This is a genomic window from Sulfoacidibacillus thermotolerans (assembly GCF_003144315.1).
Taxonomy (GTDB): Bacteria; Bacillota; Bacilli; order Alicyclobacillales; family SLC66; genus Sulfoacidibacillus; species Sulfoacidibacillus thermotolerans.
The window spans coordinates 1-57,671 of record NZ_MPDK01000007.1; the positions used below are offsets into that span (position 1 = coordinate 1).

55 protein-coding genes, 2 tRNA genes and 1 riboswitch are annotated in these 57,671 nt (G+C 45.4%); of the genes, 39 read left to right on the plus strand and 18 right to left on the minus strand.

Translation table 11 applies throughout. The annotated features are described in order from the left end of the window. Positions 1 to 289 precede the first annotated feature (289 nt). Genes BM613_RS05630 through BM613_RS05640 form a run of 3 tightly spaced genes read left to right on the plus strand, consistent with a single transcriptional unit; the run spans position 290 to position 3,185 of the window. Positions 290 to 1,408, plus strand: coding sequence for a hypothetical protein (locus BM613_RS05630; RefSeq protein WP_109430196.1), 1,119 nt, complete (start codon positions 290 to 292; stop codon positions 1,406 to 1,408). A 12-nt stretch (positions 1,409 to 1,420) separates the two neighbouring features. Next, positions 1,421 to 2,680, plus strand: coding sequence for a beta propeller repeat protein (locus BM613_RS05635; RefSeq protein ID WP_181362914.1), 1,260 nt, complete (start codon positions 1,421 to 1,423; stop codon positions 2,678 to 2,680). 52 nt (positions 2,681 to 2,732) lie between these two features. After that, entirely contained in the window at positions 2,733 to 3,185 is a 453-nt protein-coding gene (locus tag BM613_RS05640; protein WP_109430198.1) for a DinB family protein, read from the plus strand. 119 nt (positions 3,186 to 3,304) lie between these two features. On the opposite strand, the gene acs is transcribed toward BM613_RS05640, so the two are convergent. Further along, entirely contained in the window at positions 3,305 to 5,257 is a 1,953-nt protein-coding gene (gene acs, locus BM613_RS05645) for an acetate--CoA ligase (RefSeq protein ID WP_109430199.1), read from the minus strand. 175 nt (positions 5,258 to 5,432) lie between these two features. Here acs and BM613_RS05650 point away from each other — a divergent pair, with 175 nt between their 5' ends. The 5 genes from BM613_RS05650 (at position 5,433) to BM613_RS05670 (ending at position 10,808) form a co-directional block, all read left to right on the plus strand. Beyond that, positions 5,433 to 6,911, plus strand: coding sequence for a class I SAM-dependent methyltransferase (locus BM613_RS05650; protein WP_109430200.1), 1,479 nt, complete (start codon positions 5,433 to 5,435; stop codon positions 6,909 to 6,911). A 274-nt stretch (positions 6,912 to 7,185) separates the two neighbouring features. Next, the gene (locus BM613_RS05655; RefSeq protein ID WP_109430304.1) at positions 7,186 to 8,016 is read left to right on the plus strand and encodes an electron transfer flavoprotein subunit beta/FixA family protein; all 831 of its coding nucleotides are present in this window, start codon (positions 7,186 to 7,188) and stop codon (positions 8,014 to 8,016) included. Between the two features lie 15 nt (positions 8,017 to 8,031). After that, positions 8,032 to 9,147, plus strand: a complete 1,116-nt coding sequence (locus BM613_RS05660) for an electron transfer flavoprotein subunit alpha/FixB family protein (RefSeq protein ID WP_109430201.1) — start codon at positions 8,032 to 8,034, stop codon at positions 9,145 to 9,147. 78 nt (positions 9,148 to 9,225) lie between these two features. Continuing rightward, positions 9,226 to 10,530: an FAD-dependent oxidoreductase gene (locus BM613_RS05665; RefSeq protein WP_109430202.1), complete on the plus strand. Its 1,305-nt coding sequence runs from the start codon at positions 9,226 to 9,228 to the stop codon at positions 10,528 to 10,530. Then, positions 10,527 to 10,808 (plus strand): ferredoxin family protein, encoded by a 282-nt coding sequence (locus BM613_RS05670; RefSeq protein WP_109430203.1) that lies wholly within the window; start codon positions 10,527 to 10,529, stop codon positions 10,806 to 10,808. The genes BM613_RS05665 and BM613_RS05670 overlap by 4 nt, the downstream gene beginning before the upstream one ends. Before the next feature lie 64 nt (positions 10,809 to 10,872). On the opposite strand, the gene BM613_RS15660 is transcribed toward BM613_RS05670, so the two are convergent. Beyond that, complete coding sequence (locus BM613_RS15660; protein WP_281267827.1) at positions 10,873 to 11,004, minus strand: hypothetical protein; 132 nt, start codon at positions 11,002 to 11,004, stop codon at positions 10,873 to 10,875. A gap of 93 nt (positions 11,005 to 11,097) precedes the next feature. Then, a complete protein-coding gene (gene aceA / locus BM613_RS05675; RefSeq protein WP_109430204.1) occupies positions 11,098 to 12,378 on the minus strand; it encodes an isocitrate lyase in 1,281 nt (426 codons plus the stop codon). 257 nt (positions 12,379 to 12,635) lie between these two features. Here aceA and mtnA point away from each other — a divergent pair, with 257 nt between their 5' ends. From mtnA to trxB, 3 genes are all read left to right on the plus strand, one after another. Next, positions 12,636 to 13,661 (plus strand): S-methyl-5-thioribose-1-phosphate isomerase, encoded by a 1,026-nt coding sequence (mtnA, locus tag BM613_RS05680; protein WP_109430305.1) that lies wholly within the window; start codon positions 12,636 to 12,638, stop codon positions 13,659 to 13,661. A gap of 45 nt (positions 13,662 to 13,706) precedes the next feature. Next, entirely contained in the window at positions 13,707 to 14,816 is a 1,110-nt protein-coding gene (locus tag BM613_RS05685) for an HD-GYP domain-containing protein (RefSeq protein ID WP_109430205.1), read from the plus strand. A gap of 131 nt (positions 14,817 to 14,947) precedes the next feature. Beyond that, positions 14,948 to 15,907, plus strand: a complete 960-nt coding sequence (trxB, locus tag BM613_RS05690; protein ID WP_109430206.1) for a thioredoxin-disulfide reductase — start codon at positions 14,948 to 14,950, stop codon at positions 15,905 to 15,907. A 124-nt stretch (positions 15,908 to 16,031) separates the two neighbouring features. Here the strand turns inward: trxB and BM613_RS05695 are convergent, their stop codons facing one another. Beyond that, on the minus strand, positions 16,032 to 16,934 hold the full coding sequence (locus tag BM613_RS05695) for a 1,4-dihydroxy-2-naphthoate polyprenyltransferase (RefSeq protein ID WP_245926267.1): 903 nt from the start codon (positions 16,932 to 16,934) through the stop codon (positions 16,032 to 16,034). Positions 16,935 to 17,099: 165 nt separating this feature from the next. On the opposite strand from BM613_RS05695, the gene menB reads away from it, so the two are divergent. The 5 genes from menB to menH are packed head-to-tail and all read left to right on the plus strand — an operon-like array spanning position 17,100 to position 23,549. After that, positions 17,100 to 17,918, plus strand: coding sequence for a 1,4-dihydroxy-2-naphthoyl-CoA synthase (menB, locus tag BM613_RS05700; RefSeq protein ID WP_109430207.1), 819 nt, complete (start codon positions 17,100 to 17,102; stop codon positions 17,916 to 17,918). A 36-nt stretch (positions 17,919 to 17,954) separates the two neighbouring features. Further along, positions 17,955 to 19,460 carry an o-succinylbenzoate--CoA ligase gene (menE, locus tag BM613_RS05705; RefSeq protein WP_109430208.1) on the plus strand — a complete coding sequence of 502 codons (1,506 nt, stop codon included), beginning with the start codon at positions 17,955 to 17,957 and terminating at the stop codon, positions 19,458 to 19,460. Continuing rightward, positions 19,451 to 20,899, plus strand: a complete 1,449-nt coding sequence (locus tag BM613_RS05710) for an isochorismate synthase (protein ID WP_109430209.1) — start codon at positions 19,451 to 19,453, stop codon at positions 20,897 to 20,899. Before menE ends, BM613_RS05710 begins: the two co-directional genes overlap by 10 nt. An 8-nt stretch (positions 20,900 to 20,907) precedes the next feature. Beyond that, complete coding sequence (menD, locus tag BM613_RS05715; RefSeq protein WP_109430210.1) at positions 20,908 to 22,713, plus strand: 2-succinyl-5-enolpyruvyl-6-hydroxy-3-cyclohexene-1-carboxylic-acid synthase; 1,806 nt, start codon at positions 20,908 to 20,910, stop codon at positions 22,711 to 22,713. After that, a complete protein-coding gene (gene menH, locus BM613_RS05720) occupies positions 22,710 to 23,549 on the plus strand; it encodes a 2-succinyl-6-hydroxy-2,4-cyclohexadiene-1-carboxylate synthase (RefSeq protein ID WP_109430211.1) in 840 nt (279 codons plus the stop codon). Before menD ends, menH begins: the two co-directional genes overlap by 4 nt. Here menH and cbiB read toward each other — a convergent pair. Both cbiB and BM613_RS05730 read right to left on the minus strand, forming a co-directional pair. Beyond that, the gene (gene cbiB / locus BM613_RS05725) at positions 23,546 to 24,538 is read right to left on the minus strand and encodes an adenosylcobinamide-phosphate synthase CbiB (protein ID WP_109430212.1); all 993 of its coding nucleotides are present in this window, start codon (positions 24,536 to 24,538) and stop codon (positions 23,546 to 23,548) included. The two genes, menH and cbiB, sit on opposite strands and share 4 nt — an antisense overlap. Positions 24,539 to 24,816: 278 nt before the next feature. Next, complete coding sequence (locus BM613_RS05730; protein ID WP_109430213.1) at positions 24,817 to 25,233, minus strand: aspartate 1-decarboxylase; 417 nt, start codon at positions 25,231 to 25,233, stop codon at positions 24,817 to 24,819. 187 nt (positions 25,234 to 25,420) lie between these two features. Here BM613_RS05730 and BM613_RS05735 point away from each other — a divergent pair, with 187 nt between their 5' ends. Then, complete coding sequence (locus BM613_RS05735; protein ID WP_109430214.1) at positions 25,421 to 26,644, plus strand: threonine synthase; 1,224 nt, start codon at positions 25,421 to 25,423, stop codon at positions 26,642 to 26,644. Here the strand turns inward: BM613_RS05735 and rnz are convergent. Further along, positions 26,641 to 27,597, minus strand: a complete 957-nt coding sequence (gene rnz / locus BM613_RS05740) for a ribonuclease Z (protein ID WP_342767158.1) — start codon at positions 27,595 to 27,597, stop codon at positions 26,641 to 26,643. The two genes, BM613_RS05735 and rnz, sit on opposite strands and share 4 nt — an antisense overlap. Positions 27,598 to 27,671: 74 nt before the next feature. After that, positions 27,672 to 28,724, minus strand: coding sequence for a C40 family peptidase (locus BM613_RS05745; RefSeq protein ID WP_109430216.1), 1,053 nt, complete (start codon positions 28,722 to 28,724; stop codon positions 27,672 to 27,674). A gap of 154 nt (positions 28,725 to 28,878) precedes the next feature. Further along, positions 28,879 to 28,986, plus strand: a riboswitch (SAM riboswitch). Positions 28,987 to 29,080: 94 nt separating this feature from the next. Here BM613_RS05745 and BM613_RS05750 point away from each other — a divergent pair. Next, a complete protein-coding gene (locus tag BM613_RS05750; RefSeq protein WP_109430217.1) occupies positions 29,081 to 30,370 on the plus strand; it encodes a homocysteine synthase in 1,290 nt (429 codons plus the stop codon). Between the two features lie 109 nt (positions 30,371 to 30,479). Here BM613_RS05750 and lgt read toward each other — a convergent pair whose 3' ends face one another. Beyond that, the gene (lgt, locus tag BM613_RS05755) at positions 30,480 to 31,277 is read right to left on the minus strand and encodes a prolipoprotein diacylglyceryl transferase (RefSeq protein WP_109430218.1); all 798 of its coding nucleotides are present in this window, start codon (positions 31,275 to 31,277) and stop codon (positions 30,480 to 30,482) included. Between the two features lie 210 nt (positions 31,278 to 31,487). Between lgt and BM613_RS05760 the strand changes: the two genes are divergently transcribed. Both BM613_RS05760 and BM613_RS05765 read left to right on the plus strand, forming a co-directional pair. Next, the gene (locus BM613_RS05760) at positions 31,488 to 32,618 is read left to right on the plus strand and encodes a citrate synthase (RefSeq protein ID WP_109430219.1); all 1,131 of its coding nucleotides are present in this window, start codon (positions 31,488 to 31,490) and stop codon (positions 32,616 to 32,618) included. A gap of 68 nt (positions 32,619 to 32,686) precedes the next feature. Beyond that, a complete protein-coding gene (locus BM613_RS05765) occupies positions 32,687 to 32,902 on the plus strand; it encodes an alpha/beta-type small acid-soluble spore protein (RefSeq protein WP_109430220.1) in 216 nt (71 codons plus the stop codon). Positions 32,903 to 33,048: 146 nt separating this feature from the next. On the opposite strand, the gene BM613_RS05770 is transcribed toward BM613_RS05765, so the two are convergent. Together BM613_RS05770 and BM613_RS05775 are read right to left on the minus strand one after the other, a co-directional pair. Then, entirely contained in the window at positions 33,049 to 33,474 is a 426-nt protein-coding gene (locus BM613_RS05770; RefSeq protein ID WP_181362915.1) for a CBS domain-containing protein, read from the minus strand. A gap of 49 nt (positions 33,475 to 33,523) precedes the next feature. Next, complete coding sequence (locus BM613_RS05775; protein WP_109430222.1) at positions 33,524 to 33,931, minus strand: hypothetical protein; 408 nt, start codon at positions 33,929 to 33,931, stop codon at positions 33,524 to 33,526. Between the two features lie 114 nt (positions 33,932 to 34,045). Between BM613_RS05775 and BM613_RS05780 the strand changes: the two genes are divergently transcribed. The 4 genes from BM613_RS05780 to BM613_RS05795 all read left to right on the plus strand — a co-directional run bounded on the left by BM613_RS05780 (position 34,046) and on the right by BM613_RS05795 (position 36,869). Next, complete coding sequence (locus BM613_RS05780) at positions 34,046 to 34,258, plus strand: DUF3905 domain-containing protein (RefSeq protein ID WP_109430223.1); 213 nt, start codon at positions 34,046 to 34,048, stop codon at positions 34,256 to 34,258. 134 nt (positions 34,259 to 34,392) lie between these two features. Next, positions 34,393 to 35,307 (plus strand): phosphate ABC transporter permease subunit PstC, encoded by a 915-nt coding sequence (gene pstC / locus BM613_RS05785; protein WP_109430224.1) that lies wholly within the window; start codon positions 34,393 to 34,395, stop codon positions 35,305 to 35,307. After that, positions 35,301 to 36,104, plus strand: a complete 804-nt coding sequence (locus BM613_RS05790) for an ABC transporter permease subunit (protein ID WP_109430225.1) — start codon at positions 35,301 to 35,303, stop codon at positions 36,102 to 36,104. Before pstC ends, BM613_RS05790 begins: the two co-directional genes overlap by 7 nt. 12 nt (positions 36,105 to 36,116) lie before the next feature. Continuing rightward, positions 36,117 to 36,869 carry a phosphate ABC transporter ATP-binding protein gene (locus BM613_RS05795; protein ID WP_109430226.1) on the plus strand — a complete coding sequence of 251 codons (753 nt, stop codon included), beginning with the start codon at positions 36,117 to 36,119 and terminating at the stop codon, positions 36,867 to 36,869. Here the strand turns inward: BM613_RS05795 and BM613_RS05800 are convergent. Then, complete coding sequence (locus tag BM613_RS05800) at positions 36,845 to 37,927, minus strand: M23 family metallopeptidase (RefSeq protein WP_109430227.1); 1,083 nt, start codon at positions 37,925 to 37,927, stop codon at positions 36,845 to 36,847. The two genes, BM613_RS05795 and BM613_RS05800, sit on opposite strands and share 25 nt — an antisense overlap. Positions 37,928 to 38,185: 258 nt before the next feature. Between BM613_RS05800 and BM613_RS05805 the strand changes: the two genes are divergently transcribed. The 3 genes from BM613_RS05805 to speD all read left to right on the plus strand — a co-directional run bounded on the left by BM613_RS05805 (position 38,186) and on the right by speD (position 40,346). Further along, a complete protein-coding gene (locus BM613_RS05805; RefSeq protein WP_109430228.1) occupies positions 38,186 to 38,725 on the plus strand; it encodes a hypothetical protein in 540 nt (179 codons plus the stop codon). 187 nt (positions 38,726 to 38,912) lie between these two features. Next, entirely contained in the window at positions 38,913 to 39,632 is a 720-nt protein-coding gene (locus BM613_RS05810) for an FAD-dependent thymidylate synthase (protein WP_109430229.1), read from the plus strand. Positions 39,633 to 39,959: 327 nt separating this feature from the next. After that, positions 39,960 to 40,346: an adenosylmethionine decarboxylase gene (speD, locus tag BM613_RS05815; RefSeq protein WP_109430307.1), complete on the plus strand. Its 387-nt coding sequence runs from the start codon at positions 39,960 to 39,962 to the stop codon at positions 40,344 to 40,346. 137 nt (positions 40,347 to 40,483) lie between these two features. Here speD and BM613_RS05820 read toward each other — a convergent pair whose 3' ends face one another. Beyond that, a complete protein-coding gene (locus tag BM613_RS05820; RefSeq protein ID WP_109430230.1) occupies positions 40,484 to 40,948 on the minus strand; it encodes a PepSY domain-containing protein in 465 nt (154 codons plus the stop codon). A gap of 190 nt (positions 40,949 to 41,138) precedes the next feature. Between BM613_RS05820 and BM613_RS05825 the strand changes: the two genes are divergently transcribed. After that, the gene (locus tag BM613_RS05825; protein ID WP_109430231.1) at positions 41,139 to 42,041 is read left to right on the plus strand and encodes a hypothetical protein; all 903 of its coding nucleotides are present in this window, start codon (positions 41,139 to 41,141) and stop codon (positions 42,039 to 42,041) included. Positions 42,042 to 42,092: 51 nt separating this feature from the next. On the opposite strand, the gene BM613_RS05830 is transcribed toward BM613_RS05825, so the two are convergent. Continuing rightward, positions 42,093 to 42,473, minus strand: coding sequence for a hypothetical protein (locus BM613_RS05830; protein ID WP_109430232.1), 381 nt, complete (start codon positions 42,471 to 42,473; stop codon positions 42,093 to 42,095). A 131-nt stretch (positions 42,474 to 42,604) separates the two neighbouring features. Here BM613_RS05830 and BM613_RS05835 point away from each other — a divergent pair. From BM613_RS05835 to BM613_RS05880, 10 genes are all read left to right on the plus strand, one after another. Next, positions 42,605 to 42,679, plus strand: a tRNA-Ala gene (locus BM613_RS05835). Between the two features lie 6 nt (positions 42,680 to 42,685). Then, a tRNA-Asp gene (locus BM613_RS05840) sits at positions 42,686 to 42,762 on the plus strand. A 166-nt stretch (positions 42,763 to 42,928) separates the two neighbouring features. Next, positions 42,929 to 43,633: a response regulator gene (locus tag BM613_RS05845; RefSeq protein WP_109430308.1), complete on the plus strand. Its 705-nt coding sequence runs from the start codon at positions 42,929 to 42,931 to the stop codon at positions 43,631 to 43,633. A gap of 12 nt (positions 43,634 to 43,645) precedes the next feature. Beyond that, positions 43,646 to 45,433, plus strand: coding sequence for an ATP-binding protein (locus BM613_RS05850; RefSeq protein WP_109430233.1), 1,788 nt, complete (start codon positions 43,646 to 43,648; stop codon positions 45,431 to 45,433). Beyond that, entirely contained in the window at positions 45,430 to 46,746 is a 1,317-nt protein-coding gene (gene yycH, locus BM613_RS05855) for a two-component system activity regulator YycH (protein ID WP_109430234.1), read from the plus strand. The genes BM613_RS05850 and yycH overlap by 4 nt, the downstream gene beginning before the upstream one ends. A gap of 3 nt (positions 46,747 to 46,749) precedes the next feature. After that, positions 46,750 to 47,607 (plus strand): two-component system regulatory protein YycI, encoded by an 858-nt coding sequence (gene yycI / locus BM613_RS05860; RefSeq protein ID WP_109430235.1) that lies wholly within the window; start codon positions 46,750 to 46,752, stop codon positions 47,605 to 47,607. Then, complete coding sequence (locus BM613_RS05865; RefSeq protein WP_109430236.1) at positions 47,604 to 48,449, plus strand: MBL fold metallo-hydrolase; 846 nt, start codon at positions 47,604 to 47,606, stop codon at positions 48,447 to 48,449. Before yycI ends, BM613_RS05865 begins: the two co-directional genes overlap by 4 nt. Positions 48,450 to 48,602: 153 nt before the next feature. Next, positions 48,603 to 49,901: a S1C family serine protease gene (locus BM613_RS05870; RefSeq protein ID WP_109430237.1), complete on the plus strand. Its 1,299-nt coding sequence runs from the start codon at positions 48,603 to 48,605 to the stop codon at positions 49,899 to 49,901. Positions 49,902 to 49,916: 15 nt separating this feature from the next. Continuing rightward, the gene (gene rlmH, locus BM613_RS05875) at positions 49,917 to 50,381 is read left to right on the plus strand and encodes a 23S rRNA (pseudouridine(1915)-N(3))-methyltransferase RlmH (protein WP_109430238.1); all 465 of its coding nucleotides are present in this window, start codon (positions 49,917 to 49,919) and stop codon (positions 50,379 to 50,381) included. A 45-nt stretch (positions 50,382 to 50,426) separates the two neighbouring features. After that, a complete protein-coding gene (locus BM613_RS05880) occupies positions 50,427 to 51,929 on the plus strand; it encodes a carboxypeptidase M32 (RefSeq protein WP_109430309.1) in 1,503 nt (500 codons plus the stop codon). Between the two features lie 76 nt (positions 51,930 to 52,005). Here BM613_RS05880 and BM613_RS05885 read toward each other — a convergent pair whose 3' ends face one another. After that, complete coding sequence (locus BM613_RS05885; RefSeq protein ID WP_219930642.1) at positions 52,006 to 52,659, minus strand: SGNH/GDSL hydrolase family protein; 654 nt, start codon at positions 52,657 to 52,659, stop codon at positions 52,006 to 52,008. Positions 52,660 to 52,866: 207 nt separating this feature from the next. Here BM613_RS05885 and BM613_RS05890 point away from each other — a divergent pair, with 207 nt between their 5' ends. Further along, entirely contained in the window at positions 52,867 to 53,352 is a 486-nt protein-coding gene (locus BM613_RS05890) for a hypothetical protein (protein ID WP_245926268.1), read from the plus strand. A 93-nt stretch (positions 53,353 to 53,445) separates the two neighbouring features. Here the strand turns inward: BM613_RS05890 and BM613_RS05895 are convergent, their stop codons facing one another. The 3 genes from BM613_RS05895 to BM613_RS05905 all read right to left on the minus strand — a co-directional run bounded on the left by BM613_RS05895 (position 53,446) and on the right by BM613_RS05905 (position 57,599). Then, entirely contained in the window at positions 53,446 to 54,189 is a 744-nt protein-coding gene (locus BM613_RS05895; RefSeq protein WP_109430240.1) for a hypothetical protein, read from the minus strand. 69 nt (positions 54,190 to 54,258) lie between these two features. Beyond that, on the minus strand, positions 54,259 to 55,455 hold the full coding sequence (locus BM613_RS05900; RefSeq protein ID WP_342767156.1) for a pyridoxal phosphate-dependent aminotransferase: 1,197 nt from the start codon (positions 55,453 to 55,455) through the stop codon (positions 54,259 to 54,261). Positions 55,456 to 55,535: 80 nt separating this feature from the next. Next, on the minus strand, positions 55,536 to 57,599 hold the full coding sequence (locus tag BM613_RS05905; RefSeq protein WP_109430241.1) for a transglycosylase domain-containing protein: 2,064 nt from the start codon (positions 57,597 to 57,599) through the stop codon (positions 55,536 to 55,538). Positions 57,600 to 57,671 lie beyond the last annotated feature (72 nt).

Genomic DNA, 57,671 nt, shown 5'->3' on the forward strand with positions numbered 1-57,671 from the left:
CCGCCGTATGCGGACCCGCATGTACGGTGGTGTGAGAGGTCGGGGGCTAGCCGCCCCCTCCTACTCGATCATTTTTTAAAAGAACAGCCTTGCTTAGTAGGAAGATTTATTTTCTACATAAAATCGTAATTCTTTGTCCATTTAATTTGCGATTTTGTTATAAATGTTATAAAAATGTTTGAGACACTCTGATGAAAACCCTTAACTTCCTGTCAGGCGCATAGTAAAGTTGATACTATCAGGCCTTGTTCTATAGAGAAGGAGCGACAGGAAGAAGAGGTGAATCAAAATGGGAAGTATGGGGGCGAGTTCGCAACCTATTTCTGGAGTAGCAAAGTTTTATTTACTAATGGAGCAACAGTTTTTTATTCTTCTAGCAGTCATTTCAATCATTCTTACAATTTATGTATTATGGCGAATGGTCGGTGTATCAAATTCATCAGATAAAACCCAAAGGCAAGGGGGAGTATGGTTACAAGAGGCTCAAAGTCATCGGGTACTTCGATTAGGACTCGGGTTTTTGTGGTTGGTTGATGGATTGCTACAGGCTCAACCTGCAATGAGCAATCAATTTATTTCAGGGGTCATTCAGCCGATAAGCTCATCGCAACCAGCGTTTTTAGCCGCTTGGATGGAGTGGGGGAGTCGGATTTGGTCGCAACATCCTTACGCTTATGATTTATTTGCGATGTGGATTCAGGTGGCTATCGGGTTGCTATTGCTATTTGGCGGAATGCGTATGTGGTCTAAGGTGGGACTTGTTTTGTCGCTTGGGTGGGGTCTTATTGTCTGGATTTTTGGCGAGGGATTTGGAGGATTGCTCAGTGGCAGTGCTACCTGGTTGTCTGGAGCTCCTGGATCTGTAGTATTTTATTTGATTGCAGCTGGGTTGTTGCTCCTGCCAAACGAGTGGTGGGAGAGTGCGCGTTTGCGTAGGCCGATGCAACGGCTAATGGGGATTTTTTGGATTCTTTTAGCCCTCCTACAAGCTTGGCCAAGTCAACTTTTTTGGACTGCGAAAGGACTCAGCGGACCAGTGCAAGCGATGGCGAGTATGCCGCAACCGCACATTTTGTCAGAGATTTTGTTTGCATTTGCGAACGCATTGGCAGCTCATCCTGTGATTTGGAATGGACTTTTTGTTCTTATTATGACGACCCTAGGTTTTCTATTTCTCATTCGTTCCGAGTCGCATTATACTTGGTGGCTCGCGTTTGGTTGGTTGTTTGGCACTTGGTTTTTAGGTCAGGATTTCGGTGTGTTAGGGGGACTAGGAACTGATCCGAATTCAGCGCCCCCTTTCGCGCTATTGCTGGTAGCGACTATTATTTTGCAGAAAAAGGGACCTCAAGATACAGATTTGAAAGGTTCATCGCACGTTTTTCAGCAGGGATTTTTTGCACATTGAAAAAGTTTTAAAATGATCAATTTAAAGGAGAATCGCGAAGTGCAAAAACTAGGCAAGAAAAGTCTGAGTAGGTGCGGGTTATATTTGCTTCCCTTACTTAGCGTGCTGTTAACAGGCTGTGCTGCGAATGCTGTGGGTCAAAATCAGAATGGAGCACAAACGACATCGGTGACAGCGCCGATTGCGAAAGCGGTAGTGGCACCTGTATTGACCCCTGGGTTTGCAGTCGTTCACATGGTGACGGCACAGCGTGGTTTTGCACTGTATAATCAACTGCCGTATCAATTGGTGCTCGCCACAGCAAATGGCGGGACAACATGGAGAAATATTACTCCTCAAGGTATGTCTACACGCGGGGGGCTTGCGAGCTCTTTTGTTGATGCGAAGACCGTATGGGTTGCTTTCTATCCCTTTGAGTATCAAAAAAACGCGGCTGTATTAGGAACGAGTGATGGAGGGAAGCAGTGGACGCCGACTGTCTTATCCGGGATGATGACTCGCGATGACACAAGTCCGCTTTCAGCTCTTTCAGCGCAAACAGCATTTTTATTATCTCATTCGCGACTTTTCACAACGCAAGATGGGGGAGTGAACTGGTCTCAAGTTTGTCAGTTTGGATCTTCCAAAGAGGATCCAAAGTTATTTGGAAACAATGGGATTCGTTTTTTCACTCCTTCACTCGGACTTCTTACAGGAGATGGAGAACCTGGAAAAAAAGCGCCGTGGGTCTATTTGACGAGGACTGGGGGGCGCACATGGCAACCCGTTTCAGTGCCTGTTCCGTCAGCATTTACAGGCGCACAGGCACAAACGTTACCACCTTTTTATTTCCATGGTGGAGAAATTGTACTTCCTATTCTTTTTACACAGCACACTATGCGTAATATTGTATTCTTTCGCAGTCAGCTTCCGGTGTCAACACACTCCATTTGGAAAGTTTCTACACCCGTCGTCGTTGATGTTGCTGCTGGAAATACGACCCATGGGGTACCACCGATGAGTTTCCTTTCTTCTCAAACAGGGTTTCTTATCGGGCAACAACATGGAAGAAACCATTTGGAACAACTCCTATATACCGAAAATGGTGGGGAGTCATGGACGCAGCTTTCAGCAAATGGGCTTTTTACAAGTGGTCAGATTACCGAGTTGGATTTTGTTTCTGCGCAAATCGGATATGCGCTTAGGCGGACTTCTAAGCAAACTGAATTGCTGTGGACACAAGATGGAGGGGCAAACTGGGAGATTAAACGTTCATCAGTGGGAAGTCCGTAGCGTCCATCAGGAAGACGGGAAAGCGCTATAATATCTATGGGAGGGATATGATATGGATAAGGAAATGTCAGATTTACTCGTTTTGTATAAAGCTGTACATGCTTCTGTCGATCAAATGGTAGAGGGGTTATCGGAGCAGGAGTGGCTACAAAAACCTCTGCCTAATATGAATAACGTTGCCTCAATCATCGAACACATTACGCTTGTTGAGCAAAGATTTCTCGGTTTTCTAACAGGGAAACCTGAGAATATAGATACAGGAGCACCTTTTAAAACTGACTCTTGGAATGTCGAGAAAATTAAGATGGGGTATTCTGCTGTCGCACAGCAGGTTGAACGTGCATTGAATTCTCTTACATCCGAAGAGTTAGATCAACATGCAGCGAAGCTTGGAATTGGTGACGTTAATAAACGTCAGCTAGTTGCGTATTTAATTGCGCATACGACGCATCATCGCGGACAGATTCCAATTGTAAAAAAGTTGAATGCAACTCTGTCTGCTTAAACATTTCATGCATGTAAAGTAAACACGAAAGAGACCGATTGGCATCTTGTTTCACACAAATCCAATCGGTCTCTTTCGTGGTTAGAAAGATTGCTAGCAAAATGTACTCGAAGAAAAAGCTACTCTTTATCTTGATATTGGGATTTTAATGCTTCAACGACACTTGGATCGGCAAGGGTAGTCGTATCACCAAGTGCTCGTCCTTCCGCAATATCGCGCAAAAGGCGGCGCATGATCTTCGCACTACGTGTTTTTGGCAGTTCCGCGGCAAACAGAATTTCTTCTGGACGAGCCATGGCGCCAATTTTTTCGACTACATGCTGCTTTAATTCGGCGATGAGCGCGTCGGATGTGGATACCCCTTCTTTGACTGTAACAAAGGCGGTGATCGCTTGACCCTTGACTTCATGTGCGCGACCAATCACTGCCGCTTCTGCGACTGCAGGATGATCTACAAGCGCACTTTCAACTTCCATTGTACCGATGCGATGTCCAGAGACGTTAATGACATCATCAATACGACCGAGTATCCAAATATACTGGTCTTCATCTAAATGTGCTCCGTCACCAGGTAAATAGATGCCAGGAAGTTGTCCGAAGTACGTCTTTTGAAACCGCTCATCGTCGCGCCAGACAGTGCGCAACATCGATGGCCATGGTTTTGTGATGACGAGATAGCCTCCGTGGCCTGGAGCAACGGATTGACCATTTTCATCGACAACATCAACACTGATGCCAGGTACAGCTTTTGTTGCAGAACCTGGTTTGGTTGCAAGTAAACCAGGTAATGGAGCGATCATCGCGCATCCTGTCTCCGTTTGCCACCAAGTGTCAACAATAGGGCAACGTCCCCGCCCGACGTATTCGTGATACCACATCCAGGCCTCGGGATTGATAGGTTCACCCACGGTTCCCATCAGGCGCAAGCTAGAAAGATCATGTCCCATGGGAATGTCGTGACCCCATTTCATAAAAGTGCGAATAGAAGTTGGTGCGGTATAGAAAATCGTCACGCCATACTTTTCGATAATTTCCCAAAAGCGATGCCGATTCGGCCAATCAGGTGCACCTTCATACATAACAAGGGTTGTGCCGGCAGAGAGCGGACCATAGACGATATACGTATGTCCGGTAATCCAGCCAATGTCAGCCGTGCACCAGAAAACATCTTCATCTTTAATGTCAAATACGGAACGCATAGAAGTATTAGCTCCGACAAGATAGCCCGCAGTACTATGTACAATACCTTTCGGTTTGCCTGTCGTACCAGAAGTATAGAGAATAAACAGCGTGTCTTCTGCATTCATAGGTTCTGGCGCAAATGGTGTATGCGGCATCGTGGCGATCAACTCATGCCAATAAACGTCTCGGCCTTCTACCATAGATGACTGTGCATTTTCTCCGACGCGTTGCACGACGACAACTTTCTCTACGGAGGTGTCAACGACGGCTTGGTCCGCATTTTGCTTAAGTGGCACTAGTCCTCCTCTACGCCATCCAGCATCTGCTGTAATGAGAATCTTCGCATCCGCATCGACGATTCGATCTTTTAGCGAGGCAGCAGAAAAACCGCCAAATACAACGGTGTGAATCGCCCCCACCTTCGCGCAGGCGAGCATTGCAATGGGCAATTCGGGAATCATAGGTAGATAGATAGCGACGCGATCCCCTTTTTTGACTCCGAGTTGCCGTAACATATGAGCAGCTTTGTCTACTTCGCGCCCGAGCATATCGTAAGTGAACACCTTACTGTCGCCAGGCTCACCTTCCCAAATAATTGCAGCTTTGTTTTTTCGGTTTGTTTCTCGGTGGCGATCGACAGCATTATAGGCGGCATTTAGCGTCCCGTCAGAAAACCACTTTGCGTGTGGAGCTTCCCATTCTAAAATTTTGGAAAATGGCTGTTGCCAAGATAAGTATTGCGCCTGTTGCGCCCAGTAGTGCTCAGGATCCTCAGCAGCACTTTGGTAAATACTTTCATCTTTAAAATTAGCCTGTGCTCGAAATGTTTCGTCAGGAGGGAAAATTCGGTGTTCTCGGAGTAGTGTATCTAGGCGATCTGCTTCAGTCATCGGGTGACCTCCTTCTAATGAATGAAAGAATAACAGGAAACGAAATCGCTTACAGAGATCTTTTCCTTTACTTGAACACAGTATAACACATGTGGTTTTCTTGTACAGCGTTATCCCCTATACTCTACAGTAACAGGACAGGAATTACGAGAGACATCACAAGGGGGAATATGATTTGTTCGCATTTCCAGATCTTTCGATACCCTTGCGCGAATTTTTGCAGCGAGGACTCGTGATTAGTCCATGGTTAGTGGGACTTGATATTCCGAATCGTTTTGATGTAGAGATCTTTGAGTTTTTAGATAGTGAATCGAGATCCTTTGCTGCCGTTTATTGGACAGATGAAGAGCGGATTCGTGCTTTTCAAGACCTTCCTGTCGCCGATCGCCTTGCGCGGACGGCAATCTATGAAATTACCGCGTCTACAGCAGTTTCGCTTGCGCACCAGTGGTTGGGGCAGGTTGCAGTTACTCTTGATCTGGCACGCAAGGCTTTTGAACTGATGGAGCAGTTTGTCAGTGACTATGGCTTTGCAACCCTCATTCAAATCTACTCTATGGTGACAAGTTATGAAAATCAACATGCACTCGAATATTATGGCTGTATTCCAGAGCGTGATTTTGTAACAGGTGCCTGGCACAGGCCGTGGGTAGATTATTCCTTAAGCGATGAGCTATTATTTGGCGTGTTTGTCGGCAACTATCAGATTGTCATGAAAGAGGGCAAACGCTGTGTGCTGATCACTAATCAGGGGCGTAGTATGTTGCGTATGACAGAGAAAATTCTTGAAGAGACGGGTTATTTGGCTACACGGATTCGACAGATTCACATCTCAAGATTCAACTTATACTTTGATTACGATAAAGTGGCGCAAGAAATATGGCCCGATTTTGCAAATTTACGTCAGCGATTTCTGGATTTTGCACATGTTTTGCCAAGGACGACTGTTCTTGAATTGGGATGTGCAGATGGGATTTTTACATTTGAGGGTGGCCTTGCCAAACAAATCGGGCCGGAAGGACAGTTATTTGCAATTGACCCTTCTTCTGGGATGATTGCGCGAGCAGAAACAAAACGGCAAAGACTTTCCGCTAACTGGGTAAGCTTTGTGAAGGCTTCCGCAGAGCAGTTGCCGTTCGCTGACCACACGTTCGATGCTGCCATAGGTATTGGATTCTTACATTTTACAGACATGCCAGTAGCGCTTAAGGAAATCTATCGCGTGACACGAGCTGGAGGCGTTGTAGCGAGTGTCCATCCAACCTATTTTAACCCGTGGGATGTTCCGTTTTTTCGCGAGTGGTTTGAACCTGTGTTGTGCTCGGCTGAAAAGCGCAGTGAAAAATTCCCACGCAGTTATCTAGAACAGCCAGATATCATTATAGAGCGTTTTTTGAATGCAGGATTCGTACATGTAGAGTGGGTTAACTATGGATTTCCTACAAGGTTTTTTGACCCCGTAAAAGTCATTGAGAACTTTATTTTTGGAGTGGGTTGGTTTCAAGAAGAATTGGCGACACTTCCCTGGAAAGCAAGGCAGGATTTGATTTTGGAATTAAAAGAACGAGGACGCCGTGTGTGTGAACAGTTTCCAGAGGAAGTTCGGCTGCTCTTCTTCCCGAATCAAATGGTGAGGGCCAAAAAACCGTTATAAAAGTGATTGAAAGTGAGCAGCCAGCTGAATGTTGGCTGTCTTTTTATTGCTCTATGTGCTTTCTCATTTTTTCAGTTAGTGTATCGAGAGTGTGGTTCATCAGAGTACTGACAATCGCACATTCATTTCTTTTTCATATAGATAGAATGCTATGAGTTGTAAATGTGTATTGCCAAAAAGCGAGAATCAGAGTACGCTAAAAAGAGGATTTTAAAAGTTCGCAATTTTTGTCCTGTTGCATGTGAAAAATGGTGCAAATTATGGGGGTGTGCGTATGCACATAGTAGTCTGTATTAAGCAAGTCCCAGATAGCCGTGAAATCCGTATTGATCCGAACACAAATACACTCGTTCGGCAAGGGGTCCCGGCAATTGTAAATTACTATGACTTGCATGGATTAGAAGAAGCGTTGAGATTTAAGGACGAGGTAGGTGCGCGCGTAACGGTGATTTCCATGGGGCCACCCTCTGCGGAGAAAGCGCTGCGCCAGTGTATTGCGATGGGGGCAGATGAAGCGGTGCTCGTGAGTGATCGCGCGTTTGCAGGTGCCGACACGTTAGCTACGTCCTATGTTGTAGCGCTTACAGTGGAAAAAGTGGCGGAAGAATTTGGACCGGTTGACGTGGTTTTTTGTGGAAAACAGACACTCGATGGCGATACGGGTCAAGTAGGTCCTGGTGTTGCTTGTCGTCTAGACTACGATCAATTGACGTATGTAGAAAAAGTGGTTGATATTAATGAGCAAAGTCGCACCATCACGGTCCATCGTCATTTGGAAGATGGAGTAGAGGTTGTGCAGACGCAGTTGCCGGTTTTGCTTACAGTGTTAGCTGAGTTAAATAAACCGCGACGCGCTAGTTTGCCAGGTGTTTTACGGGCGGCGCGCTACAAGCCGATCGTCTGGTCGACGAATGACTTTTCGAACATCGATCGCACAAAGATTGGGTTAAAAGGATCGCCCACGATTGTTTCAAAGACTTGGGTACCCGAACCGCGCAAAGTCAACACTGAGATGATCGAGGGGCCGACGCCACAAGCTATTGCGGCAGAGGTGACCAAGCGGTTATGGAGTAGTGAAGCTGCGAGTCGGCTTGGATGGTCCTAGTTTGGAGGGATAACGATGAGCGAAACAAAAGAGACAACAGAAGCGTTGACAGAAGGTGCAACTCCAGGGAAAAAACAAGCAGTGTCAAAAGACGTGCTGCCAGGACGAGAATGGTCTGACTATGAGGGGATTCTCATTGTGGTTGAACAAAGGGGAGGGGTCGCAAAGAAAGTTTCTTGGCAGCTACTTGGTGAAGGGCGCAGACTTGCAGATAAATTACACACACATTTGTCTGCACTTGTGATCGGTTCAAATGTCAGTGCACTTGCAAAAGAAGCCATTTATCGCGGGGCGGACAAAGTGTATTTGTGCGATTCCAAAGAATTGGAGAACTATCGCACCAGACCCTATAGCAAAGTATGTTTATCTGTTATTCGCGAATATAAGCCAGAAATCGTTTTGATGGGGGCCACTTATACGGGACGGGATTTGGCTGGCGCCATTGCCACACATCTGCCGACCGGGCTTACCGCGGACTGTACACAGCTCGATGTTGACGAGAATCGATTACTTTTAGCCAGTCGACCAGCATTTTCAGAAAAGATGCTCGCGACTATTCTTTGCAAACAGTATAAACCGCAGATGGCGACTGCTCGGTCGGGGGTATTTCTTGCACTACCACTTGATCCGACACGTACCGGTGAGATTATCTCCGTTTCGCCGCAGATGCCAGAAGAGGAAATTGTGACGCAGGTTCTCGATTTTCTTGAGCAGACGGAACGAGTTAGTTTAGAGGATCAAGAGATCATTGTTGCTGGCGGGCGCGGACTTGGTGGCCCCGAAGGATTTGCGCTACTTCAGGAACTTGCTGATGCGCTTGGGGGTGTCGTAGGCGCTTCGCGCGCAGCAGTGGACGCAGGGTGGATTAGTCATGATCATCAAGTAGGTCAGACAGGTTCCACAGTTCGACCTAAGTTGTATTTTGCGATTGGTATTTCAGGTGCTGTGCAGCACGTCGTGGGCATGCAGAATGCGGATATGATCGTCGCGATTAACAGAGATGCAAACGCGCCCATATTTAAAGTAGCCCACCTTGGGATTGTCGGGGATTTATTCACATTAGTGCCTGCGTTAACGGAGGCGATTAAAGCGCAAAAAGGAAATTCTACTAGTGTACCCATTGCGCTGTAGAAGCACTTGAATGTATATGTGGAAAAGTTGCGAAATGGTTATTTCGGTTGCGCTGGATCTAATGAGGAGAGGATTTTAATGGCGACAGAGCATTTTGATGCGATTGTTGTAGGAGCAGGGCCTGCCGGAAGTGCGGCTGCATACACGATGGCAAAGGCCGGGCTAAGTGTGGTACTCATTGAACGGGGAGAATTCCCTGGCGCAAAAAATATCTTTGGCGGTGTAATCTATCGGAAACAGTTGGAAGATATCATTCCTGAGTTTTGGAAAGAAGCACCATTGGAACGTGAAGTTGTGGAACAACGGCTGTGGTTATTAGGTGATCAATCCGTCGTGACGCTTGGTCATCGCAACGAGGCGTTTAAAGACCCGAATAATTGTTGGACTGGATTGCGTGTTAAATTTGATCAGTGGTTTGCGAGCAAAGCGGAACAAGCAGGTGCTTTAAATATCTACGAGACCGTTGTGACGGAATTGATTCGCGAAGGCAACAAAGTGGTCGGGGTGCGCACGGATCGCGAGGAAGGTGATCTGTACGCGAATGTCGTGGTTGTAGCAGACGGAGTGAACTCTCTGTTGGGCAAGTCTTTAGGCGTCCATCGCGAATGGCAGCCGGATGAAGTATCGCTGGCCGTCAAAGAGGTTATTGCGATGCCAAAAGAAAAAATTATGGATCGTTTTAACCTTGAGGGAAATGAAGGCGTCACCATTGAGTTTGTCGGGAATACATTAGGGATGGCAGGGCTTGGATTTTTATATACGAATCAAGACACACTGTCTTTTGGTGTTGGTGTCATGGTGAGCGACTTAAAGAAAAAACGCGTAAAACCTTACGAATTACTAGAAAGTGTGAAACAACATCCGATGTTGCGGCGTCTTTTGCAAGGCGGTGAAACCAAAGAGTACGCTGGACACTTAATTCCTGAAGGCGGATATCATTCAATTCCACCCCTATCTGGAGATGGTTGGGTAATTTGCGGGGACGCTGCTCAACTCGTAAATTTTGTTCATCGCGAAGGGACGAATCTAGCGATGACTTCGGGTCGCTTTGCGGCCGAGGCGATTATCCAAGCGCATACAAAAGGCGATTTCTCAAGAGTCGGTTTGTCTCTGTATGATCGCCTGGTGCGCGAATCATTCGTGCATAAAGATCTTAAAAAATACAAAGGATTGCATAACTTCTTGCGTGATTCTGATCCCACCCTTATGTTTGATAAGCTTCCGCGAGCACTAAATGATGCGGCATACCAAATGCTTTTAGTCGATGGGGTGCCTAAAGCAGAAAAACAGCGTATGGCCATGAGGGGAATCACGGATGCGGCTGGTGGTTTGATGAATCTTGTCAAACTTGGGGCGCAAGGTTGGAGGGCGATGAACGGATGAGTTCGATTGCGGAAAAATTATACACGATAAGATATAAAGTGGATGAGAACTCGCATTTAGTGATTAAGGATCAAGAGGTTTGTTTGCATTGTGTAACGAAAGAGTGTCAAGATTTTTGTCCGGCTGATGTATATCACTGGGTGGAAAAAGAGCAAATGACGAGCGTTGCCTTTGAAAATTGTATTGAATGTGGAACGTGTCGCATTGGTTGTCCGACATACAATATCCAGTGGGTATATCCCAAAGGCGGACATGGGATTACGTATAAATTTGGCTAAGTACAACTGTTTATGCAAACTGGGCTATGAAGGTTCCTTTATAGCCCAGTTTGCAATTTATAGATTATTCTTCCATCACATCGTTGATGCAGTGATCGCACAATTGATAATACCCTGCATGCATAGCGGTAATCTCTGTGCCACAAACACTGCAAATCTCTGTGGTTTCCGTGTCTTGTTGTTCTTCGAGTGTCATCGTTGAAATCCTCCTTTATGGAATGTATGCCTGATTTCGGTGATGCAATCGATCGTCTAACGCGTGGCGCAGAGGGGATGCTGTTGCATTCATTTAGTTAGCGATGAACTGCTCTTCTTCGGTTGAACCATGCAATGCAGTTGTTGAGGACAAACCGCCAGAGATCGTCTGGGATACTTCGTCAAAATAGCCAGTTCCCACTTCACGTTGATGGCGCGTGGCCGTGTAGCCATATGGCTCGGATGCAAACTCAGCTTGCTGCAATTCTGAATAAGCGGCCATCCCGCGTTCTTTGTAATTGCGGGCTAATTCAAACATGCTGTGGTTAAGTGCATGGAATCCAGCCAAAGTAACGAATTGGAATTTGTATCCCATGCGTCCAATCTGTTCTTGGAAGGTTGCAATTGTTTTTTCATCGAGTTTCTTTCTCCAATTAAATGAAGGAGAGCAATTGTAAGCGAGCAATTTTCCTGGGAATTCTTTATGGATTGCATCTGCAAACTTTTTGGCCTCTTCGAGATTTGGCTCGGAGGTCTCGCACCAGATCAGATCTGCATAAGGGGCGTATGCCAACCCACGTGCGATTGCTGCATCAATCCCACCACGTAGCCGGAAAAACCCTTCGACTGTCCGTTCTCCAGTGAGGAATTCTTGATCTCTTGGATCGATGTCACTCGTGATGAGAAATGCACCATTTGCATCGGTGCGTGCCACGATCAGTGTGGGGACGTTCATTACATCTGCCGCAAGGCGAGCTGCGATCAAGTTGCGAATAGCTTGAGAGGTTGGGATCAACACTTTTCCTCCCATGTGTCCACATTTTTTCTCAGATGCCAGTTGATCCTCAAAGTGTACGGCTGCAGCACCTGCTTCGATCATGGCTTTTGTTAATTCAAAGACATTGAGCGGGCCACCAAATCCAGCTTCTCCATCAGCGACGATAGGGACAAACCAGTCTGTCCCGGAGCGACCTTCTTGCCAGTCGATTTGATCGGCGCGTTGTAACGCTTGATTGATGCGCTTGACGACATGCGGGACACTATTGGCTGGATACAAACTCTGATCAGGGTACATTTGGCCAGATAAGTTGGCATCGGCTGCAACTTGCCAACCACTTAAATAAATGGCCTTTAATCCAGCGCGAACTTGCTGAACAGCTTGGTTGCCTGTGAGTGCTCCTAAAGCTGGAACATAATCTTCTGTGTGCAACAGATGCCAGAGTTTTTCTGCGCCGTTGCGTGCGAGGGTATGCTCAATTGTGAGTGATCCGCGTAAGCGCAAAACATCTTCCGCCGAGTAAGTCCGCGTAATTCCTTTCCAGCGCGGTTGTTCCTCCCAGTTTTTTTCTAAGTTTTCCACTAATTTTTGCAACATAAAATTGTACAGCTCCTCTCCCAAATCCCTATTCAATCCAGGGTCTCTGTATGCTATATATGCTCCGTTTTTGTATCTGTATTATAACACATAAACAAGTTTCTGTGGCAACACTCAAATTTGTCTGAAATGTGACAAAGCTTGGGTTGTGTTGTATGCGTTTACATGAAAAGGGAATGAGCGATGGGGTTCGAATTTCTGGTATGATACATTCAGTATGTTTATGGTCAGAACCTAGAAGGCGGGAAGTGTTTTCGATGGGTGAGGGATTAAGAACGTTGTTGTTTGAAGGGGATCGGCTGAGACTAATTGATCAGACGAAACTTCCAACAGAGTTGCGTTATGTGATGGTCGATGATGAGCAGACGGCCTTTTCTGCAATTCGTTCCATGCAGGTGCGTGGTGCACCAGCGATAGGGATGACAGCTGCTTACGGATTATATCTGGGATTGAAAAAACACGTCGACCTTGATAAGGAAGCCTTTTTTGGTGAACTCAAACGGCAAGCTGAGTTTCTAAAAGGTGCGCGTCCGACGGCTGTGAACTTGGCTTGGGCGATAGAACGGCTCGTTCGGGTAGCGCATGAACAGCGTGCGCAAGGAGTTCGTGCAGTGCTTAACGCATTACGTGAAGAGGCAAAAGCGATACAGCATGAGGATGAGCGAGCATGTCGCACGATGGGAGAGAACTTGCAGGCGTTTATTAAAGATGGAATGGGAATTCTCACCCACTGCAATACAGGAGCGCTCGCCGCAAGTCAGTATGGAACGGCACTTGCAGGATTTTACGTCGCCCATGAGCGCGGTTTAAAGATTCATGTCTATGCGGACGAAACACGACCTTTTTTACAGGGGGCACGCCTAACGGCGTGGGAGTTGCAACAAGCTGGAATTGATGTCACGCTGATTTGTGACAATATGGCAGCGAGTGTGATGGCCTCTCGGAAAATACAGGCTGTGATGGTTGGAGCTGACCGGATTGCGGCCAATGGGGATACTGCCAATAAAATCGGTACTTATCAGGTGGCTATATTAGCAAAATATTTTCAGATTCCCTTTTATATCGTCGCACCTTGGTCGACAATTGACCCGAAGACTACATCTGGAAGAGAAATTCCGATTGAGGAGCGTCCTGCTAAAGAAGTGACTGAATGGGGCGGTGTTCAAATTGCACCTCGTGATGTTCCTGTGTATAACCCTGCGTTTGATGTGACACCGCATGAGTTGATTACAGCGATTGTCACTGAAAAAGGTATTTATTTACCACCCTATCACTTCGCGTGACGAGTGGTTGAAACCGCATAGGTGAAAAAAGGGGGGCTCTTGCGATTGGCTAGACAGATTTCCACCGCTTTGTTACACGAGGGGATGGTGCTTGGGCGCTCCTTGTATGATGGCACGGGGCGGGTATTGCTGCAACAGGGGCAAATGATTCGAGGGAGTTACATCGAAAAAATCAAGCAACAATTTGCAGTTGTTTATATCGAAGATGAATTATCTGAGGGCATTACGTATGAAGAACTTGTACCGCAAGAGGCTCGTGCACAAGTGATTCAGGTACTTCAAGAAAAGTGGAGCGAATGGAAAAGAGAAGGTTCCTCTTTTGATCGCATTGCCATGGGTCAGAGTTTTACAAAAGAATTGCGTAAGCACGTCACTACGCTCCTTGAGGTGCTTGAGCACACGACCATTATTCGTGAGAATTTGGCGGCAGTTGCGAGTTATGATCATGGCACTTATGTTCACTCAATGAATGTTGCAATTTATAGTTTAGTATTGGGGCAAGCGATCGGATTGCCGCATTCGATGTTAATGGACTTGGGAACTGGCGCTATGTTGCACGATATCGGAAAGTTATGGGTTCCTGAAGAAGTATTAAATAAGGCTGGCGCACTGACGCAAAATGAGCGTGAGCTAATTCAAAATCACGCAAAATGGGGGCATGAGGCGCTGTCTCGCCAACATGAATTATCATATCTTGTTGCTCATTGTGCCTATCAACATCACGAGCGAATGGATGGCAGTGGGTATCCGCGGGGATTAAAAGGTGATCAGATTCACATTTTTGGGAAAATCCTTGCTGTAGCCGATGTTTATGATGCAATGGTGATGCATCGTCCTTATCGTGCGGGTATGGTTCCTGCAGAAGTGATGGAATACCTATTTAGTCAGGCAGGGATTGGCTACGATTTGGAACTGGTTTCGATTTTCAGCAAAAAAATTGCACTTTATCCACTGGGGTCGACAGTGACACTAAGTGATGGCACGGCAGGAATTGTCGTTCATATTCACGATCAATTGCCTTTGCGACCCGTTGTGCGCATTTTTCAAGATGCAACTGGTGCTTCTGTCGACCCCTTTGAAATTGATCTGACAAGGCAACTTAACTTAACCATTGCGCAGTCGCAAAATGCGGCAGTCATTGACCTCATTGATTAATGTAAGATGAGCGTGGTCAAAGTCAAGTTGCGTTCATTGGCTGATGAGGTATACTTAATTGGAATTGTTTCGCTTAAAGACAAAGCGTGCACGTTTGTGATTATACATTTAGGAGTAGAGGTGATCTGTCTATGGAAAAGCATCGTGTGATGATACTTGGAACAGGGCCGGCAGGGCTTACGGCTGCAATCTATGCTGCAAGGGCAAATCTAGAGCCGCTTGTCGTAGAAGGGAACGAACCAGGCGGGCAATTGACGCTGACTACAGAGATTGAAAACTTTCCCGGTTTTGAAGAGGGAATCATGGGGCCGCAGCTAATGGATCAGATGCGGCGACAAGCTGAGCGCTTTGGCGCAAAGTTTTACACAGGATATGTAACAGGGGTAGATCTAAGCAAACGCCCGTTTACAGTTACAGTGAATGACGAGGAACAATTTGAGGCAGAAGCATTGATTATTTCAACGGGTGCATCAGCAAAATTGCTTGGCATCAAAGGTGAATCAGAGATGATCGGTCACGGGGTGTCGACATGTGCTACCTGTGATGGGTTCTTCTTTCGTGGAAAACGGATTATTGTTGTAGGCGGCGGAGATTCGGCGATGGAAGAAGCGACATTTTTGGCGAAATTTGCATCAGAAGTAACGATTGTGCATAGGCGCGATACGCTTCGCGCTTCAAAAGTCATGCAAGAACGCGCGCGCAGCAATCCCAAGATTAAATGGGAGCTAAACGCCACACCAACTGCAGTCATCTCAGACGGTAGAAAGGTCAATGGGCTCGAAGTAAAGGATTCCAAAACTGGTGAAGTGCGCGTGATTGAGACAGAAGGAATTTTTGTGGCGATTGGTCATTCCCCGAATACGTCCTTTTTAAACGGCCAATTAGATGTAGACGCAGTCGGCTATATCAAAACCAAGGGCGTTTCTACAGCGACCAATGTGCCGGGCGTGTTTGCTTGCGGAGATGTGGCGGATGCACATTATAGACAAGCGATTACTGCGGCTGGGTCAGGTTGTAAGGCAGCAATGGACGTAGAGAAGTTTCTTGAGGGAGCTAGTGTTTTAGATTGGACTGCGATTGCTGAACACTAAGAAAGGCAGTATAGAGTAAGCAAGCTCTCGCTCAAAAAGACGGAGATTCTAAGAAGGATCAGAGAATCTCCGTCTTTTTGCGTGCGAAGTAAAAACGCATTTATAGAAGGCGGCACAAGGATTTCTAGAGCGGCAAAAACGCGCCGGCAAGAAGTCCTAGGAAGAGTAAAATACCAAAGCGAATCAGGGTGAACGAGGTCGATGTAAACGCGCGTTGAAGTTCCGATGGATTGGTTGCGCGGCGAAACATCGCGCCAATGCGCGCGCTAAAAGGATAAGCGAGCAGGGTGAGCAAACTAAAAGGTGTGAGCAACTGAACTACGACAAGAATTGCGATGATCAAATAGGAAAGCACAAAAACTCCTTGTAATAACATGATCGCTCGCTCTTTACCAAGAATCACTGGCAGTGTTTTGCGCCCACCTGGAAGGTCGTGCTCGACATCGCGAATATTGTTTGCGAGTAGAATCGCACCAATTAAGAGCCCGATCGGGAGAGAGGCAACAACCGCTGTGAGTGATAAGTGGGACGTTTGGATATAGTAGCTAATGAGAATGATGACAGGGCCCATGAGGATGCCGGCCGTAACCTCGCCAAATGGTGTGTAAGAAATTGGATGTGGTCCACTTGAATATAAGTACATAAAAATCATACTAAGAGTTCCGGCGACTGCAACCCACCAAGACGTGTTCGCCGCAATATATGCGCCTAATCCTAAAGAGATGAATAGTGTGGCAAAAAAAATGATGAGCACAGTATGTGGTGATACACCATCGCGGACAATGGTTCCCGCGATGCCAACCATGTCTTTGTTATCAAGCCCGCGCGCGTAGTCGGCATACTCATTAATCATATTTGCCGCAGCTTGAATCAATACCGCAGCGAGCAACATTGCGAGGAAGAGATCAAAGTGCAACGCAGCGTGCTGCAAAGCGAGGCCCGTTCCAACAAGGACTGGTGTCACAGAAGCAGTCAGCGTCGGTGGACGCATAAGTCGCCATAAAATAGCTAACCAATTAGAAGGCACAAGACAACCTACTTTCCTGTGAAATCGAAGATACGATAACACGTCTTGCGTAACGGTTCAAGTGATGGCGCAATTCGTTAACTTGGCACAGACTCACCAGTCTGTTATACTTGCGACTTAGAGACTGATGGGTCTGTTATTTTGAAGCGACAGGAGTTGTTTTTAATGTCTATTTTTTGGGAAAAAGTTTGTGACTATGAAGACATCATCTATGAAAAAGCACAGGGAATCGCGAAAATTACGATCAATCGACCGGAAGTGAGAAATGCCTTTCGGCCTAAGACGGTTACTGAATTAATTGATGCCTTCGCACGTGTTCGTGACGATGCGGAAGTGGGAGTAGTTATTTTTACAGGCCAGGGAGAGCAAGCGTTTTGTTCAGGTGGTGACCAGCGTGTGCGCGGGCAAGGAGGTTATGTGGGGGATGATAAGATTCCGCGCTTAAATGTGTTAGATTTACAGCGGCAAATTCGACTTCTCCCCAAAGTCGTCATTGCAGCAGTGGCAGGGTATGCGATAGGCGGGGGACATGTGTTGCATCTCGTTTGTGATTTGACAATTGCCGCTGACAATGCCGTATTTGGACAAACTGGGCCGCGCGTTGGCAGTTTTGATGCAGGGTATGGGACGGGACTTATGGCACGCACGATCGGTATGAAACGGGCAAAAGAAATTTGGTTTTTATGCCGCCAATATTCCGCGCAGGAAGCGTATGACATGGGACTTGTCAATAAGGTTGTACCGCTTGCTCAGTTACAGCAAGAAGCCATTGACTGGGCGCAAGAAATTTTAGCGAAAAGCCCAATGGCCATTCGCTTTTTAAAGGCTTCTTTCAATGTTGACACGGATGGATTGGCTGGACTTCAACAGATGGCGGGAGATGCCACGATGATGTACTACATGACAGAAGAAGCGCACGAGGGGAAGAATGCATTCTTAGAGAAGCGCAACCCAGACTTCTCAAAGTTTCCTCGATTGCCATAAAAGGGTAAACCTGAGGGTGGCAAGGAGTTGTGGGAAATGAGCGGAGCATATGGAGCGAATTTGTTGAGTTCGCGAGTGCCAGATTGGTTGTCACGTCAGCGTCATTCTGAACAGTTAGCGATCGCCTTTGAAAATGAAACGTGGAGTTATAAAAAACTCTATGAGCGAGTTGGTCGATTAGCTGGATTTTTTGCTGCGCACGGTGTACAAAAAGGCGATCGAGTAGCCTTGCTCGCTCGCCATGGGCTTGTATTTGCAGCATCAGTTCATAGCTTTATCCAACTGGAGGCCGTTTTGGTTCCACTTAATACGCGGCTCGCAGCAGAAGAATTGGCTTGGCAAATTCAAGATGCTGGAATTCGGCTGCTTGTCTATGATGATGAGCATCGTTCATTGGCTATGCGTGCACTAGCAATTTGCCGGACAAATGGCGTTGCATTACTCAGTCCGATTGAGTTAGACGGTGTGCACTGGGACGAGCAAGTTGAGCCCATTTATCATGATGCGATTGAACTTTCAGCGATTCAATGCATGATTTATACGTCAGGGACGACCGGTCGCCCAAAGGCAGCACGCATTTCTTATGGCAATCACCTCTTTGGTGCACTTGGTTCTGCTTTGCGTTTGGGAGTTCAAGCGAACGATCGCTGGCTTACACCACTTCCCCTGTTTCATGTGGGGGGGCAATCGGTCTTGTTGCGTAGTGTCATTTATGGAACGGCGGCTCTTATACAAGCTAAATTTGATCCGTTGCAAGTGAACAGCGCCATCTACAACAAAGGGGCGACACTTGTTTCTGTCGTCCCGGCAATGCTTTTTCGCATGCTTGCAGAACAAGAAATGCCGTATCCATCGACTTTACGCAATGTATTACTTGGGGGTGGACCTGCCCCTCGCACATTACTTGAAACCTGTTTAGCAAAAGGTGTACCAGTATCACAAAGCTATGGTTTGACAGAAGCGAATTCACAAGTGGCAACTCTCAGCCTGAATGAGAGTTTGCGAAAATTAGGTTCTTCTGGGCAAGCGCTTGCGTTTACGGAAATTTGTATTATGGGGAAAGACGGGCCCCTCCCGCCTTATCAGGAAGGGGAGATAGCTTTGCGCGGGCCGACTATTTTTGCTGGGTATGACCATAATCCTGTCGCCAATGAACAAGCATTTCGCGATGGCTGGTTCTATACTGGGGATATTGGCTATGTCGATGACGAGGAGTATCTTTATGTCCTCGATCGCCGAGCAGATTTGATTCTGTCAGGCGGTGAGAATGTCTATCCAGCAGAAGTGGAGGCTGTTTTGTTGGCGCATCAGGACATTCTTGAAGCGGGGGTTTCGGGAATGTCAGATGAGCATTTCGGACAGGTTCCGTTTGCAGCAATTAAAGTTAAACCGGGGAGTGTGGTAGATCCTGCAGAAGTACAAGCTTTTTGTCGAGAACGTCTAGCAGGATATAAAGTACCACGCAAAATTGTGATTGTAGATGAATTGCCACGCAATGCTTCAGGTAAATTGTTGCGAAGGGAGCTTTCTAAGTGGTTGTGAGTCAGCAACGCACAGATCTCGTTGAGAAAGTACTAGAAGATGGGCAATTTCAAGCGCAATTGGCAAACGCGATCGAGCAGGCTAAAGAGGAAAATACAACACGCATTGCCTGTATTGCTCTCAAATGGCAGGGATCATTAGACTTTGTAGATCTGTTTGAACGCAACCCGCTCATGGTAAAGATGCAAGTTTTTTGGCGTGACGGAGATTTACCGTCTGGTAAATCTTTGGCGATCGGAGAGGCCGTGTCCTTTCAGGCGCAAGCGGCAAATGTATTTGATGAGGCGCGCTCATTATGGCGAAATACAGTTGCTCAGTTTGTGGGAAATGGGAGTAAATGGGTTCGTTTTTTTTGTGGACAGGCGTTTGATCCAGAGACAGAGCGCGATGTTGTTTGGAAAGAATGGCCTGCTGGGCTGATGTTTTTGCCGAGATACTTATTTATAGAAGAGGAACTTGGAATTCGTCTTGTGATCTCACTCGAAGTCACAAAGGAGTTAGATCTAGCGTCTGCTGTTCATGCAATTCGCGCGGAATTGCAGCGTCTTAGTGATCCGCTCGAGCGAGTAGAGCGCGATTTCCAAGAGCCTTTAACTTTTGCGCAGAGCAGTGCGGCTGATTTAGAGACTGTGGAAAGTGATTCTTTACAATGGAAAAAAGCAGTTGCTCACGTTGTGCAAAAGATTGCACGCAAAGAATTTGCTAAAGTCGTACTCGCTCGTCGCAGGGTATGGCGTGCAAAAGAGCAGATTTCCTCGGCGACAGTGCTGAGAAACTTACTCACACGTTATGAAACCGGTGTGGTCTTTGCTCTTCAATATGTGGATCAAGTATTTGTAGGAGCCTCGCCAGAGCGCCTAGTCCAAAGTTTTAAGCAGCATGTGCACATTGATTGTCTTGCTGGGACGACAGCGCGTGATCAAGATTTAGAAAGTGATGCGCAAGCGGCAACACAACTGCTTGCGAGTCAGAAAGACCGCTCTGAGCACGCACATGTTTTGCGTGGAATTCTCCAAGATGTACAAGACGTTGTCGGTGATCTCTCCTATCCGGATGCTCCAAAACTTCGCTCATTAACGAATGTGCATCATCTGTATACGCCGATTGAGGGATACAGGCTCGATGGGACCACTATTCTTGACCTTGTTGCACGCTTGCACCCGACTCCCGCAGTTGCTGGGTTGCCTAAGCATGCGGCAATGATGGAGATTAGGGTACAAGAGCAGATGGATCGCGGATTTTATGCAGGGCCCATCGGTTGGCTTGATGCACAGGGAGATGGAGCTTTTAATGTGGCTCTTCGCTGTGGGTTGCTCTGTGGGCGTGATGCTGTGCTTTATGCTGGGGCCGGAATAGTTGAAGACTCTAATCCTTGGGCAGAGTGGGCAGAAACGGAGTGGAAATTACAGCCTATGCAAACCGCACTCAGCGAGGAGTGAAAATAGTTATGACAGTAAATCCTCATTTAGAAGTGGTGCACGTTTTTGTTGCCGCACTAGAACAACTTGGCGTGCGTCATGTTTGTATTTCTCCTGGTTCGAGGTCAACTCCGTTGACGATTGCTTTTGCGCGTCATCCGGGATTTAAGGTTTGGACATTACTGGATGAGCGTTCAGCCGCTTATTTTGCACTTGGATTAGCACAACAAACAAGACAACCGGTTGTTCTTTTGTGTACTTCTGGAACGGCAGCAGCAAATTATCTTCCAGCTGTCGTTGAGGCGCGTTTCAGTCGGGTTCCACTGCTTGTTTTCACGGCGGATCGCCCCAAAGAGTTGCGTGCAGTAGGTGCAAATCAAACGATTGATCAAGTCAACTTGTACGGATCGCACGTAAAATGGAGTCTTGAAATGCCAACGCCAGATGGCACAGCCGAACTATTGCCCCATGCACGCCAAATGGCAGTGCGTTTAGTCACAAATGCACTTAGTGCACCGCAAGGTCCCGTACATTTGAATTGGCCCTTTCGCGAACCGTTGTTGCCTCCACAGAAACGAGACGTTGAGTCAGAGTTTATTGAACACGTGCTGCCTATGTCTGTCGCTATTGCACGTAAACAATTCACGGAATTGGAATTACAAAATTTAGCTGACATAATCAATCGTATAGAACGAGTTCTATTCATTGTCGGCCCGCAGTTTGATCAGAACCTTGCAGAGCCTTTATTACAGATAGCGCTCAAATTAAAAATTCCCATTCTTGCAGATCCGCTCTCGCAATTGCGGGCAGTAGCACAAACATCCGATTTACAGTATATCATTGATCACTACGATTCACTCTTGCGTCATCAAGAACTTGTGGAGGCCAAATTTTTGACACAGTGGAAACCAGAACTTGTGATTCGACTCGGTCAAATGCCTGTCTCGAAAGTACTTGGCGCATATTTAGCAAAGTTGCGCGGTGTGCGGCAACTTGCCATTGACGATGCGTCCGAGTGGCGCGATCCTATATTTGGAGCAACAGATGTATGGCAGACCGACCCTGTCTTATTGTTGCAAGCGCTCAATCGCATAGTGCCAGAGCGGGAAGAATCTTTATTTGCGGCAAATTGGCGGGCGCTAAATGAGCAGATTGCAGATTGTCAACGTAAGGCAATTGATGCGATTGAGGGACAAATGAGAGATCAGTTTTCGCGAGAGCAAACTTTTGCAATGCCGTCTCTTCTTTTTGAAGGTCGTATTTTTCTTGAATTGGCGCATCTTCTGCCACCTCATACAACGCTATATGTCGGCAATAGTATGCCCGTGCGCGATTTGGATTCGTTTTTTGGCAAGATCAATAAACCTATGTTTATTCTTGGCAATCGTGGGGCGAGTGGAATTGATGGAGTCGTTTCGAGTGCATTAGGTGCAAGTGCAGGTCATACGAACGGTCCTACTGTACTCGTGATCGGGGACATTTCTTTTTTTCATGATCTAAACGGTTTGTTGGCAGCCAAACAATATCGAATCGACCTGACGGTTATTTTGGTTCACAATGACGGGGGTGGAATTTTTTCCTTTTTGCCACAGGCGACACAAGATGATGTCTTTCCCTACTTTGAAACGCCTCATGGGTTAGAATTTCAATCCGTTATCACGATGTATCAAGGCGTATACAAACAGATTTCAGATTGGGAGACATTTCGTCGGGAAATGACAAGGTCGATAGCGGAAGGTGGTTTACGCGTTTTAGAATTACGCACGAATCGAGAACTGAATGTTCTGATGCATCGCAAAGTATTTCAGACGTGCCGGGAGGAACTTCTCCCATGATCGAATCGAAAAGAATCACAGTGCGTGGGGTGAGTTATCATTTATGGAATTGGGCATGCAGTAACTCTGCTCCAAAACGCACACCGATTGTTTTTTTGCACGGATTTGCGGGTACAGGGGAAGATTTCTTGTTTTTGCATAGCGCAGAGAGGCTTATGCAGCGTTGCTGTATAGCAATTGATGCGTTAGGGCATGGCGGGACTGATGTGCCTAAGGATCCACGCCGTTATGGAATTGAACAGGTTATCCTTGATCTTGATGCACTCTTTACAGCATTGCAAATTCCACAAATTCATCTCGTCGGCTACTCCATGGGAGGGCGTATGGCGCTAGCTTATGCACTTAATTTTCCTCAAAGGATAAAGAAGCTAGTGTTGGAGAGTGCATCACCAGGACTTAAGACGGCAGTGGAGCGAGCACAACGAAAACGTCAGGATGAAGAGCTCGCAAAGCGTATTGTAGAAAAAGGGATCCATGCATTTGTGGATAATTGGGAAACTAATCCTCTTTTTGCATCGCAACGTCAGGTTTCAATTGAACGCTTAGATCATCAGAGAAAAATGCGACTCTCCCAAATCCCTGAAGGGTTGTCGCGTAGTTTATTAGGAGTCGGAACGGGTGTACAGCCAAGTTATTGGGATAAAATTGAGAATCTAAGCACTTCAGCGCTTCTATTGTCTGGAGAAATTGATATGAAATTTACAAATATTGCGCGGGAAATGAAAGAAAGAATGCAAACAGCTGAACATCGTGTAATCGCAAATGCTGGGCATAATATACACTTGGAAAACCCGGATGGATATATTAAGAATATAAGTGAGTTTTTGCTTGATTAGAATATGATCCCGATCAAGCAAATAAAAGTTAAAACAATCACAATTCCCCATAAAATGCGTATTGCACGAAGGATGGTAAATTGTGATAGTGGCAAGATGGAATCTCCTAAATAGGCTCGAAAGTGTATAGTTCCATGATAACGATTTTCGCCACCGAGTCGAACACCTAACAGAGTTGCACATGCACTTTCTGGAATGCCGCTGTTTGGGCTAGGGTGTTTTTTTGCATCACGTCTTACCACATGTATGATCCGCGCAGGATTCGTGTGAAAGAATGGTCCGAGTATAGCGAAAAGAAACAATGACAAGCGTGCGGGTATGTAATTTAATACATCATCTGTCCGCGCTGGAATCAATCCAAAATCGATGTAACGATCATTTTTATATCCAAACAGCGAGTCTAGCGTATTGGCAGCGCGATAAGTGAGTGCGAGTGGGGCTCCGCCAATTATTGCAAAAAATAGTGGGGCTATGACTGCATCTACAAGATTCTCAGCAATCGTTTCGACGGTGGCGCGTACTAAATCCGGTTCATCTAAGTGTTCAGTTTCTCGACTTACGATATATCCAGTATATTTTCTAGCTTCGATGAGGTTCCCCTGCTGCAATGGACGTAACACGCGTTTTCCCGCTTGATCTAATCCTTTGGCTGCGATGGTCGTTGAAATGAGCCAGATGTTAAGGATGTCGCCTAGCCATGGGCTGAAATGATTAACTGCTAAAATAAGGATTGCGGTAAGACTGTATGTACTAAATAACACAATGCCTGTCAAAAGACCGCCGCGCCATACTTTTATATTTTTATATGGACTGTCTATATACAGCCATTGTTCTAAAATGTAAGCAAAGCGTGCAATAAGGACGACGGGATGAGTCAAAAATTGCGGATCGCCTATAATGACATCGAAAAGGAGTCCGCAAAGCGCCATTAAAAAATGCGACGAAATCAGGGTATGCATCGTATATGTCCCATAAAAAGGCGCAGACATATGTTTGCGCCTCCTTTTTGTAAAATTTGATTCTATTTATATAAAACACATTCATTTTTTGCGACGAGCAGCAAAATAAATGCCTAGTGCAACAATGACAATTGCAAGGAGTACCCAACGAATGACGTGGTGACCCAATCTATGACCTCCTCTCGTTCGATTTCTCGTCTACTATACTATGGATTTATAGGCTTGTCAGTAAATGATTGCATATCGTTTTACGAATGCGTGCCAAATGATAGCGAGCGGCCATTGGCCGCTCCGAAAGCTTAACATGATCACGAATGACTTTCATTTGGAGTCTGTAGCATTGCTTCGAGCAGCGAGGGGAGAGAGTGACTTTCAATTTTGGTAATGCGGTTGTTTATGTCGACATACACGATATTTGCAATTGTGTTCAAGTATTCGATGTCGTCCATGATGCCTAAAGATAGGATGATGATCACATCAGATGGCTGAAACAAACGAGCTGGAGGGCCATTTAGGCATATTGTACCTGATTGTGCGGGGGCGGGCAGAGCGTAGGTACGCCATAAAGTTGCGTTGGCAACACTCGTAACCTGAACCATTTCATAAGGTCGAATATTTGCTGCGAGCATCAGCGCTTGGTCTATTGTAATGCTGCCGACGTAGTCAAGGCGCGCTTCTGTTACCGTCGCGCGGTGAATTTTGCCTTTGCAGATTGTGCGCATCATGACTTTTCTTCCTCCTTTAACAAAGCGCCTACGCCTGATTCATATGTTCATTTACGATCAAACGTGTCAAACGCGTTTTCAGTGCGGATCCTTGCTACCTAGTCACATGTCTTGCAGTTCATTCATATCGTAAGGAGAGATTGGGCATTGCGACAGTGCAAGTGAGCCGTCGATGGAGGCGTTGTAGATGTTTAGTGGCCTGTCTCATTTGGCCTGTTCGAAATGTGCAAAGACTTATGAAGCGCGTACACGTAGACAAATGTGTGATTGTGGAGCTCCTTTGTTTGCACGGTATCATCTTGATGAACTGAGAGGAAAGTTTAAGAAAACAACCATCTCGCAACGACCGCAAAATTTATGGCGATACCATGAATTGCTACCGGTAACAAATGAACGTGCGATCATTTCGATGTCAGAAGTCATGACGCCGCTGATCGCCTTGCCAAAAACTGCGCAAGCATTAGATTTGCCGAATCTGTGGGTAAAAGATGAGAGTGTTTTACCGACAGGTACATTTAAGGCGCGCGGAGCGTCAGTTGGCATCTCGCGTGCGCATGAACTTGGAATTACAGAAATCGCACTTCCTACAAACGGAAATGCTGGAGCTGCATGGGCTGCTTATGCAGCGCGGTCCGGTCTAAAAAGTGTGATTGCACTTCCTAAAACGGCACCACGCATCCCTTATCTTGAATGTTGCTATGCAGGGGCAAAAGTTGAAGTCGTAGAGGGTACGATTGCACAGGCTGGCATATTGATTGCCGAGTATGTAAAGCGCACAAATGCATATGAAGTTTCAACCTTTAAAGAACCTTATCGTCTAGAGGGGAAAAAAACGATCGGTTTTGAAATTGCTGAGCAATTTAATTGGTCTGTCCCTGATGTAATTGTCTATCCAACGGGTGGAGGTGCAGGGGTTGTTGGAATCTATAAGGCATTCATTGAATTACAAGCGCTTGGTTTCATTGAACAGCGATTACCTCGCATGGCAATCATTCAGGCGACAGGGTGTGCACCACTTGTCAGAGCGTTTGAACAGGGACAGCGCGAATCGCGGTATTTTGAGGATGCACAAACCATTGCATATGGCATGCGCGTGCCAAAGGCACTTGCCGACGAGATCATATTGGAGATTATCAGAGAGACGCGAGGGATTGCCTGTGCGGTGACAGATGAGGAAATTCGCGATGAGCGTGCACGCATTTTGCAGGTCGATGGGTTCCACGCCTGCCCGGAAGGGGCAGCCGCATTGGCAGGGGTACGCAAACTGCGTGAACTTAATTTTATAAAAGACAGCGACCGCGTTGTGTCAATAAATACGGGCAGTGGTCTAAAGTATATGGAGCAAGTAGAATGGGCACAGAGGATAGGAGAGAAGGAGAGCTTAACAGACTGCCAAGCTGTGCGACCTTAAGCGCGGGGAACCGTGAAAACAAAGAAATCTTCCGCCAAATAGGTGGGACTAAAAATTGCCCGCGCTTCTTCTAAGAGAGGATGTACTTCTCCTTGATTTCCATTTTCATAGCGCGCGCTCACATGAGTGAGAATAAGGGTGCGCGCGTGGGCTTCCTTTGCAAGTTGGGCTGCTTGGGCCGCGGTAGAGTGCATGCTTTTTCGGGCAAGATCGTGTTGATCCTGTGCGAATGTCGCCTCATGCACGAGAACATCCGCCTCATTGGCTAACAAGAATGCTCCGGCACACGGTATGGTATCCCCAAGAATTGCAATTTTTCGTCCGCGCACAGGAGGATCGACAAAATTGCGGCTCAAAAAAATTCTTCCATCGGGTAGGTGAATATCTTCACCGCGTTTTAATTGGCCATATAGAGGACCTTCAGGAATTCCAGCAAGCTGTGCGAATGACTTACGAAATTTTCCTGGTTTAGGTCTCTCGAGAATTTCATAACCAAAACTTTTTACTCCATGCTCGAGTTCCCGTACAGTGACAGTTGCAAGAGGGGTCTCTAGAATTGATCCGCTCTCAGAGACTTCTTTGATGACTACTGAATAACCAAGCGCTGTCTGGGTTGTGTTCAATACACACTGGACAAATTCTTTTAGACCTTGCGGTCCGATGAGGGTAAGCGGTGTCAAGGCGCGAGCCTGAAGCGACCTACTGCCAAGAAGACCAGGTAAACCCAAGAGATGATCGCCATGAAGATGTGTAATAAAGATATGTGTGATCGCAGCTAGGCTAACTTTTGAGCGTGCAATTTGTTGTTGTGTTCCTTCTCCACAGTCAAACAACCACACCTCTGATCCCTGATCAAAAGTCAGTGCCGTGCTTGAAACATTGCGCTTCGTTGTCGGCGCACCAGCCCCTGTTCCTAAAAATATAAGTTGCAGTGGAGATTCACACTCCTTTATCTAGTCCTTTGTTTGATGGTACGAAAAAAAGTTGAGCATTGCAATGATTGACTGAAAAGATCTCTTTCCTATGGTTAAAACATCCGTTTTACAGCGGTTAAATGTTTATACCAATAGGAACCTGGACTTACGCGTAAATATCCTACTTTTCCGAGACCTCCTCCCGCTTGGATCATTTGTCCTTCACCAACGTAGATCCCTACATGTTGTCCGACTGCAAAGATGAGTAAATCTCCAGGGAGCATTTCATCCAATGAAACAGGGATCCCTACATATTTTGCCTGGATCTTACTCACTGTAGAGAAATGATACCCGAGTGCATGATGGTATACATACTCGATAAAACTGGAACAGTCAAATCCATATTGTTTAGCATCTTCATGATGACCCCAAATATAAGGGATGCCAAGTTTGCTCTCCGCGACTTTTTTTACGGCGTAGACTTTTTCCTTACGTGAAGCGGACAAAGGTGCGAGTGGATGGATCATCGGGTCTAATGTGATGCCTGGCGGTAAGGAGTCAACACTGTTTACAACGCTTGGGATTGATGAATATTGAATAGGTGGAATTGCCATCTCGTAAGAAGGAATAGCAACGATAGGTTCGACGTTGGACAGAGGGAGAGTCGATGTGGTCGCCTGAATAAAATAGGGATGCGAAACGACATATCCTATGGTACCGTCTGGTAAGCTGACTTTGTACCATGCGGGGCGAATTCGTTCAATGAGAGATAAAGTTGTACCGGCCTGTAAACGTCGGATACGCAAATCATCTGTGAGACGAGGCTGACTGCGTAGATAGACAGAATGACGGACTTGTAAAAGTGTTCCTTGTTGAATATTGGCATACGGAGTTGATGTTTGAGCTAGTGAATTTTGTAACAGTGGAATCGACAACAACAAAGCAGAACCACTAACCACGTGAATCCACTTCATTTTTTGTTTGGGGTGTTTGGCTATTACATAATTGACGATACCAAGAGGAGCGTCGGTATTGGCGATATCCTCACTGTTTTCGCCTAGTTCTGCACCGAATTCTGCAAAGTTGTTGACTTCAATGGGTTGTACGCGGATAGTAAAAATCCCGGTCTGCTCATCGTAGTCTTCGCGCAGTAAGCGAATAAACAACGGCTTTCTCCCCTTGATTTTTGTCTATATATCCGTAGTTTGACCAAACGATTGAGTAAATATGAAGCAAAACTTCTGTGACAGCACTGGGTAAAAAAAGATTGACATCTGGGATGAACTACGATAAACTAAATCAACAAGTTTATAGGAAAAACTCTTATCGAGAGTGGCGGAGGGACTGGCCCGATGAAGCCCGGCAACCGACAGCTTTTGCTGTAGTGGTGCCAATTCCAGCAGGCGATTGTGACCTGAAAGATGAGAGAGGACGTCTGGTTCGTTCAGCCGCTTCTTCTCGAAGGGGTTTTTTGTTTTTTTAAGCGCTATTTTGCGTGGGCCGAGTAGAGGAGGAGTCGAGATTGGACAAACAACAAACGTATCACTTTGAAACACAAGCTGTTCATGCGGGGCAACAGCCTGACCCAGTTACAGGGGCACGCGCAGTACCTATTTATCAAACCTCTTCATATGTTTTTCGCAATGTGGAGCATGCTGCGAATTTATTTGCGCTAAAAGAACCAGGACATATCTATACACGGATTATGAATCCCACAACCGACGTATTTGAACAGCGCATTGCACAGCTTGAAGGTGGAGTTGGTGCACTTGCGGTAGCTTCTGGCCAAGCGGCAATCACTTTTGCAATTTTGAATATTGCGTCTGCAGGGGATGAAATTGTTGCATCTTCTCATCTTTATGGAGGGACTTACAATCTCTTTGCTGTGACTTTGAAACGACTCGGCATTCACGTTCATTTTGTTGACCCTAGTGATTTAGAACAATTTACAAACGCTGTTACAGAAAATACGAAAGCTTTTTACATCGAGACAATTGGCAATCCGCGTATTGATGTGAGTGACATTGCTGCAATTGCAGATTTAGCACACCAACATGGTGTACCACTGATTGTTGATAATACATTTGCAACACCTTATCTGTGCCGACCTTTCGAATTTGGGGCGGATATCATCGTACATTCAGCGACAAAGTTTATTGGGGGACACGGTACATCAATTGGCGGTGTAATTGTTGACAGCGGTCGGTTTAACTGGGATAATGGAAGATTTCCCGGCCTTGTGGAACCAGATGAAAGTTATCACGGCGTCTCTTATGTAAAAGACGTCGGTGCTGGGGCTTATATCGTAAAAGCGCGCGTACAACTTTTGCGCGATCTTGGTGCTGCTGTATCGCCATTTAATAGTTTTTTGTTTTTGCAAGGAGTAGAGACACTCGCATTGCGCATGGAGCGTCATAGTCAAAATGCACTTGAGATTGCTCACTATTTAGAGCAACATGCACATGTTGCGTGGGTTCATTACCCTGGATTAGAACGAAGTCCGTACTTCTCTCTAGCTCAAAAATATCTTCCGCGCGGTCAAGGTGCGATGTTAACTTTTGGAATTCGCGGAGGTGCTGCAGAAGGAGCACGATTTATCGATGCGTTGAAGTTGTTTTCTCATTTAGCGAATGTAGGGGACTCAAAATCGTTGGTCATCCATCCAGCGAGTACTACACATCAACAGCTAACGGAAGCAGAGCAGCGTGCTGCAGGGGTGCAACCAGAAATGGTTCGCTTGTCGATTGGAATTGAGCATGTAGAGGATTTACTTGCAGATTTAGATCAGGCACTTGCAAAATCGATTAAATAAAGGGATGAGCAAGCCTTCATGGATGTATAGCGAGTCTCTTGTAACGTACTTGTGCCATTCATTCCCCACCATTTGGGTTAGGGAATGAATGGCACCTTTTCCTTTTTTATTAAGGAGTTTGTAAGTGCCGTAGACGCCTTTGATCTAACCGAGCGAGTAGCGGAAAAAGTACTGCACAGAGCGCAATGATCAGTGCACTTGTCCACTGCGCAGCATCCCAGTGAAACAAAAAGCGCGGACTATCACCTCGAAGCATTTCAAGTAGAAATCGTTCAATATTATACAATGTCGTTTGCAAGAGAAAGATAAAGCCGCGCGGCCAACGCCGCAACTTAAACAGCAGGAGCAAAGCAAAAATGATCATGTCACCTTGGCCTTCCCATACTTCTGCTGGCCATAAGGGTTGGTCGCCGTAGGTCATTCGTGCGAGCGTGCCCTGTGGAAAGAGCAAACCAAAGTCGCCTCCTGTAGGTGATCCAAATGCATCACCGTTTAACAGATTGGCATCGCGTCCAATGCTCTGACCTAAGATGATCCCTGGGGCAAAAAGATCAGCTAGTTCCCAAAAGTTTAACCGATGTTTATAAACATAGATCCATCCAGCGAGCAGGCTGCCGACAATCCCTCCCTGAATTGACAAGCCACCATGCCAAATTGCGAGAATTTGATCGGGGTGTGAACGATAATAACTCCAATCAAAGAAAAACACTTGCCAAATACGCGAACCAATCAGTCCGCCGATGAATAAAATAGGCCCCAAATTTAAAATGTGATCAATGAGCTCTGATTTGCGTTCGACTTTTGCAAAATATAGGGTGACCCCAAGACCCAGTAAAAATGCAAGTAGAAAGAGTGTGCTGTAGGTTCGCACGGGGAAGCTCCCTATAAAAAACCAATATTGGTGCATATGTACCCTCCCTGATGAATGCCAGTATACCACAAAAGAACTTCGCTAAACGTGGAATTGAAGCGTATATCCAAGAGAACTTCATAATATGTTTTGTTTCCGGTAACGAAAATTTCTTAGCTAGGCCTCGAAAGTTGTGGAATCTGTCCAAAAGAGTATAATGAGTTGGGTATAATCGGTGTAAAATTCTTCGGCTTTGGAGGGATTTATATGACGGATGGGCATTTTGTTGAAGGTCTAGAAGATGTTGTCGCTTTATCTTCTGAGATCTGTTTCATCGATGGGGATGAAGGTCGTCTGGTTTATCGGGGCTACGATATTCACGACCTCGTCAAGGGATCGGCAAGTTTTGAGGAAGTTGTGTATCTTTTGTGGCACGGAGAATTACCGACAAAAGATCAACTGACTGCATTCGATCAGGAACTGCGCGCACAGCGAGCCCTGAGTCCGGAAGTTTTGACAGCGCTTAAAACGCTACCGAAAAACGGGAACACGATGGAAATGTTGCGTACGTTAGTCTCGTTGGCAGGTTTATATGATCCAGACGATCAGGATAATTCTTACGATGGAAGTGTGAAAAAAGCCACAAGGTTGGTTGCTCAAATGAGCACGATGGTTGCAGCGATTGAACGCTATCGCAATGGGCAAGATCCTATCGTGCCAAATGAACAATTGAATCACGCGGCAAACTTTCTCTACATGTTGCTTGGCACAGAACCTGATGAGTATACGGCGCGAGCTTTTGAAATCGCACTCATTCTTCATGCGGATCATGAACTGAATGCGTCTACATTTGCTGCTCGTGTAACAGCGGCGACATTGTCAGATATTTATTCTTCCATCGTCTCAGCGATCGGAGCGCTCAAAGGGCCGTTGCACGGTGGTGCGAATGAACAAGTGATGCTGATGTTAAAAGAAATTGGAGAACCCAGTAAGGCTCCTGAATGGATTAAGAATGCGCTTGCACAAAAACGTCGCATCATGGGATTTGGGCATCGCGTATATCATACAGAAGATCCACGCGCTACACATTTGCGTCAGATGTCTAAAGAAATTGGTGAGCGTAACGGCAATACGACCTATTATGAGATGTCTCGGATTGTTGAACAGGCTGTAAAAGAACAAAAGGGACTTTATCCAAATGTAGATTTTTATTCTGCTTCGACGTATTATATGATGAACATTCCTGTTCATGTTTTCACCCCTGTTTTTGCGGTGAGTCGTATTTCTGGTTGGACAGCACATGTGCTAGAACAGTATCGCAACAATCGGTTAATTCGACCACGTGCAGAGTATGTGGGGATTAAGAAGCGCGCGTATATTCCAATTGCACAACGTTAATCTCCAGAAAGTTACAGACTAGACTCCTTCGTTACGGGCAAAATACTATCACGAAGGAGGTGGTAAGCGTGGCACAAGGACAAAAATCCAACACGCTGCTTGTAAAAAGCGCCAGTCGTGCACTTGATCAATTGAAATACGAGGTGGCTGGGGAACTTGGTATTCAGCCGCCGCAAGATGGGTATTGGGGAACCATGACAACCCGTGATACGGGTTCCATCGGGGGTCATATCACTCGGAAACTCGTTGCATTAGCGGAGCAACAACTCGCTGGTCGCCAGTAACATTGAAGTGACAATTGCACATGGACTGGTTGAAGATGCCCCCGCATTGCGGGGGCGAATTTGTCGTTGCAATGTGCTGTTTATCTGTTGCAAAAGAGGGACTGCAAAACGCAGTCCCTCTTTTGCAACAGATGTATTATGAGTGTTTAATGCACCTGTGTTTGTTCAGAAATTCCGCTAAGCGCTTCTCCTGCCTCATTTACATGAATATCAACAACAGCGAGATCGCCAAGTGCACAAATACCGACGAGTTTGCCATTTTCAACGACGGGTAAGCGACGAATTTGTTCTTTGGACATGAGGCGCGCTGCTTCATGTGCATCTGTTTCTGGGGAAACAGTGACTGGATTTCTTGTCATACAACTAGAAGCGGTTGTGGAGTTGCAGTCCAAATTTTTTGCTATGCACTTTGTGACAATGTCGCGGTCAGTGACAATACCGACGAGTTTGCCGTTTTGCACAACTGGGATGGAACCAACATTTTGGCTTGCCATTTGTTTTGCAACTTCTGTCAGTGAGGTCGATTCACTGCATGTTTGTACGTTTGTCGTCATTAGATCGCGAATCAACATGAAGATAACCCCTTTCTCTGTCGTAAGATCAGAGATAGTGTGTGCTAGTTCAGGCAGATTTACGCGAGAAGCGAGACCAAAATACAGTGCCTATACCATAAAACCCCCAGATACCGGTTAGAACATGCAATCCATTGTCAAGGGGTAAAGGAGGAGTTGTAAACCATTGCGGATAAAAAGTTCCCAAAATCCCCCAAGATATAAGCGTTACACCAGCAAAAAGATTATAGAAACGATGAGCTTTGTAGTGATTTGAACGAGCGATGACAAGTCCACTTAATCCAACTGTAAGATTTGCCCATGTAATGGCTGTAGTGAAATGCAACATATGCCATAAGTTATCGGTAAAAAGGCTACTAACAGCAAGTGTGAGATAAATCCAACCCGTCGCTCGTGCATACGTCTTCTCAGCTGGAAGTGGAGGAGTGGGCGAAGGGGGAGAAGGTGTTTCAGCCATTTCTGCACCATCCGTTCTCGGGGTATTGGACAAGAGTGATTTCCACATCTTTATGCATTGTCACGATGACATATGACTTGTATAAGAGGACATTCTATAAAGGGGGGTGGATGTATGGCAGAAAAAAAAGCACCTTGGCGAGAAACACCGCTTGATCATTGGTCGGCGGAAATTGATCCAAGTATCATGGCGAGTGACATTTGGGTTGACAAAGGCGATCCTGGCGCAGAAAAGGCAGTTACAGAGCAATCTCTCGCTGGAGCGCAAACCAATATGACAGTCGATCGCTTCATGCATCCCCAATATGACGTCGAAGGCAAAGACTGATTGAAATTCGGGATGGGATGAAATAACCCGTCCCGAACTATATATTGCTCTCCTTGACTTCCTCTACTAAAATAGAGTGGATCAGTGGATAAGTTCGCTTGATCTGCAGTGGAATCTAGAGAGGACAATCTAGTGTGGGAAAGCAGCGCATACATTTAGGAGAACTTTTATTTTTAACCTGTATTATCGGGTCTGGGGCAGTCATTATTTTGATGATGGGGCTTGTTGTGATGCAGTTACTCGTGCACGCTTGGCCAGCAATTTGGCGGTTTGGACCTGCTGTGCTATGGACTGCAAAGTGGCAACCAGAGCATCAAATTTTTGGGTTATGGCCCTTTATTTTTGCGACTGTCAGCAGTTCTGCAATTGGGGTTTTCCTTGCTTCTGTCATTGGAACGGCAACGGCTATTATCATTTCGCGCATTAGAATCAGATGGTTGCGAATTTTTTCTTCGGGTTTGGTGCAGTGGCTTGCGTTGATTCCAAGTGTTGTATTTGGGTTATGGGGCATAAAGTTTGTTGCACCTATGCTCTCTTTATTGATCGGAATGCAAAACATAACGAAACGTTCTATGCTTGTAGATGTAGAAGGTCTTTTTTTAACAGGTCTTACGCTAGCTGCCATGTTGCTGCCAACGATTGTAGCGGTGACAAGGGAGACTCTTATTGCTGTACCGCAAAGTCTCATAGAAGGTGCGTTAGCACTTGGGGCAACGGTCAATGAAGCAACGATCAAGGTTGTTCTTCCCTATGCGCGCAGAGGAATTTTTGGAGCCGTATTTCTAGCGCTGGGGCGAGCCTTAGGGGAGACAGTTGCTGTTGTGATGGTGATTGGCAGTCAACCGAAACTTGCGGTAACCTTATTTACAAAAACCGATACCTTAACGAGTCTTCTTGCGACAAAGTGGAATCATATGAGTGGATTTTATAGTCAATCTATTTTATTTGAAGCGGGATTCTTGCTTTTTATCTTAACTTTTATTTTCTATGCGGTAGCACGGATTTATGTTCCTCGATCAATCACTGCCGCGAGGCTGCAATTATGGTAAAACGACAAGGGCTCAGATTGAGTCGAAAGCTGAAAAATGCACTCATTACAACAGCTTTTATTTTGTTTACGGGGCTTAGTTTTCTTGCTTTACTCAGCATTGTTGGTAACGTCCTCTATCATGCAATGCAACCACTGATTACTCATGTTGAGACTTTTCAAATAGAAAGCAACGAGTTGATATTTGCACTGAAGGAGTTAGTGCTTTCACTTTGGCTTGTTTTACTCGCACTTGTAATTTCAACACCATTGGCTCTTTTAACGGCATTGCTTATCACAGAATATCGGGACTGTTGTTTTACTTCACTGATTCGATTGTTTGTAGATGTGCTTGCAGGAATGCCGGGAATCTTAGCAGGATTGGCTGTATATGGTTTGGCACTTTCTCTTTTCCAAATGCCAACCTCAAAAATAGTATTGATTTTGGTGCTCTTTCTTTTTTTAATGCCCAAACTCAGCAAAGGATTTGCCCAGGTATTTAACGAAATTCCTTTTCACTATCGCGAAGCAGCTTATGCAATTGGGGCAAATAAAAAGCAAGTGATTTTCCATATTTTATTGCCGATGACTGTGCGCGCTCTTAGTGCGAGTGTGTTGCTTGGCGCAGCGCGAACTTTAGGTGCAAGTGCTCCTCTATTGCTTTTTGGTGTAGGAGTACACTATTTAGCAGTAGATATCTACGCTTTGGCAGTGCGTGGGAGCGATGGACAAGCTGCCGATTATGCGCTTGTCTTACTCCTTTTGCTTGGCGTAGTTTTTAGTATTGCTGCATGGTTTGATCGAGATGTCATGGAATAAAGGGGGCAGAACATGGGAGAAGCTTTAGCAGCGATTGATTTATCGGCTAGTTTTGGAACACATAAAGTATTACATCATGTCTCCCTGCAGATGCCTGCAAACTGTGTCACAGCGATTATTGGTCCCCCGGGAAGTGGAAAATCGACGTTTATCCGCTGCTTAAATCGCCTGCATGAAACTGTGCCACGCGCGACGATGTCAGGGACAGTTTTGCTTGGCGATGAAGATGTATACCGCATGGATGCAATCACGGCACGTCAAAAAATTGGCATGGTATTTGCTCAGCCCAATCCATTTCCCACGATGTCGATTTTTGAAAATGTGGCGATGGGCATTCAATTGCGAGATGGCAAACGTCAAACTTATTTATCAGAGGAAGTTGAGCGAGCCCTTGTGATTGCAAATTTGTGGTCAGAAGTCAAGGATCGATTAAAAGAATCAAGTTCAAAATTGTCGGCCGGGCAACAGCAGCGCCTTTGTATTGCTCGTGCATTGGCACTTCAACCGGCCGTTTTACTCATGGATGAACCTGCATCTGTATTGGACCCTTTTTCCACCTTGCGGATCGAAGAATTGATTGATGAACTGAAAGATCGTTATACAATCGTTATTGTCACACACAACCTACAGCAGGCAGCGCGTGTGGCGGATCGCACGGCATTTTTTCTCGCTGGAGAAATGATCGAGCAAGGTACGACCACTGAATTGTTTACAACGCCAAACGACAAGCGAACGGAAGATTATGTTACAGGGCGTTTTGGTTGAATATTTGCCTCTTTTTTAGGTGGATTGATTACGGTTTGGGGTTTTCGTTCCCATTGTTTTAAAAGAGGGTACGGATCGAAAGCCCATTCTCTTGTTCCTGTGTCTTTATAAATCCCAAAATGCAAATGTGGAGGAAATTTTCCGGAAGTTCCGGGTTTTCCATATCCGCTGCTTCCCACATAACCTAGAACTTGACCGGGTCGAACGATAACGCCTTGTCGAATTCCACGTGCATATGCGGAGAGATGAGCGTAATAAAAATACGTATTGTCTGCAGCGCGTAATCCGATTCTCCAGCCGCCCAAACGGTTCCAGCCAATCAGTTCAATATATCCATAACATGTGCTCAGCACAGGCGTTCCATAACTTGCAAAGATGTCCGTGCCTTCATGGATGCGACGACCTCCAAAATTACGCCCTTCTCCCCATGTGTCTCGATAGGAATAACTGTAGCGTTTATGAACTGGAAACATACGCTCGTTTAATTGCGTAGTGCCAAAATATTTAAATACGTGACTGAGTGCTAAGATGCGCTCAACGGAGGTTCCGTTTTCAAACTGCTTCCACAATTCGTTGCTTTGATCTTGTTCGGTAGGTCCCCCTTGACGCAACCAAGCTGCAATGGCGGATACGCGATCATAAGGGTTATTCTGGTCCGCTTTGCCATCTTGGTCTCCATCTACTCCACGCCCGTCAAATAAACGAATACGTTTTGCGTTAAGATCATTTTCAACTGGGTTAAATAACCCTTGCCATTCATGTTGCGAAAAGCGATATCCAGAGATAAACATAGGTACACCTTGTGGGCGTGTTACCCCTGCAGGAGGTTTTGTCGTAGCGCCATATACATCGAGTCCGGCAAGAAGTGACCAATGCACCCCATATTTGGCTTCTGCTCGTGTATACCAAAGAGGGATTGCTGATTTGGCTTGTGAGGATACGACCTCTGCATGTACATCGCCAGGGGTCGAGATCAGGATAAGTAAGAGACCTGCGAGCACCCATAGCCATATTTTTGGATCGTTTCGTTGTGATGTCTGTCGCTTACTTTTGATCAAGCGCTGTCACCCACTTTCAAGTCATTCGATCGATGTAAGTGAATATGATTCTGAACCAGTACGACCTTACAAGAAGATCGCGCATATCTAGTTTGCAAAGGGGACGTACATTTCAGCCATCCAAGTTTTACTGAATAAATGAATGAAATTGGTAAAATGATGTAGGCGATTGAGTGGGTGTTTTTGCATAGAGAGTGTTTTGCAGAGGGTACACTATTGCTTGGATTTACATTTAAAAGTTCGGAGGGGGATTTTTCCATGCAACAGCAAATTCAGCAACAGTTGCAACGAGTGAATCAAATGTGCTCGCAAGCGGTTTCGTTGTCACAACAAATCGCAAATGAGGTTCAACAATTGCAACAAAATTTCTCAAGTTATGCATATGGGTATCAGCCTTCTTATAGCTCTGTCGGCTCATACCAACCTTCTTATGCACAAGGGACTTCAGGTGGGCAATATTCATCAATCAATCAAGTCATGAGTGCCGATCGTCAAGCGATGCAAGACGAATATTCGCCTAGTTATCGCAATTACAATGTGCAAAATCCGAGTTATGCGGCCTCGCAGAGTGTGAATTATTCTAGTCAAGTCAACCCGAGCGCACTACAATCTGTGATGAATGCAGATCGCCTCTCACCGAGCACGGGTCTTGGCAGTGCTCAACAAAGCAATGCCCAGCAAGGTAGCAATTATGCAAACGCAGCGAATTATGGATCCTCCTATAACAATCAAATGGATGGATCTTATCAAACAATCAGTTCTGTCATGCAGGCTGATCGGCAATCATCTATGATGTAAAAAGTAAATGAATTTTTGCGGCAGATAGAAAGGTTCATTCGTCTATCTGCCGTTTTTATGTCTAAAATAAGTTCTTTCCCTTCCACTACAGATGCAGGATTTGAAATTCGTAGTATGATAAGTGACGTAACTTCATCTAATTGCATTGGAACTATAGGTTGATCTGGGGAAGGGAAGAGATGGATTGATGAGTCAGTTTCAAGTGAAATTATTGCGCTATACAGATCCAGATCGTCGCTCACTTGCACATGCTGCGGCTGTCTACCTAGGGAAAGAAGACGTAGACAATGTGAAGCGACCTTTAAGTATTATACGTAAAGGCGATACTTTGGCCATTTTTCGAGGTGAATCCGCACGCTTTGAATTTTATACCTCTAAAGTTGTTTATGACCATCTTATTACGTATACGACGTTGAACATGCGTGCTTGTGGAGGTTTGCGAGCGAATGAAGCAACCGTGTTTATTCCACCAGGCGAGGATTCAGATCCCATCTATCAACAGTTGGGAGAAGCACATTTGAGCGCTTATCGACAACTTGTACATGGCCTTGATCCACAGACAGAAGACCCGATTGCAAAAAAACGACTACAGGCAGCTCGTTATATTGCCCCTGTGTCAGTACAACTTCATTATGTTCTTGATGTCAACTTTGCGACATTGATCGAAGCGATGTTTCCACAACGTATCTGGAGTCCTGGGGCACAATACGATACTCGCAAGGTAGTGCAAGAAATGTTTCGACTCGTTCATGAACAAGACCCAGAACTATGGGATCTTGTGTATGAATATTATGGTCCAGAAGCGTATGCCTGGAAGAGGTTGCGCAGCAAATTAAAACGCGAACGCCCTGAATTATTCGACCAAATTATGAAGGAATTTGGTGGTGTTCGTTCGATGTGGGATTGATTGTGGCCAGTGTACGAGTAACTCGTGAACAAGCCATTCAGATGCACGACAACAACAGTACACGGATACAATAAATCATGTGAACGCTTGGTGTAAAAGCAATCGGCTTGCGCAAATTGAGAAATTTGGAGGTTGCAAATTACATCTTGTGGTCTTATACTAACACTCGTACCTCTTACAGAGAGTGAAGTAGTCACATTATAGGAACCAGCATCCTCTTAAAGGGTTAGGACCTCACAGGACTAACTTTCCCCCGTGGTGGATGGCGGAGGTCCCGCCATGCTTGGGAGGGCATGGGATTTTCATGATAAAGGGGGATGTTTTGGTATGGATACAGCTGGACGTCATGTAATTGCAGAACTATGGGGTTGCAAAGCCGATACATTGAATGATCTTCAAGGCATTGAACGAGGGATGGTTACTGCGGCGCTTGAGTCTGGCGCAGAAGTGCGTGAAGTCGCTTTTCATAAATTTGCTCCACAAGGTGTAAGTGGCGTAGTCATTATATCCGAATCACATTTGACGATTCATAGTTTTCCCGAGCATGGATATGCAAGCATCGATGTTTATACATGTGGGGATCGCATCGATCCAAATGTTGCGTGTGATTTCATTACCAAGGCATTAGGAGCAACACGTCGAGAATCTGTAGAATTGCCGCGCGGAGTAGGGCCGATTGCGGTGGGTCAGCAAAAAATTGAAGTGTTAAGCTAGTTGAAGCGCTTGTTCGCTTTGCTAGATAAAATTTGAGCGAGAAGAAAAGAGCGGTAGCAGAATGCTTCGCTCTTTTTGTGTTGTCCGCCAAGCCGGGCGGATTTTGAGTATATAGTTAGAGACATCGAGTTTTGCGGTTAGATATGCCTCGCGCTTGTCATGTGTGAACGGACTGACACAGATCGTACAGCGAGGGGTTTCCCGTTGCCTGCGTCGACGATCACAAGATGACGGACTTCTGAGTTTTCGACAAGTACGAGATAGACGAGGTTGTGGCGAACCGCATGTAGGCTAACATCTTTGCATTCTGTGCCAGGGAAGCGTTCGAGTGCGGCCTTTTTCGCTACGTCTGCAGATATTTTGGCGTAGGGAGAAAGTACTTGGCTATATGCTTCGCGCCCAGCTTTTGCTGCTTTTATGACGGTTTCTTGGTTGACCTGCACACTGCTTTCGATGCGGACGGGTTCGGGTCTGCCAGGTGGTGTTGACGGTCGCATTTCACTCGCGTGTGAGGGAGCGGCGAAGAGCACAAAGAGAGCGGTGCTAAGAAAGGTCATTTGAAAAATGTTTCGCGTGCGGGGAACGCTGAACTTCAGTGTCATAACAATGGTCTCCCTTCTCTGACTTTGCGCTGGGTTGACACCTGTTTAGAATGTCCATTCCTACGCAGACTATGTAGAACAGAGGGGAGTTCAGACTAAAAATAAATCGTACTAATTACTATTTACAAAAGGAGGTTGATTGAGTATGATAGATAGCGTAATCATTTTAATCTAGAGGGGAGTGATCACGATGGATATTAATTTGTGGAATCCATCGGGACATTTGTCTGTTCTGGCTATTCTCATTACAGCATTGCTTTTAGGAATGGTACATGGCATAACGCCTGATGAGCATACGTGGCCGATCACATTTAGCTACTCTGTAGGCAGTTATTCGAGTCGTGGAGGACGCAAGATGGGATTTTTATTTTCACTTGCGTTTACTTTTCAGCGGGCACTTGCATCAGAACTCGCTTTTCTTGCATTGTCGCAATTTGAATTCGCGAATCGCTGGGGTTATGAGGTTTATTTTGTGGTAGGAATTGTAATGTGGTTATCAGGTTTATATATACTGAATCGCGGGACTGCATGGCATTTGTTTGATTTTGGACATCGTCATGCACACGCTCAGACTGCAGAACCTGCGCAAGAACCACGGCCTTTGCCGCGTTATATGCCTCTTGTACATGGCTTTATTGCCGGATGGGGAGTGGGTGCTTTTGCAGTCATCATTTATACAGTGTTAGCTCCACAAATGCCAACGGTATGGGTCGGCTGGGTTCCAGGTGCGCTTTTTGGACTGGGCACAATGCTTATGCAAGTCGTTCTTGGCGGATTATTTGGTGCCTGGATGAGCCGGAGGCACTTACCTGAATCAGTTCGTGTATATGTTGCAAGGAAGATGAGTGGTAGAACGTTAGCAGGTGGAGGCATTGGCTTTATCATCGTTGCCTTGTTAGGCATCTTATTTCCGACTGTCATCAGCAACCTTGCAGTTGTAACGCCATTACACATTCATAATTTGCACAACCTGGGTGTTGGCTTCTTTTTAGCGGTCATCTTACTTTTCTCTGTAGCAACATGGGCATTTTGGAAAAGTGTGCGCGAAGGTGCGCATTTGAGTGAGCGGCAAATTGCAAAAAGCCATGCATAAACTTTGTTGCTTACTTCGCGCACAAGCGGAGGAGGCATGGGTTGTAGGGAATTACGTGTATCCTCCAGCGCTCTTGATGATGTGAACGACGCGATCGACTAAATTTTCGGGGGCTACGACAGTGAGTCCCCAGTTGTAGCCTGTTACGATTCCAAAACCATCTGCCATCCCACTTGAAACTGGATCTGCAGCTTTTGCTATTCTTTGATTAAGCGATGTACTTCTCGTATTGCCTGTAAGGATCGCAAGGCTTGGGATGTCACCTGAAAGAGGATTGCGGATTTCTTCTCCTTCAAATGGTCCTTCAGTGATTTCATTAATTGCAACATCGCGAATACCTAGTGAGTGGATTTTTTTGGCTGCGCCCTCAGCTTCTTCACGCGATCGAAAAGACGATAAGACTGCGCGTGTATTTTTGGGGAGTGTTGTCATCTGGGACATCCTCTCTTATAGACTTGAGATGAAGTAAAGCTTCTCCTTCTTTGTGTACAAGCATGCATGGAAGACTTAGGGGTTGTAATTTAATTGTGAACCGTGTATACTACAACTTGTTTGAACAAGTCGGGACCGTAGCTCAATGGGAGAGCACTGCGCTGGCAGCGCAGGGGTTGTGGGTTCGAGTCCCATCGGTTCCACCATGAATTGGAACTGTGGTGTAGAGGCCTAACATGCCTGCCTGTCACGCAGGAGATCGCGGGTTCGAATCCCGTCAGTTCCGCCATAGATGCGCGGTAGCTTCTTCTAGATTCGGTTGAAGCTGCCGCGCTGTTTTCTATTCATGCTAAGGGTTCTCTCTATAGCACTTGTTATTTTAGGAGAGATTCGGATACGATATACGCAATCATACAAAAAGAGAAGTAAAAATTACAAAGATGGTGAGGTTGATTTTGATGCACCATATTTTGGTAGTAGATGATGAAGAGCCGATTGCTGATATTTTACGTTTCCAATTAGAAAAGGCAGGATATCGCGTGTCTGTGGCACAAGATGGTGAAGAGGCAGTTCGATTTTTGGAAAACCCAGCGCATGGAGTGGAACTTGTTCTGCTGGATCTGATGCTCCCCAAAAAGGATGGATTTGAAGTTTGTAAAGAAGTCAGGCAATTTTCGAGCGTTCCGATCATTATGTTAACTGCTCGCGATGCAGAATTAGATAAAGTACTCGGGTTAGAGCTTGGTGCAGATGACTATGTGACGAAGCCGTTTAGTGCACGTGAATTATTGGCCAGAGTTAAAGCGAATTTGCGGCGCCAAATCGTGTTACATGATGATGGGGATCTCGGTCGCAAAGAGCAACTCCAATATGGGGGGCTTATTATTGATCCAAAGACAATGCAAGTATTTCGAGATGGAATAGAAATTGTACTGACCCATCGAGAATTTGAACTTTTATTATATATGGCGCGACATCCTGGTGTAGTATACTCTCGCGAGCAATTATTGCAGGACGTTTGGGGATATGATTACCTTGGTGATGAACGCACAGTAGATGTTACCATTCGCCGGTTGAGAGAAAAACTAGAAGAAGATCCAAGTAATCCTGTTTATATATTGACGCGTCGCGGAGCGGGATACCTTTTTCGACGCAGTTAGGTGCAAAAAATCATGTGGCACAGTGTTCGGATCAAACTTACCATCGTCTATCTTTTGCTTATTTTATTTGCGATGGAGCTCATTGGCGCATATTTTATTCAGTCTTTGAATCGCTATTTCGTGAATAATTACATTAAGACCATCACGCATGAGGCACAACTTTTGGCGAATGTGGTCGGTCTTCCGTCTGCCTCTACAACTGGACAAACTATGCGCAACTTACGAAGTGTCTTACAGCCAGTCTCAGAAATCTCAGGTGCAACAGTATATGTATTAGATAAAGACGGGATTGTCATAGGTACTTCAGGAAATCCATATATCACCGGACAAAAACGGGTGGATCCAGAAGTAACGGGGGCTTTGCTAGGCTTAAAAACAGAAGAAATTGCCGTTAATCCACAAAATGGTCAACGCTATCTCTATTTGGCGGTCCCAATCCGAAATCATAGTGGAATTCGAGGAGCAGTCGAATTAGTCGCTCCGATGAATTCGATTTACCGCTCTATCTCCCGGGTAATTATTATTTTTGCGACAGGTACTCTTTTAGCTTTAGGCTTAACTGCATTATTAGCTGGAATTATTGCACGTACGATTACTGGTCCCATTACAGCGATCACAAGAACAGCAAGAGCGTTAGCGGGAGGGGACTTTAATCAGGTCGTAACAATTTATTCGAATGACGAAATCGGAGAATTAGGGACGACTTTTAATATGCTGACTCGTCGCTTAAAGCAATCAATGCGCAGCACAGAACAAGAGAAGCGCCGCTTACAGGCGGTTATGTCTACTATGAGTGATGGTGTGATTGCGATGAATGGGAGGGGTGATATCGTTCTTATTAATCCAGCTGCACAGAAATTTCTAAATCTTGACTCCTCGGTGATTGGCACTCATTTAACAAAGTTATTACCAGGCGTTTTTACAGAGGAGTCGCAACAATTAGTGGAGGTGAATGGACGGTTTCTGGCAGTCTCTATCATGGCCCTCTATCCAAGCATTGGTGGATTGTCTAAAGTGACAGAGAATCTTGAGGGGGAGGGGGAAGAAACGAGTGGCCGAGTTTTGGTCATGCGCGATGTCACAGAAGAGACGATTCTCGAAGCATCGCGCAAGCGGTTTGTGGCCGATGTTTCTCATGAGTTGCGTACTCCCTTAACAACGATTAAAAGTTACGAAGAAGCTCTGCTTGAGGGTGCAGTAGAAGACGTGGTTTTGGCGAAAAATTTCCTCGGTGTGATGAGTCGAGAAACCGATCGCATGATTCGCCTGATTCGCGATTTGCTTCAGTTGTCACGCTTTGATTCAGGCTATGAGGTTTTACGTCGGGAGATTGTTTCAACAGATGAATTAGTCAATCGCTTGGCAGAACGATTTGCTTTGATTGTCTATGAGGCGGAATTAAAATTTTTTACAGAAATTCTTGAAACTGCTTGGGTGCAGGTAGATCGTGATCGGATAGATCAAGTGCTAGACAATATTGTATCCAATTCTCTCAAGTATACACCGAAACACGGATCGATTTCGGTGCGGGCCGAACTCGATAACTCTGGTGAGAAAGTTGTTTTCATTTTGAAAGATACTGGGGTAGGAATACCGGCAAAGGAATTGCCGCATATCTTTGATCGTTTTTATCGCGTAGATAAGGCGCGCTCTCGACAATTAGGTGGTACTGGACTCGGCTTATCTATTGCTCGGGAAATTATTCAGGCTCATGATGGAGAAATTGAAGTTAAGAGTGAAGTCGGAAAGGGGACCACAGTGATTATTACACTTCCCAAATACGAGGGGGAAACTCCATGAGAATCCTTGCCAAGAATGTATTGGAAAGTGCAAAGACTATACTTCTGATCCTGTTAGTTCTATGTAGTATTGTGCTCTCAGGTATAGTCTGGACAGGTACACCAACAGAAATGACTGTAGGTCGGTCGCATTTTTTTTCAAGTCCATTGTATGGCCGCGAACGTTTGGTGAGCGATTTTGTTAAACCACAGGCAATTTGGGTTTGGACAAAAGACAACGAATTATTTCGGTTGAGTGGTGAAAGTGCAACGGCTCAAGGGATTTTTCAGTCATTACAAGGTGCTCACATGCGCTATGCACATCTCATAACAAACAAACGTTTCACAGTCCCTCCTATGGGTCCTTATATAGCGTTAGATTTTGGTCATTTATTAGCAGACGGATCACTTTGGTCTTATGCTTTTCCCACACTTCATACGAATGAAAACTGGTCTGTACAAGGGTGGGTTTACTTAGTTCCCGAAGTTTCATCGGAAGATTGGTCAGTCTATTTTCAAACCTCTCAAGGGATAGATCATTTGCTCCTATCAGGGGTAGCAAACACGTTGCGGTCAGCCCTTATTCCCAATGATCAATATGTACCTTATGCACAATTAGCGTACGACCATAAGTTATTCAATCTTCCCTATGATGCACTTTCTATGCGTTCACAAACATGGATTCTTGAAGATCCATCACCGATGCCGATTGTCAATTCATTCTTCCGAGATCCATCACTTATTCAAACTGTACAGGTGAATCGGGGGATGACTGTTTATACCGACGGTATGCATGTAGTACAACTATCACGGGAATTACTCGGTTTTAAATTGAATTATTGTGCTCCACAAGTACCATTGGCCCATTATGGAGAAACAATGGAAAATGCACTTACTACAGCAGTCCCCTTTCTCGATAGTCATGGCGGTTTTGTTGGGAATGAGGTGCTTGAACGAGTAAGTTCAGGAAAAAAACTTGACCCTGTCGCTCTTTCCTTTCGTGATGAAGTGGAAGGCTGGCCTCTTTACAGTCAATTGAACCAGATTCAAGTTCAACTGATCAATGGCAGTGTAAGCCATGTGACTCGCCTCCTATCCTATTTACAATCAGAAGTAGCACAACAACGAGTGACGATTCTTTCAGGGTCACAATTATTGCAAATCTTACAGACCATGCATCTCCATCAAATTCATTCCATCACTTTAGGATATGGCACGGAATTGCAAACCTTAAATGAAGTACAAGTGGTTCCTGTATATCAAATAAAGATGAGCCGACACACACTTTATCTAAATGCACAGACAGGTCAACCGTTCCAGGGAATGGGGATGTGACATATGGATTTTGGAAAGGTGAAGACACTTCTGATTGTTGTTTTTTTGATTTTAAACATGTTTCTCTTTGGACAGTGGTGGACACTTCAAACATCAGTTGGTATGTATCAAGAACCGTATGCCGATGAATTGGCAAATGTCACGAGGTCTTTAGCGGAACATCATGTAAGACTTCAAGCAATTGTTCCCAATATACAGCCGACACTTTCTATTCTCTCCGTTACACCACCTCGCGATCCGTTCGCAATCATTGCAGCGAAAGCACTTCAGGTGTCAGTAAATCAGGTGCGGGCGCGTGGAAAGAGTGGACAGAGGGTCCATCTTCCACAGGCAACATTTATGCAGACCTCACCAACGACGATGCAACTTTATTTATCCCCTTATGCACAGCCAGTCCTTCAATCTCGGCTCCCCATCGTCGATCAAATTAAAAGGTGGGTGAGCTTGCGTGCATACCATTTTAATGAATATAAATTTATCGGCTGGCATTCGTTGAATCAAGGTACACAAGCGGTCTTTCAGGAACAATTTCAGGGGAATCCTCTTATTTTGGCCCAACTACTCGTCGATATTAAATACGGGCATATCATAGGGTATACACAAACTTATTTAAATATAAAGGGAGTCATAGATCCTCGTCCGGTAATTAGTGCTGCGAATGCGCTTCTGTCAGTTTCGCTTTTCATGGACAAGGCACATATAAACGAGGATAATACGATTCGAGATGTTTTACTTGGTTATAGTACACAAGTGCAAGTGCACGATATAGGATACTTAACACCAGTCTGGTGGATAGAGACGGATTTAGGGGACTTTGTAGTCAATGCATTTACGGGCGAAGTAGGAGTGGAGAATGATTGAATTCACGAGAATTACAATTTAGTGTGTTAGCAAGTGGAAGTACAGGGAATGCAGTTTATGTGCAAGCTGGAGATACAAAGATTTTGATCGATGCAGGCATTGGAATTCGCCAATTGCAGGCCTCCTGTAGTGAAATTGGGGTCGATCTGACAACACTTGATGCGGTTCTTGTAACTCATGAACATAGTGATCATGTGAGAGGGCTTGCTTCCTTGCTACGTAAGGTATCTGTTCCAATTTATACCTCACAAGGGACATGGAGTAAGATCGCATCGTTTTGGCGAGAAGAAGAACAAGTGATGGCGCGAATGGTTCGAGCGAATGTTGCATTTTCACTGGGGGAATTAGTACTCGAACCATTTTCTCTCTCGCATGATGCAGAAGAGCCGCTTGGGTTTTGTGTCTATGGAAATGGGAGAAAATTTGTGTTAGCAACAGATCTCGGATACGCCAGCGATCATGTGAAAGCGTTAGCTTATGGAGCGGATGTTTATGTTTTGGAGGCGAATCACGATGTGGAGTTATTGCGTGCTGGACCGTATCCTTGGCATCTTAAACGCCGTATTTTAGGTGACAAAGGACATCTATCGAACGATAGTGCAAGTGATTTTTTACGGGATGTATTGACAGATGATGCGAGGTCAGTTTTTTTGGCTCACTTAAGTCAGGAAAATAACCGCCCAGAACTTGCACATCGTACGGTTCAAAAGGCAATTGCTGATCTGCCTGTTGTAGCGAATGGAGGCCTTGAGCTAAATTTAACCTATCCAGATCGTCCAACTCCACTTCTTAAGGTATCTGAAGCAAATCGAATTTCTCAGTTTAAAATTAAATCTCAATGAGTATTACTTGTTTGTTTTGGATAATATGTGACAATGGGAAGTTAAGGTTATGTGACATCCATGATAAATGGATTGAGTTGAATTATAGTTAATGGTTATAATTTGTCTCAGTCGGGGTAATGACACCATTTAGCAGAATGAGGAGGAGCCGAAATGGGATTTTATGATGATGGCCAATTTCGCAGTGCGAAAAATCGCGGGCCAGGTTCAAGCTCACTACTAAGGTGGATCGCCGTGGTGGTTGTCTCTGCCGTGATCGGATCTGCGACAACACTTGCAGCGGTACCGATGATGATTCAGGCAAATGTCATTCAAGCACCTGCTGTTTCAAATCCAAATCTTGAAAATATGAGTTATCACAATTTGCAGCCAGTTTCTGTTCAGATTAATGATGCAATTGTACAAGCAGTAAAAAAGGTTCGTCCTTCCGTTGTAGGGGTTGTAAACTATCAAATGTTGCCAAATGGAGGGGTCGGTACCTACACCTTGCAAGAAGAGGGTGTAGGTTCAGGAGTTATTTTTAGTCCCAAAGGATATATTGTGACGAACTATCATGTCGTCCAGGGCGCCTCGAAGGTTGAGGTAGTCATTCTAAAAAAATATCATGTGTATGCTAAAGTGGTTGGCTATGATCCATACACAGATCTTGCCGTGCTAAAAGTGCCTTCTACGTATATTCAGCCACAAGACGTTGCGCAATTTGGAAATTCAGCGACGCTTCAGGCGGGGGAACCTGCGATTGCAATCGGCAATCCTGCTGGTCTTGATTTTGCCGATTCGGTGACGACCGGCGTGATTAGTGCCACTCAACGCACGATGCCAGTAATCGATGAGGCAACAGGTAACGTAATTGGTGAACAGACAGAATTGCAAACAGATGCAGCCATTAATCCTGGGAATAGTGGGGGCCCTTTGTGTAATATCTTGGGACAAGTAATTGGGATTAACAATTCTAAAATTGTAGCCCATGGGTTTGAAGGAATGGGTTTTGCGATTCCAATTAATGAGGTACGTACGATCATTGATCAAATTCTCACAACAGGTCATGCGATTCATGCAGCGATTGGCGTGGAAGGAGAATCTTTATCTGCTGTTCCAGCAGAATACCAACCGAATGTTCCTGTAGATTATGGAGTTTGGATTGTGAAAGTAGTGAGTCCAGAAGCAAAAGCGGGTGGACTTCAGCATGGCGATGTGATCGTAGCCGTAGATAGTCATAAAGTTACAGGGATCACATCTTTGCGCTCAATCCTATGGAAATATTATCGACCTGGACAGAACGTGACGATTACAGTGTATCGCGATCAACAGAAACTAAATCTCACAGTGAAACTCGGAGAGTTACCACCTCCCACAAATCCATCTTCAAGTAGCTCTCAAAATCCAGGCATGCAAGGTTCACCTGGTGGTAGCAGTATCAATCCATTTGACCCATTTGGAGCTGGAAATTGATCGAGGAGATTCAATGTGCAGATCACAGTTATTGCAGTAGGGAAATTAAAAGAAAAATACTGGAAAGAAGCGCAGGCGGAGTATCTCAAAAGGTTACTCCCCTACGCTTCTTTATCTGTGCTTGAAGTCGAGGATGAAGCGGACGAAGGGGATCCTGCTCGTATAAAAAAACAAGAAGGAGCACGGATAACAGCTAAACTGAAAGAACGCGATTTTGTCATTGCACTTGAGATTCAAGGAGTATCCTGCACATCTTTGCAATTTGCTAAAAAGTTACAAGAAAGTTTTGCGCAAGGATTTAGTCGGTATGTGTTTGTGATCGGTGGTTCTCAGGGTTTGGATGATGCGATCGTCCAGCGTTCTCATTGGCGGTTTTCAATGTCTCCTCTTACTTTTCCTCACCAAATGGCAAGAATCATCTTGCTTGAACAATTGTATCGCGGATTTCGAATTGTGACAGGTGCGCCGTATCACAAGTAAAGATGGTATGATAAGGGTGTATTCTACGAGGAAGGGTGAATGTGGATGAATCAGGATGAGCTCATTCAACAATTTCGGTCTTATCTGAAGAAAATGACGGATTATCAAAGTGCAATTGCCCTTCTCGAATGGGATGCACGCACGCATATGCCTAAAAAAGGGATTCAAGGTCGCTCTCAAGCGATCGCAACACTATCTGGTGAAGTGTTTCGTATGAGTGTGTCAGATCAAATGGAAAGATTTATCGAGCCATTGAGTGTACATGTTGATTCATTAGATCAAGTTACTCGGCGTTTGGTAGAGGAAACAAAAAAGACGTATGACCGGAGCAAAAAAATTCCACCTGAACGCTACGAAAAGTTTGTTGCACTCACTTCAGAAGCTGAATCGATTTGGGCTGATGCACGAGAGCAAAATGACTTTTCGATGTTTGCTCCCTATCTTGAGAAGATTGTTGAGATGACCAGAGAATTTGTCGATTATTGGGGATATCAGGAACATCCATACAACACATTGCTTGATCAATACGAGGAAGGAATGACGGTGTCCGTTCTTGATGAACTTTTTGCAGGTCTGCGTAAAGATACCGTCGCATTATTAAATCAAATAGAAACGAAACCGATCCCGAATACGGCAATTTTAGAGCGTTATTATGATCCAGAGAAGCAAAAAGCGTTTAGTGAATTTATATTGCGGGAGATGGGATATGATTTTGATGCGGGTGCTCTTGACGAAACAGCTCATCCTTTTGCGACTGGAATTGCAGCTGGTGATGTAAGAGTCACAACGCACTACTATCCACACTTTTTCAATGCTGCCATTTTTGGATCGATTCATGAGGGTGGGCATGCTCTTTACGAGCAAGGAATCTCCGTTGAATTAATTGGAACGCCACTACATACAGGCACTTCGATGGGGATTCATGAATCACAATCGCGATTTTGGGAGAACATTATTGGTAGAAGTTATGAATTTTGGCAGTGTTATTATGGAGATTTACAAAAGTACTTTCCCGAAGCGTTAAGCGATGTGACGCTTGATCAATTTTATGCTGCCATCAATACCGTACGCTCTTCACTGATTCGTATTGAAGCTGATGAAGTGACGTATAATCTGCATATTATGCTGCGTTATGAACTGGAAAAGCGGCTCATTGCAGGGGAATTAGCTGTGAAAGATCTACCGGAAATTTGGCGTGAATCTATGAAGACGAATCTTGGGATTGTCCCGTCAACAGACGCTGAAGGGGTATTGCAGGATGTACACTGGTCAGGTGGAATGTTTGGCTATTTCCCCTCGTATGCACTTGGCAATATTTACGCTGCGCAATTTACTCGCGCATTAGAACGCGATTTACCGGATTTTAGGGATCGTATTCGCCATGGTCGACTCCATGAGATTCGTCAATGGCTAGGGCAAAACATACATCAATATGGAGCGCTATTAAAACCAGCTGAGATCCTTAGACAAGCAACTGGAGAAACGATTGATGCACAGCCGCTAGTTGCTTATTTTAAGCAGAAATTTTCACAACTGTATCATTTATAATCTTTGGAAATTGGTGCGGAGGACCGATCAGTTCAGGTCCTCTTTTTCGTACAATTTATGAGTAGACCGATGGAGGTTAAGGAAGGACAGAAGCGAAAACTTCGGCGATTACTTGGTGCCCCCGTGCGTTCGGGTGGATTGGGAAGGTGACTCCCTGTCGTCCGGGTTTTCCAGCTATGCCACCTGAATAGCCTTCTATTAGTATGGGTTGTTTACCTGAAAAAGCAGAGTAGATGGGTGCGATGAGAGCACCTACTGCGTGTGCACTTGGAATGACAACAAGATCGTTATAGAGACGAACAACCGTTTCTGCAAGATCCGTTGCTGGATATGGGTTATAAATTGTTCCAACCGCTATGGGGGTTGTCGTGCGCTTCTTCATCTCAATAAGAGTTTTCATGTATTCAAATTTACTACTAGTAAGGGCTAGCTCAATTTCTTTTTCATTTTGAGATAATAGAATAGGTAAATCATCGATGAGGTCATCCCCCCCAATTAGTAGACAAATCGAAGCAGCATCCACAAGGCTTTCTGCAAATGCTTCATTATAAATCAATGCACTTTGTAGGGCAAACGTAGTCATCCCGGATTGTCCTAGGTTAAAAAAAGGTAACGCGACAGATTTCCTTTTTTGCGCTAATAAAGTTGCTAATTGTGGAACAAAACCGTGCCCAAGAGGGGCTCCGTACCCTGCGACGATGGAATCTCCGTATGCTGTTAAATGCTTCATGAGAATCGATCCTTTACTATAGAAGTTATACATTACCTTATTCTTGGAAATACAAAAATGGCAAGGCAATTGTCGAGTATCAGTTATAACAGATAAGGCTTTGCGAAAGTTACAAGAAAATCGTAATTCGCCCGCACGTGCTGAGTCCTCGTTTCATATGGTGTACGGTAGTCTTACTGGCGACTTTGTAGGAGCGGAGGATCAGACATGCCAAAAAATATGAAGCATGCGCAGGGACAAAAACGTCAACCTAAGTTGCGTAAAGCAGCACAGACAGCAGACAAAGCGAAAGCAGCGGCTAGCCCATCGGTTGCACAGGAGACAAGCGTCCAATCCCCGGCAATGACTTCACAAGCTGATGCATCGACAGGATCACTCGATACATTAAAAGAAAATATCAAGCGGATTGATAAGCATAATCTCTTTGATGCACTGAAGCGCGTAAAAGATATGAAACCTGAACAATGGCGGGACCCCAATGTGGTTCGAGAACTCACGCAAAATTTAGCGCAAGATATTGGAGTGAAAGTTGATCCAAAACGCATTGACGCATTTATGAATGCTTATACAGATGTAACGAAAAATGCAGATGACAAGGGGCCCACTGTTTCGGTTGAAGAAATAGCGAAGAAATATGGGGGCAGTCACGTAGATGAAAAGACGATCAAGGAGATCAAAAAGTTTGTCAAATAGAGTACGGAGCCACTCCTCATTTGCTGGAGTGGCTTCTTCAATAGGTCAGATGTTGAAATCGGTAAAGAGGCAACAAAAAATCGGTAGGCCCATTTATATGGGCCTACCGCCTGGCGGCATACCATAAGGAGGTCCCATTGCCGAATGTGGAGATACGGGCGTATTGTATGGTGTTGTTGCGGGTGGCAGAGCAGGTACTTCTGCCTCATGAGACGGGGGAGTGCTATGTTCTGCGGATTTGGTAGCGCTAGTAGATTCACTATTGCCGCCCAGTTTTTTAAATACAGAGTTGCCTAGTGGTGAATTCATCAGCGCCATCAAAATACTCGTGAGATCTGCTGTACTCAAATTTTTCCCCTTTGATTCGGCGAGCTTTTTTAAAACTCCAGATTCTTGTAAAGAATTTGCAGTAATAAATAGTGTATCCAATAAGTTATCTGCTTGCTGTACGTATTTTGCGACTTGTTTTGACCACCCGCGCAATGTGGAAATGGTATTCATCGATTCTTGGAAATTCTTTGGCGATAACATGTTTCCTAGTCCATTGCCAAGAGCGTCGGTTGGGGTATTTTTTGTGTCAGGTAACGATCCTGGTCTTTTTTTATTTTTATTTCCACTTTTTGCAGGAACGCCAGCTCGTTTTGGGCTCACTTTTTGTTGTCTACTCCCACGCGGCGGTTGTGGACTCTGCGTTTTCATAAGTTGTAACTCGCGTGTTAGTAAGGCTCGTTCCCGTGCATAAAATGGTGTAGTTGGATCTAGGCGTTGCAACTGATCTTGCAAGTGTCGCACACGCTGTTCGTTGGTTTCTCTTTTGCCGTCACTTGTTCGCGCCATGAGAAACCCACCCCCATTATTTGTGACATTCTGTCACATCATATGAAGGTGGGAAAGGGTTTGTGAAGACTATTCCAGATGGTCAAAGAAAGTCCTTAGTCTATCAGCTGCAATCTCAAGATTTGTAAGAGACGTAGCATACGAAATACGGAAATTATTGGGCGCTCCAAATCCAGTTCCTGGTACAACCGATAGATGCGCATCGGTGAGTAAGTATTCACATAATTGATCTACGGATTCAATGACATGTTTCTCACCGTTTGGACGAGTCAATTTGCGGCCAATCACGCCACTTGCTTTAGGGAAAACATAAAATGCACCTTCAGGTTTCACACATTCAATTCCTTCTAAACGTGAGAGGGCTGAAACGATAAAATCGCGTCGTTTTCGATACTCTGTCACAGTGCTTCGATCAAATGTACCGAGCGCACCCAGTGCTGCTTTTTGTGAAATCGAAGAGGGATTCGCTGTTGTATGTGATTGAAAGCTTGACATGGCCTGAATGAGGTGTTCAGGTGCAGCGACATACCCTACTCGCCATCCCGTCATGGCAAATGTCTTTGAAAATCCATTGACCACAAAGGTGCGATCCCGCATCACTGGAATGCTTGCGATACTATAATGAGAGACATCATAGGTGAGTTGTTCGTAGATTTCATCGCTGATTACGTAAATTTCATATCGGGCGAGGACGTCAGCTAGTGCTTGAATTTCCTCTGGCGTATAGACTGTACCTGTTGGATTACTTGGTGAGTTTAAAAGAATGGCTTTTGTTTTATTTGTAATGGCTCGCTCTACTTGTTCGGGCGTAATCTTGAACTGCGTCGATTCGTCGGTGAAAAGAGGAACTGGGATCCCTTCACATAGACGAATTTGCTCTGGGTAACTTACCCAATAAGGCGTAGGTAAAAGCACTTCATCCTGAGGATCAAGAATCGTCATGAAAATATTGTAAAGTGATTGCTTGGCTCCCGAGGATACGATGATTTCGTTTGCTGTATATTTCAGTTCATTTTCTTCGAACAACTTTTTGGCGATCGCCTGGCGAAGTTCTAGAATTCCACTGACTGCTGTGTATTTTGTAAAATGTGCGGTAATTGCAGCGATGGCTGCAAGAGAAGCTTGGTCAGGCGTCGCGAAATCCGGCTCACCGACACTGAGATTGATGACATCCACTCCACTGGCTACAAGCGCCTTTGTTTTCGCATCAATCGAAAGTGTTGGGGAAGGGGAGATCGCACGCGCGCGTTTTGACAGATCGAGCATAATCCCTCTCTCACACCCCATGTCTAAATAGTTACACTTCATTTTAACATACTTTCTCTGTACAGATCGCCGAGTTCTCTTTATCCGTGAAGAAAACGCCAGATCGATTGAAGCAGTTGGTGAAAATTTTGTCCAAGCCCAGTATGAGGATCTGGATGTTTAAAACATGTGCGGGTAGGTTCAGTTCCCATTGCGAATACATCTTGTTCAGTTATGGGGCAAGAAGAAGTAGCTTGTTGACCAGTTTCTGGATCAATTTTCACGCGAATTGCACCCGCAGGTAAGGAAAAGGTTCCTTGAGAAGATTCGGCGTAAGCCGCTCGCATGACCGATGCAAAGATAGGTGCAGCAGCGTGTGCTTCAATCGCGTTAAGAGGGTGCATATGATCATATCCAACCCACACGGCGCATACCGTTTTAGGCGTGTAGCCGACCATCCAAGCGTCCGTGTCTGTTGTGCCGGTTTTTGCAGCAATTGGCCCCGGAATCATGTGTTTGACGCGATAGCCAGTGCCGCCTGGTTGCATGACACTCTGCAACATATCGGTAATGATCGCACAAGTAACAGGTGATTCTACGAGTAATCGCTGTGAGGATTGGTGATAGATGACGCTCCCTGTCGCATCGCGAATCGACGTGAAATAATGGGGTTGTATGAGGAAACCTCCATTTGCAAAAACGGCATAGGCGCGTGCCAAGTCATAGACAGACACGGGGAAAACGCCAAGGGCAAGCGATGGATAAGGATGCATATTCATAGGCAAACCTAAACGCTCTGCCGATTCAATGACATGATAGGGACCAACGCGCATGTTTGTACTGACGGCAAATACATTGTCAGAGTGAGCGATCGCTTGCTTCATATCAATTTGTCCATAAGTGTAGTCATCCGCGAAATTGTGAACGGTATAAGTGCGATCCCCGTCATAGTGAAAGGTCGTGGGGGCACTTTTCATGTGCAAAGCAGCTGTGTATCCCCGATCTAATGCGGTAATGTACACAAAAGGTTTAAATGTAGATCCCGGCTGTCGCATAGCGTGAACGCGATCATATGGACTTTCTAGATAGTTTGTGCCTCCACTGTATGCCTCGATTGCTCCTGTTGTGGGGTCCATGGCAATGGCTGCTACTTGCAGTCCTGTATGAGCTGGGATATAGTGCTTAATTGCATCATCGAGCGCTTTTTGTATGTTTTGATTCAGCGTAGATTGAATTGAGAGACCTCCACGGGATAACGCGCTTTTTTGTAGATGCAGTTGATGTTCCACAGCTGTAGTAGCTGCAGTCATAAAATATGGAGCGAATGTTTCTTTCATGCGATGTGTTGCATAGTGTAGCGGGGCTATAAATGCTGCATGTGCGGCACTCTTAGTTAAAAAACCGGTGCGAACCATGGCTTCTAACACTTCGCGCTGGCGATGTTTTGCAGCTACTGGGTTTACAAATGGAGAATAGAGACTGGGTCCTTTCGGTAATCCGGCGAGCAATGCGCTTTGTGCGAGGTCAAGTTGTGCTACAGGTCGACCAAAATAAACCTCTGAAGCTGCTTCTACTCCAGTGGCACCTTCACCATAATAAATGACGTTGAAATAGTCAGTAAGAATTTTTTGCTTTGAGTAGTGCCATTCCAAATCGAGTGCATAGAGCGCCTCTTGAAGTTTCCGCCATAAGGTGCGGTCGCTTGATAGGAAAAGATTTTTCGCGAGTTGCTGTGTGATGGTGGAACCTCCTTGGACCACATGGCCGGCGATCAAGTCAGCGACAAATGCGCGCGCAATGCCTTTAAAATTTAATCCGCGATGACGATAGAAAGAGGCATCTTCAATGGCAATGGTTGCTTCTTGTAGAGCTAGCGGGATATCTTTTAGCGACACTTGCATGCGTGCAGGTTGGTCGGAGAGTTGTCCAATCTTCTGTCCATCCTGTGAAAAAACTTGCGAAGGTTCATCGAGTAACTCAGGCAGTGGGATATGGTGCAGCACATATCCTACGGCAGTTCCGACACTTACCATTGTAAGAAACGCAAGTGAAAAATAGCGGGTATATTTAGGAGCTCGTTGTCTCTGTTCCACCCACCATATTTTAAATAGTTGTGTGCGTAAGGCTAGCGCAGATTTAGGTAGAGTTTTTGGAGGTTTACTCAAAGCTTGTTGCCTCCCTTCACTTTCGTATCCAGTATCACCCAGATGATTTTCCTTCAAACTGGGGGAAAGGTG

Coding starts and splice junctions, on each gene's coding strand:
- BM613_RS05795 (WP_109430226.1), top strand. CDS start 36,117: ATGGGAGAAGCTTTAGCAGCGATTGATTTATCGGCTAGTTTTGGAACA.
- BM613_RS05895 (WP_109430240.1), bottom strand. CDS start 54,189: ATGGCGCGAACAAGTGACGGCAAAAGAGAAACCAACGAACAGCGTGTG.
- BM613_RS05775 (WP_109430222.1), bottom strand. CDS start 33,931: ATGGCTGAAACACCTTCTCCCCCTTCGCCCACTCCTCCACTTCCAGCT.
- yycH (WP_109430234.1), top strand. CDS start 45,430: ATGAGAATCCTTGCCAAGAATGTATTGGAAAGTGCAAAGACTATACTT.
- aceA (WP_109430204.1), bottom strand. CDS start 12,378: ATGTTGCAAAAATTAGTGGAAAACTTAGAAAAAAACTGGGAGGAACAA.
- menD (WP_109430210.1), top strand. CDS start 20,908: ATGACAGTAAATCCTCATTTAGAAGTGGTGCACGTTTTTGTTGCCGCA.
- BM613_RS05635 (WP_181362914.1), top strand. CDS start 1,421: ATGATCAATTTAAAGGAGAATCGCGAAGTGCAAAAACTAGGCAAGAAA.
- BM613_RS05640 (WP_109430198.1), top strand. CDS start 2,733: ATGGATAAGGAAATGTCAGATTTACTCGTTTTGTATAAAGCTGTACAT.
- BM613_RS05820 (WP_109430230.1), bottom strand. CDS start 40,948: ATGACACTGAAGTTCAGCGTTCCCCGCACGCGAAACATTTTTCAAATG.
- BM613_RS05660 (WP_109430201.1), top strand. CDS start 8,032: ATGAGCGAAACAAAAGAGACAACAGAAGCGTTGACAGAAGGTGCAACT.
- menE (WP_109430208.1), top strand. CDS start 17,955: ATGAGCGGAGCATATGGAGCGAATTTGTTGAGTTCGCGAGTGCCAGAT.
- BM613_RS15660 (WP_281267827.1), bottom strand. CDS start 11,004: ATGACACTCGAAGAACAACAAGACACGGAAACCACAGAGATTTGCAGT.
- cbiB (WP_109430212.1), bottom strand. CDS start 24,538: ATGTCTGCGCCTTTTTATGGGACATATACGATGCATACCCTGATTTCG.
- menH (WP_109430211.1), top strand. CDS start 22,710: ATGATCGAATCGAAAAGAATCACAGTGCGTGGGGTGAGTTATCATTTA.
- BM613_RS05665 (WP_109430202.1), top strand. CDS start 9,226: ATGGCGACAGAGCATTTTGATGCGATTGTTGTAGGAGCAGGGCCTGCC.
- BM613_RS05810 (WP_109430229.1), top strand. CDS start 38,913: ATGAGTCAGTTTCAAGTGAAATTATTGCGCTATACAGATCCAGATCGT.
- BM613_RS05730 (WP_109430213.1), bottom strand. CDS start 25,233: ATGATGCGCACAATCTGCAAAGGCAAAATTCACCGCGCGACGGTAACA.
- BM613_RS05770 (WP_181362915.1), bottom strand. CDS start 33,474: ATGTTGATTCGCGATCTAATGACGACAAACGTACAAACATGCAGTGAA.
- speD (WP_109430307.1), top strand. CDS start 39,960: ATGGATACAGCTGGACGTCATGTAATTGCAGAACTATGGGGTTGCAAA.
- lgt (WP_109430218.1), bottom strand. CDS start 31,277: ATGCACCAATATTGGTTTTTTATAGGGAGCTTCCCCGTGCGAACCTAC.
- trxB (WP_109430206.1), top strand. CDS start 14,948: ATGGAAAAGCATCGTGTGATGATACTTGGAACAGGGCCGGCAGGGCTT.
- BM613_RS05630 (WP_109430196.1), top strand. CDS start 290: ATGGGAAGTATGGGGGCGAGTTCGCAACCTATTTCTGGAGTAGCAAAG.
- BM613_RS05780 (WP_109430223.1), top strand. CDS start 34,046: ATGGCAGAAAAAAAAGCACCTTGGCGAGAAACACCGCTTGATCATTGG.
- BM613_RS05880 (WP_109430309.1), top strand. CDS start 50,427: ATGAATCAGGATGAGCTCATTCAACAATTTCGGTCTTATCTGAAGAAA.
- BM613_RS05790 (WP_109430225.1), top strand. CDS start 35,301: ATGGTAAAACGACAAGGGCTCAGATTGAGTCGAAAGCTGAAAAATGCA.
- BM613_RS05735 (WP_109430214.1), top strand. CDS start 25,421: ATGTTTAGTGGCCTGTCTCATTTGGCCTGTTCGAAATGTGCAAAGACT.
- BM613_RS05870 (WP_109430237.1), top strand. CDS start 48,603: ATGGGATTTTATGATGATGGCCAATTTCGCAGTGCGAAAAATCGCGGG.
- BM613_RS05825 (WP_109430231.1), top strand. CDS start 41,139: ATGGATATTAATTTGTGGAATCCATCGGGACATTTGTCTGTTCTGGCT.
- BM613_RS05760 (WP_109430219.1), top strand. CDS start 31,488: ATGACGGATGGGCATTTTGTTGAAGGTCTAGAAGATGTTGTCGCTTTA.
- BM613_RS05805 (WP_109430228.1), top strand. CDS start 38,186: ATGCAACAGCAAATTCAGCAACAGTTGCAACGAGTGAATCAAATGTGC.
- menB (WP_109430207.1), top strand. CDS start 17,100: ATGTCTATTTTTTGGGAAAAAGTTTGTGACTATGAAGACATCATCTAT.
- mtnA (WP_109430305.1), top strand. CDS start 12,636: ATGGGTGAGGGATTAAGAACGTTGTTGTTTGAAGGGGATCGGCTGAGA.
- acs (WP_109430199.1), bottom strand. CDS start 5,257: ATGACTGAAGCAGATCGCCTAGATACACTACTCCGAGAACACCGAATT.
- BM613_RS05850 (WP_109430233.1), top strand. CDS start 43,646: ATGTGGCACAGTGTTCGGATCAAACTTACCATCGTCTATCTTTTGCTT.
- BM613_RS05890 (WP_245926268.1), top strand. CDS start 52,867: ATGCCAAAAAATATGAAGCATGCGCAGGGACAAAAACGTCAACCTAAG.
- BM613_RS05885 (WP_219930642.1), bottom strand. CDS start 52,659: ATGAAGCATTTAACAGCATACGGAGATTCCATCGTCGCAGGGTACGGA.
- BM613_RS05830 (WP_109430232.1), bottom strand. CDS start 42,473: ATGACAACACTCCCCAAAAATACACGCGCAGTCTTATCGTCTTTTCGA.
- yycI (WP_109430235.1), top strand. CDS start 46,750: ATGGATTTTGGAAAGGTGAAGACACTTCTGATTGTTGTTTTTTTGATT.
- BM613_RS05900 (WP_342767156.1), bottom strand. CDS start 55,455: ATGCTCGATCTGTCAAAACGCGCGCGTGCGATCTCCCCTTCCCCAACA.
- BM613_RS05670 (WP_109430203.1), top strand. CDS start 10,527: ATGAGTTCGATTGCGGAAAAATTATACACGATAAGATATAAAGTGGAT.
- BM613_RS05655 (WP_109430304.1), top strand. CDS start 7,186: ATGCACATAGTAGTCTGTATTAAGCAAGTCCCAGATAGCCGTGAAATC.